Origin of the sequence: Cuspidothrix issatschenkoi CHARLIE-1, assembly GCF_002934005.1 — a bacterium.
Lineage (GTDB): Bacteria > Cyanobacteriota > Cyanobacteriia > Cyanobacteriales > Nostocaceae > Cuspidothrix > Cuspidothrix issatschenkoi.
This window is the reverse complement of record NZ_PGEM01000021.1, coordinates 1-57,671: the sequence shown is the minus strand read 5'-3', so window position 1 is coordinate 57,671 and position 57,671 is coordinate 1. Positions and strand designations below refer to the sequence as shown.

Here is a 57,671-nt window from a genome sequence, read left to right as displayed (position 1 = left end):
TTTAAGAAAATGCTGGATAGGGTGGGTAAACCTATCATGATGTCAGCAGAAGCGGAAACTTCAGAAATTATTAGAAGAAGACTATTTGAATGGGATGCTGGGGCTGTGAGTGCGGATGGTAGGATTATATTACCAAAAGATGCGATCGCCACTTGCAACGAATACGCTGACTGGGTACTAGATCATCGTCAACAACTACCTAGTTGGTTTCCCCTGGATAATCCCCGTGAAGCCTTTTATGCTACCTATCCTTTCCATCCCTCAGTATTATCAGTATTTGAGCGCAAATGGCAAGTGTTACCCCGCTTTCAACGCACCAGGGGAGTATTGCGTTTATTAGCTTTGTGGGTTTCTCATGCCTATAAAGAAGGATACCAAGGCGCACACCGTGACCCTTTAATTACTTTAGGAACAGCACCCCTAGATGACCCACAATTTCGCGCTGCTGTTTTTGGACAATTAGGCGAAGATAGATTAGAAGGTGCAGTCACAACAGATATTTGTGGTAAAAAAGATTCCCATGCAGTCCGTTTGGATATGGTAGCTGACGACCAAATTAAAAAAGCACGACTGCACCGCAAAGTCACAACCACCATATTCTTTGAATCTAACGGTGGTATTCTCCGTACCGAATCTACTATCCCAGAAATTCGGTTAGCAGTAGCAGAACCATCTTTAGATATTGGTAATGTAGAAACAGTTTTAGAGACATTGGCAACAGATTGCTATTATTTATCAATAGAAAAAAATAAATATCGTTTTAGTCTGTCACCCAACTTAAATAAAATTTTAGCAGACCGTCGCGCCAATATTCAATCAGAAAGGATTACAGAAAGAGTCAAAGCCGAAATTCAAAAAGTTTTTACTTCTCATCCAGGAATTCAATTAATTGAATTTCCAGAAGTATCCAGTAAAATTACTAATCAGCCTGTTTTGAATTTAGCAATATTATCACCAGAACATTCTATGCAAGATAGTCAGACTCTAAAAATGATTGAGTCCATGACTAAAGAATGTGGTACATCCAACCGCACATTTAAAAGTGGAATAATTTGGGCAATTGCTGATACCGATGCCAGGTTAAGAGAAGAAGCGAGAAAAGTTTTAGCATGGGAAGATATTAACGATGAGGAAAAAGAAAGATTAGATGAAAACCAAAAACGTCAGTTAGGAGAAAATCTGAAAAAATGTGAATCTAATTTAAAAGAAAGCGTCTGGAATGCTTATAAATTTGTAGCTTTATTAGGGAAAGATAACAAAATCCGTGTCATAGATTTTGGTCAAGTAAACTCTACTCAGGCAGATAAATTAGTGAATTTAATTATCAACCGTTTACGCCAAAGTGATGACGTTATTGATACTATTAACCCTCGCTTTTTAAGTAGAAATTGGCCACCAGCATTTACAGAATGGAGTACCAAAGCTGTCCGCGATACCTTTTTTGCTTCACCACTGTTTCCCAGACTGTTGAATAGTGATGCTGTCAAAGATGCTATATCTCGCGGTGTCAAAGATGGAACTTTAGCTTATGTTGGTAAAAGTAATAATGGCTATCAACCCTTCTATTTTCAATGTAATCTTTCCGTTAGAGATGTAGAAATTTCTGAGGATATGTTCATCATTACTAAAGAAACAGCAGAGGCTTATCAAACAGCTTTAGCTGCAAATATTTCTATTCCTGAAAAGCCATCAATACCACCAGAAACTGGGGGAACTACTACTGACAACCCAGATAATAATAAAAGTGGTTCTACACCGATTCCAAATACTGTGGGAGAGAAAGCTGCACCCTATGATAGTAATACGAAAAAATTACAAGATGAACCGGAGATTATAACCCCAGTTGCATTACCAAAATTATTAAAGTGGAGTGGTGTAATTACACCGCAAAAATGGATGAATTTTTACACGAAAGTTTTATCTAAATTTGCAACTATCAAGGATTTGAAATTAACATTAAAAGTGGAGGTTTTAGTAGAGGGAGAAATAGCTACCCAAAAGATTGAAGAAACTAAAGTTGCACTGGCTGAATTAGGACTAAATAATGATGTTAAGACTGATATAGATTGAGTGAACTACCACACACTGACCTTCGGTACAGTGTGGGCTTCCCAATTCATCGGGAACAGCCTCTATAACTTTGTAGTTCTATTGGTCTGACATTCCCTCCAAGGGCAGAAGTCCTGATTCCCAAGACCCAAATCTTTCTCTTGTGACACTTACCTACTAGCTTGGTTTTCGCTTACGGCATTGGTGGTCAAGATTCTACAACTTTATCACGAAATTTTGGGAATTCTTCATCCATCTCATAGATAATATTTACAAAAAACCTCAACAGTTCGGCTTCGCTCACAGCTTACACCTCGTATTAGTTGAGAACGATTTCGGTTTTTCCCGCCTTATATCCCACCACTGATTTGGAGTACCAAATTCAGTGGGGGACTTACGGCGAATAGTTAAAAGATTCGCTTAAAAAACTCATGGCAGATGAACAAAAACGTGATTCAGTCACCAAACTAAAAAAATCAGGTGTCAATGTCAGCGAGGATAAATCTCATTTACAACACTTTGCTACACCAGGATTTGCTCAAGCTCAAGTCATGGCTAAAGTTGGCAAAAGTCAACTGGATGCCTCAAGCATCAAAGCGATCGCTGATTCAGTGTTGGAACAAGCCCAAAAAACCAAAGATGGGGACTTTAGCAGCATTGAAGTTATTCTTCACAGTCAGATAGCTATGCTCTCCACCTTGTCAAGCCACTTCATGAACAAGGCGATCGCTTTTGCTGTATCTATAATAGTTATTTATTCAAGTAAATACAAGGGTAATATCAGTACACACTACAAAAAATTTATGTAGCATTGTACCAATTTTGCCCTACTTTTGTCCTAATGCTGAACGCCAGAACATACTTTTTATACACTTTCCCACTACTTTTAATCCCACGACTGGAGGGATGGAAACTGTCTTGAGGATAAAAACAAAATCTATCCTTAGTTCGTGGCAGGGGCTAACGTCTTAACCCATCCTGACAACACAGATCCGCGACCAAATTCACCACCAATGGGTTCATACTTCTGATCCTGCTTATTCCATCGTTCATATTCGTAAAACACAACCTCCCAACCATCAACACCTTCATACACCATTACAACATCAGCGATGATGGGGGATATTTTATTGTAGTCCGGTATGGACTGCGGTTCTAACTGGATGCGATCGCCTACTTTAAAATCTCCCAATTGCATCTTTATAGATGGAGGTGCAGTAGGGGCGTTAGGTATATTTGTACTATTTTCTAAATTTGTCACAGTTGTCACAACAGCAGCAACACCACCATCAGCAACAGGTGTGACAGCCGAAAGACTATCTATATAAAGGTTTGAGGGTTTGTCACAGTTGTCACGCTTGTCACAGGGCGATTTTTTAACTCTATATATATGATCATTATTTATTGGATCGCTAGATGAATGATCATTGTGAGAATTTTCAAATTTCTCACTAAGCAATATTTTGCCCTGTGACAACTGTGACAACTGTGACAAGTCCTGTAATTCAGTCATAGCAAGCTTTTCGGCTGTCACACTCGCAACATTTTCGGCTGATGCTGCTGTTGTGACAACTGTGACAAAATCCTCCTCAAACTTGATTTTAAGTGTTTTTTCCTCCATAAAGGTATAAATAGCTTCTAAACCACCATTAATACAGAATTTTGGATTAACCCTATAACCGCCATCAGAAGTAGACACAAAAGTACAATCCTCAAAATTGTGAGGACTATAACGCCCTTGATCCTGTATATTCACCTTCACAGGAGTTAGGTGAACAAAAGCAGCCTCCGTCCTAAACCGTTGATTTGATCCTTTTACTCGCTGCTGTTTAGAGTTTTTAAAGAAAAACTCATCAACAGCACCCTTCATTCTGATTTTGAAGGTATTGGCACTCATCGCCCTATACCCAAACTGGTAGCAATAAGCTTTGTAATAGAAGTACATCGTATTGGTGCTGATGGGATTTTCAGTATCAGTAGGACGTAAGCAGCTATCAATAAAGCCCTTGATACTGTCAGAGGTGATCTCATGCTCGAACTTAATATTTTGAAGATCCTTGTCAAAATTCATGTACTCATGAATAATGCGATCTCGTTCCTTCGCATCCAAACCCATAGCCCAGCTAATAGCCTCCGCCTTACAATCAGCTAATTTTTGCTCTAGGTAATAATCTTTGTCTTTTTGGTTTAGGGGGTTAGTTTTCAAGATCAACGCCCGCCGCGCCCAGCCACCTTGGGCGTTCTCCACTCGGATCGGGTTCACCGATCCAACGGCAAATCTAGTATTAAATTTTTTCTGATAACCGTCATCTGAATACAACCGTCGCGCCCCTGACTCGCCATTATCAACCAACTCATAAAAAGTTTCTAATTCCCCACTAAAATCGCTGCTAACATCAGGGAATAGGCAAATGTCACAATCCCTCAAGAATTGGTGCAGCTTATCAGGATTGGAGATAATAGAAAAATTTTTCAGCGACATTTTGTTATGGAATAAAGAACTAATAAACCTTAATAGTGTTCCCTTCCCAGATCCCGACTTCCCAACTACATATAGGAAAATCCCATAAGGTGCAGATGGGTTTAAAAAAGTAGCCAAAACAGCCCTGATAATATCCAATTTATTCTCACCATACGCCTTACAAATAAATTGTTTAAGCACTTCAGGACAATCCGATCCGGGGTTATAGTCAACATCTAGCTTTGAAGTTAGTAATAGATCCTTTTGATGATCTAATAATTCCCCCGACCTCAAATCCAAAACACAATTATTAAAACATCTAAAAAACCTGTTATTAAGTCCTGTATTTTCATTGTGGTTATGAGCCTTTAATACACCATAGGTACTATCTATTTTAGGTTTAGTCACAAACCTAAAGTCTTTTTGGTATTCGTCCTCCGCTACTTTTTTCCAGGCAAAGCACTTTTCAAGTGTTAGTGATATAGTATGCCTTACATCATCTTCGGTTTTTCGTTGCCAGTACCCTTGTCCTGTGTAATTATAAAAACTGCCATTATTAGTAACCCAATCATCTTGAAAAATAGAGTTCTTAACGGCATTTTCCACAGTGGTATACAGCACTTCTATTTGATCATCTTCTGTATTAACTGGCGGCGTTGATTTGACTTTTTTAGGCTTATCTAGGGTATTGTCAACTGCTAGGGTTAATAGCGGTTTATCATCATCAACAATTTTTTGATAAGCCTCCGGGTTATGTTCCCTTACCAGTTCTTTGAATTGATCAAGATTAATAAACTCAACACTAGATAAATCAGGTAACTCATCAATATCATCTGCCTCCTTGCTGACTTGATTCCACCAACAAAATCTAGTCGAAAAACCTTGACTCTCAAAAAATTTATACTCCCTAACCCATTTAAGGGGTATCCCGCCGCTATTCAAAATGTCTCCTGCGTCAACAGCAAGATTAATGATTGTTGATTTTTCCCTAACCAGTGGCAGAAACTTAGCAGCATGATTTTCTGAAGAATGCCAGTATCTCCCTCCGCCTAACACTGGGAGATTATATTTTAGGTGAACAATTACTGGTTTTAGTTCATTCCCCTCAGTAACAAAAAAGCCATGATCAAATCTATTGTTATCACTGACTAAAACTGCTAACGGCTGCTCACCATCAATATGGTACTGCGTGTATTTTGGACTAGATACACAGGTATATCTTTGATCATTTTTTTTCTCTGTCAGTCGCACCTTAAAAGCTATTACCTGATCAAGTTGTTTAATAGGGGACAGGATACCCGCGCCACGTATAGCTAGGTTTTTTTTATCGTGGCGATATCCAGGTAAATTATCAGGCCAATCATTCCCCACTAACCTCTGGTTAGGCATAACCGACCGAAAACCCCAATTATCTATCTGTTGATCCGTTAGTCCCCTAACATTTTTTAGGTGAGTGCGATCGCTCTCACTGAGATTTAAGGTAGAAATAATCTTTCTATTCCACAAATCCCTATCTTCCCTACTCATAGCTGGTTTAGTAGGTTTAGGGGATTGTTTAACCGTAGTTTGGGAAGATTTATTAACCTTTACAAAAGTATGTGAACAATGGCTGCTCTTGTTAGATGTTGACTTGCAGCGATAACCATTAACGATATCCCCTATTTTAGCGGTACTCCTCCCGCATAAAAGCGTATTACCACTATCTGATATAGCGCATTTATCCTCCCCATTACAAATTTTGCAGGGTTTGTCTTTTGTAACAGTTTTTAATGGATCATTTTCCAGAACGGTCGTAGGCTCGGTAATAGGTGCTGTTACCCCATCCCCTGACTCGACCACACCCCAATCAGCAGGGTTAGGGATATATACTGTTTCTCGAATAGTTTTCCCACTTCTGGGACGACCAATGAAAGGGTTACTTTTTGTAGATTTTTCAAAACTGGCTACCATCTTTTAATCTCCTGTATTTTTGAAAGTTGCAGGAAAAAAGATGATCTAAAAAAATTTCGCTTGTAGTATTCCTATTTCGTGTGCTACACTACTATTATATTTAATAAGAATTTAAATATAAAATGTAAAGTAGTGAGCGGTCTAGGAGTCGTGTTATCGAGTAGGTGGTACTACTCGCACAGGTAAAACGATTTTTTAGATCCTCTTTTTTTTCTGCGTTTACTTTTTCAGTGTATCACTAATTTTTGTGTATGCAAACAGCTAAAACACCTGTAAAATATAGGTTTCAATTGTCAATACTGAAGCCATAAAGCGTTTTGACTTAACCTGCATTATTCCTTGAAAAGCCTTATATCATAAGAGTTTCAGCCTTGTATCCACTTTTTTGTAATATACTATGCCACAAGTGTAGTATGTACTTTTTGCTACCTCAAAAAAGCTTAAAATTGCCAAAAGTCTAGTATTATAGTGATATTTAATATAATACTGAGTAACTAAGAAACCCCGCAAATCTTGATGTACTATAAGTGCTACAGTGTAGTATGCTAGTGGTATAATAACAGTATTGTTATGTTTACCAAGGTCATGAGTACCAAAATCAATCAAGAAAATATCTATCAATTCCTCCTTTCCCCCGACTTTAAAAACTGGTTTATGGAACGGTTCGAGGGTGGCAAACTCAACCGACCTTACCAGCAATTTATGTATTCATTTAGCCGCTTTTTAGAACTCAAAGGAACATCTGCAAAACATCATTTTAAAGGTCGAAGCAACCCTAACTATCCTCCTTCATTTTACGAATACAGTAATTTTCTAGTGAATAAAACTCACGTTTAATAGGGTTATTAGGGCGACTTTCAGTAGGCAGGGTAAGAGCATCTCAATTAGGCTTGACAGAAGGGTTGAGAGGAATCTAAAGTAGAGTCAAGAAAACAACAACTGAGAACTTGAATCATATAGTTATTATCCATAGAAGTACGCTTCATTTTTTGTCGAAGACTACGCTTGTAAGTGTGTTCACGATTGAGAGCATTGAGAGCAATGCGTCGTAAAAGAGCAAAATTGCGGGGGCTGTTCCAAGAGCGAATACGACAAGAATCCTCAGCAAAAGTACAATCAAGAATCCAGTGAGCTTGGTTTTCAATCCCCCAGTGTTTACGGATAGCCCGACCTAAAAGTTGAGCATCACTGGGTAAAGAAGAGAGATAAAAGTGAACCTCTCTAGTGGTTTGATTCCAAAGACGACGCTCCCGGACAACCATGACAACACTTTGAAGTCCAGCCCAGATTTTGGGTTGATAAAGTTCACCCAGAGCCGAAATAGGAACAGACCAAACTTGACGGATTTCCGTGCGGTGATGTCCTTTTTCAATGCGGTGGTCATAACTAACATCAATGCCTTGAAAAGAGAGTGCAGATGCTGCTTCAAACCATTGTTTTACCTGATTGTGGAGAGTCGGGTGGTTTGCCTTGAGTGCTAAAACATAATCGGCTTTTTTATCAATAATCTTTTTAGCAATTTCTGTTTGAGTCCCCATGGCATCAATAGTGATGATAGATGTAGCGACCTGCAATACTAATCGGTCAAACCTGCAATCAAGGGATTTTCAAACCAGGATTAAATGCAACTATAATTACACTTGAGCCAGAATTAATTGCAACTGAACCAGGATTAAATGCAACCAACCTGCAATCATCCGTTTCAACCAGGATTATTTGCAACTGACCGAAACTCCTATTAAATCGTTATTGAGCAGTTTACTCAAAAAACGCTCCAACTGCTCAACGCCACTATTTGAACTTCAGCCAGGATTAATTGCAACTGAGAGTAAAAGAAACGACCGTTTTTTTAACCCCGATTATTACCATCAAGCCGAACCAGAACCAGAATCAAGTTTAGTAAAGAAACTCGGTAATTATATCAAAGGCAACATATACTGTGAGGTAACGAGTTTATTTACTTGTTGGGGTTCAAAGTATGTTGATAGGCTATGCCCGAATTTCAACAGATGACCAAAATCTGAACCTGCAAATGGATGCTTTGCAGCTTGCTGGTTGCGAGAAAATTTACTCCGACCGCACAAGCGGTGCCAAAGCAGAACGACCTGGACTCTCCTTAGCATTGGAAGTAGCACGGACTGGTGATGTTCTGGTGGTATGGCGGCTAGACCGCTTAGGAAGGTCCCTCAAAGATTTGATTGAAATGATGGAAACCTTAGATAAGCGAGGAATTGGGCTTTCGAGCTTGCAAGAATCCATCACCACCACGAATAACAGTGGTAGATTGATTTTCCATTTATTCGCTGCATTGGCTGAATTTGAACGCCACCTCATCCGGGAACGCACGACGGCTGGACTTGTAGCAGCGCGAGGGCGTGGTCATAGGGGAGGTAGACCAAAAGCCCTAGATCCAACTAAACGTCAATTAGCAGTAAGACTTTATACCGAAAAACAATACACAATTATTGAAATATGTAAGTTGATGGGAATTTCCAAACCAACGCTCTACAACTATATTGCAGAGATAAAAACTGAACATGGTACATAAGCAAATCCCTGTAGAGGCACTTATTAATTTACGCCACCGCCTCGACGGATTGCCCAGCCGTTGTCAAGAACGGCGAATTCTCATCGAAGAGACAGCAGCATTATATGGAGTGTCAACAGATACACTATATCGCGCCTTGCGTAACTCATCACGCCCCAAATCCATAAATCGCTCAGATAGCGGGACTCCCAGAAAACTTTCACTTGCGGAAATGGAACGTTACTGCGAGGTCATCGCGGCCATGAAAATCCGTACTAGTAACAAAAAAGGGCGACATATCTCCACAGTGCGGGCGATTGAACTGTTGGAGAACTTTGGCATGGAAACACCCGATGGTTTTGTCCAACCAGATAAAGGTGCGTTAACTAGAAGCACTGTCAATTATTACTTAAAAACCTGGGGGTATGATCAAGAACGCATGACCAGGCAACCGCCTGCGGTGCGTTTTCAAGCGGAGTACAGCAACGAATGTTGGCATTTCGACCTCAGCCCATCTGATTTAAAACACGTAAAACAGCCATCATGGGTAGAACCAGGCAGAGGTAATCCATTACTGATGCTTTATAGTATTGTTGATGACCGTAGTGGTTTATGTTATCAAGAATACCACTGTGTTTATGGGGAGGATGTAGAAGCTGCATTACGGTTCTTATTTAATGCGATGACAGCGAAAACAACCGACGGGTTTGCCTTTCAGGGGATTCCAGAGATGATTTATACGGATAATGGACCCATTGCGAAAAGCCACGTATTTCAAAATGTGATGGATTGCCTGAGAATCAATCTTGTTACTCATATGCCTGCGGGTAAAGATGGTCGCCGGGTAACAGCCCGCTCCAAAGGCAAAGTAGAAAGACCTTTTCGGACAGTTAAAGAAGCCCACGAGACTCTGTATCACTTTCACGAACCGGAAAGCGACATTGAAGCTAACTTATGGTTACGCCAATATTTGTTGCATTACAACGACAAACCACACCGCATAGAGCCGCATTCCCGGATGGAAGATTGGTTGCGAAATATACCTAAGTCTGGCTTACGTTCGATGTGTAGTTGGGAGCGATTCTGTACTTTTGCCCGCGAGCCACAACGCCGGAAAGTGGGAACGGATGCTAGGGTATCGGTAGAGGGTGTGGCTTATGAGGTAGAACCTGACTTGGCAGGAGAAACTGTCGTGCTATGGTGGGGTTTGTTTGACAACGAACTGTACGTAGAGAAAGAAGACCGTCGCTACGGACCATTTTACCCAGTTGACGGTCCTATTCCCTTACACCGCTACCGTAAATTTAAGAAAACTAAAACCGAAGAACGGGCAGATAAAATTGCCAATTTAGCTAAAAAGTTGGGTTTGCCACGAACTGCCTTGGACAAAAACGCGGATTTACAATTTCTGGTGGATAAGTATAAGGAATTGGAGCCGACTGTTACACCTTTTAATGACCCTGACCCATACCAAGAATTTACTTATCCGACTGTATTGTTTGCTAAGAGAGCAATTTCTGAACAACTGGCTAAACCTTTGGCTAAATTGTCTCCTGAACAGTTGGCATTCATTGATGCGCTGCTGGCTGAGACTCTGAATAAAAAAGCGATTATTGAACGAGTGCGGCAATATTTCCGCTCAAATAAAGGAGAGGAACAAAATGCTCACTGAAGTCATGGAACACTTTCGGTTACTCAGGGAGTTCCGCAAGGCTGGCTACTACGAGACAGAACACCAAAAACAATTGTTTAAGGATATTAAAGTCGCAATCCATTCAGGAAAGCTGGTTGCCATTACGGGAATTATCGGGTGTGGCAAGACGACGACTTTACGACGTTTGTTTGAGGTTTTGGAGAAAGAAGGCAAGATTTTAGTCTCAAAATCGCTTTCTGTTGATAAAAACCGAGCGACGCTGCCAACACTGATTGCTGCCTTATTTTACGATTTATCAACAGATAAGGAAATTAAAATTCCTGCACTTGGGGAAAAACGAGAACGAGAACTGCGTGATCTGATTAGAAAAGGTAAGAAGCCTGTGGCGTTGTTTGTGGATGAGGCTCACGACTTACATTACAGTACCCTCACAGGACTAAAACGTTTAATTGAGGTAGTTGAAGACGGTGGTGGTACGCTCTCAGCAGTAAACCAAAAAGTTTTTCCAAAAGAGTAATTTTTACGGAGTAATGACGCTATTGTTACAGACGCAGCAGGTATTACCAACAAAAGAAGAGGGATATTTATGTGCTATATAATACTAAATACATAAGAAATAGTTATAACAATTTGCAGTGGGTCAAAATATGAAATGATGAACGTAGTGTGTAGCATATTGGCTGAAAAAATTGACTGTTTCATCTCTAACAAAAGCCACGCAGGGCAAGTCTACAGAAGAACTCGTTTTAACCGACACAGAAACTCTTGATGAGGTTATTCAATGTTTAGTAGAAAATTTTTCGATTGAAACGCAAGGAGCCTGTGACCAACAAACTTTATTCGAGATTCTGGTCAAAGCAGCCAGCACTGGAGATAGTATCGAAAACACAGCTAAATTGTTAAAAAATATTCCGACAGCTAATGATATTAGATACCATTTAAATAAAATTAACAATTTTGAGGAATTAGAAGCGCAAATAAATCAAGCATTAAAAAGTCGAATTCCTTTAGGATTAAAAAAGGGGTGTTTGAAAATAGCGATTGATTTAAATTTAATTTGCTATTATGGTAAACCAACATCATCAGAATTACCCTACATATATCGAAGTGAAGCTAAATCTGGTACTAATTCATTTTATGCCTATGCCAGTTTATACGTTATTAGTAATAATAAGCGTGTAACCCTGGCAATAAGAGGTGTTCGCCAATTAGATACTAGTGTGGCTTTAATTACTTATTTATTAGCCGAACTTGAATCCCTAAAAATAAATGTAAAAAAACTCTATTTGGATAGGGGATTTTTTAATACTCCTGTAATTAGATGGTTACAGGCATTAGATATTCCCTTTCTTATGCCTGCTATCAAGACTGGAAAAAAAGGAGGAATCAAACAATTTATCAAGGGTAAAAAAAGTTATAAAACTACCTATACCATTACAAGAGATAAAGATGATTTCGTCACATTTGATTTATGGATTGTCTGTAAATATAGAAAGGGAAAGCATAAAAAGCATGGAGTTCAATATTTTGTTTATGTTGCTTATAAGGTAAAAACAAATTTAAATTACATCTATCAAGATTATCGAAAAAGGTTTGGCATTGAAACTAGTTATCGTCTGAAAAATATTTGTCGAATTAAGACGAATAACAAAAATCCAGTCTTGAGATTACTATTCGTTGGAATATCCTTTCTTCTAGTTAACATCTGGGTGAATCTACTATGGCTCAAAATCAGTCGGAAAAGGAAAGGTAGTAGATTAATTTATCGCACACTTTTTACACTCAAACAGATGTTAGCCTTTTTATCTCAAGCCCTACAGAGGAAATATCAAATCGTTGAAAGCATTTATATTCCATCCGGTTAGCGTCAAGAAATTATTAACCAGCTAATCATAAGTAATTATTATCTATACTATGTCTGCTGATTAAGTATTGGGAATCAAAAAGTATTCTATACTGCACAGTATTTGGCGATCTCCCTTCAGGAAAAAACTTTTTGGTTTACTGCTCAGTGGTGTTGGCTGGTCATCCTAAGCTGAAAAATGATTTGCGCCGTCCAACTATGGAAGAAATTGGCTATCGGGCAACTGTCTTTTCTTTGGAGGGTATTGTTGGTAGCCAAAAAGAATATATTGAATGGTTGGTATCTAAATGTACTACTGAAGATACTCAAACAAGTGACATATTGGAACCGGATGCTATTGACTTACTTGCCACGCGGCTGAGGACACCATTGCAAATTGAGCAACATTTGACACTAGCTTTCGAGGCTGCATACCTCTTTGGAGAAAAAACTGTTACCACAGCGATTATTGAGTCGATTTTATCTAAGCAAATTGACGATTTGGAACCCACCTTAACCCGGCATGGCTACGATGTAAGAGGCTTGGCGGAACAGTTCAATGCCAAACCTGCGGAAATTAAATTGCTGTTTCGCGGACAACTTGACCCAGCGCGCTCTCGTGAATTACACGAGCAAATGCTGGCGGCGGGACTGCCACTTTGAGCAGATTGAAACTGCGATAAAAATGTCAGTATTTATAGTTGCAAATAATCCTGGTTGAAACGGATGATTGCAGGTTGGTTGCATTTAATCCTGGTTCAGTTGCAATTAATTCTGGTTCAAATGAAATTATAGTTGCAAATAATCCTGGTTTGAAAATCCCTTGATTGCAGGTTTGACTGATTAGTATTGCAGGTCGCTACAGATAGAGCCTTTGATATCTAGTAATTCTAATAATGCGGGGATAGCTGTAATCTCATTCGATTTGTCTTCTACCTTCATCTGTGCCAAGACCAAATTCTGTTCACTTGCCCAGGCACTAACAACGTGCAATGCTGATTTACCTTGATTTCGGTCGTAAGAACCCCTGATGGTCTTTCCATCTATGGGAATTATCTCTCCCCCCATGTTTGTGACTAGGGTTTCTATCCATCTGCTGAAACAACGATTTAATTCTTCTGGTTTGATGAACTCAAATACCCTTCGGAATGTGTCATCTGAGGGGATGCCATTTGCTAGTTCTAAAAACTCTTCCAACCACTCCTGCTTACTGATGCCATAGTTCTCTATATCTTCCCATCCTTGCGCTCCTCCTATTACTGCCAGAATTGCAATCACCAGGATATCTGTCAGTTTATGTTTTTTTGTTCGTTCTACTCTTGGATCTTTGATGTCTCCAAAATTCTCTACTAAACTCTGTTGAATTGCTTCTATTGATGCCACCTTTGCAGGTTGTGCCTGACGACGATTTCTCTTTTTGGTATCACTTGATTTAGTTTCAAATCCTGCTGACATAAACTTCCTTTCCTGGTTTCTATGGGCGAGTCTATTGTTTTGTTCTCACTTCTTTTGCCCTCATGTCAAGTGTTTTTTTTATTTCCCTTCTTTATGCTTATTTTTGCTCTTTTGTCAAGTCACTCCTGATACCAAATTAGATGAGCTTACCCTGTTTCAGTAGGCTTACCTAACCATTCATTTCCGTAATCCAAAATTTTGGCTACGCTTTGTTGATTGCTATCTATTGCTCTTTTACCAGCTTCAAATAATTCTTCACTATTCCATACATCAAAAACAATTGTACGTTTGATAGAACTATTACCATAAAAGTAATTTACTTTTACAAAAATGCTAAAATACTTAGAGTCCATGTTTTCATTATTCTCCTTTGTTTCTATTATATTCCATGACTGTATATCCCATGACTGAACATCAAAATCAGGAGCATCTAAAACCTCTTTAGAAAAACAGTTTAATTTTTTCATCTCGTTAACATTATTTTCTTTCCATGCTTTTAAATATTTATTGGTACTTCTTTCGGGTGTATCTGCAAGAAAAACTTTAAATAAACTAAACCCTATTATTCCAACTAAACACAGAAAAAAAATACCTAATGTAATTTGAATTTTTGAGAATTTATAATTATCTAAGAACTTCATTTTTAACCTCCTGAAACAATACGCTAATATAATTCAGCAATTAACATCTCGATTAATTTTCAGGGGTAGGTACTACTCCCTATCGCTTTTTATAACAGAAATTAAGCTGATTTTGGACAGCAATTCTCATTTTGAAACGAGTTTCCGCCATTTCAGCAAACCCCGAATTTGTTAAGAATTGTAAAACCCTATGAATGTAAGGGTTTAAATGTCATGAAACCTTAAAATGAGAATTGCTGCTAGACCGGGGCGCACCTATCCATCTAGTTAGTTAAAGTTTAGGACACGCTTCCGTTGCTACTACCAGCCGCTATTTACACGCTAAACCATTAGATTGTAGTAGTCTATATTTAGGTTGATTAATTGGTAATGGTTTGGGACAATGACAGAAATGCCTAAACGATTAACTCATATTAGTGCTTTCTTTCTGCATTACATTGACGATGCACTAAACGGGCATTTTCTGGAACAGTTTTTCCACCTCTCCAGTAATGCTTTTCATGATCTAATACGGCATCATTAATAAGACTAACCTTCTGTCCACAAATCTGGCAAGTAGAATTTTGATTAAATAGTTCTTCCTTTAATTTTCGAGAAAAACATCTTTGTGAGTCATTAGGAGAAGAAGTTTTCATTACCTCAGCAAGTCTTTGTTTCCAAACAGTAAAGGAGTAATCAATACGCTGGATATCTCCAGTATGTAAGGAAACACAGTTCACCCATTTGTCATCTGTTGATATCATATCAAGATATTCTTCAAAAATTAAATCAGCACCCCGTGTTATAGCACTCAATTCATAATCAACAAAAGAGACAGTTATAACCTGAAAAATTGAAGCATTAATTTGATTCGCCCAACTGCCTCTTTCTGTTCTCAATCTAAATGCCTGATTACCAAACACAGTGTAGGATGCCTTTATTGATTTTTTAAAGGCATCTCTAAAGTCCAATAATTTATCTTCTGAAGGGTTACGATAAGTATCTAGAAATTCATTAAGAAAGTTTTTCATCCCTCTTTTAGCATTTCTGTAATTTACTTGAAAGAAAGCCAAAAATCTTAAAACCAAGCCTCTGTCTTTCATTCTTTTATCTAAATTTTTTTGATTAAGACAGTCAAGAAATTCTTGGTTTCTTGACAACTCTTTAATTAAATTATTTAGACTACCACTATACAAACAATTCCTGATTTCCATCTCATTTAAAACAACACCTCCCGTATTAAGACGTTCAAAAATCATGAATTTTAATATTTTATTTGTTTCTTTTGGTAGCTCAAATGCTCTCATTGTAGAGTCTTCTAGATGGTTTTGATAACCTTGGGGAAGATCACCGAATTTATACCCGTTAAATTCACCAAGAACCTCTAAGCCTCTTAGTGAATATTGATTATCAAAGAAATTAAAAACTGAAGTAAGTCTTTGTAATCCATCAATTACTTCTCTATTACCAGACTCATTAAACGCAATATATATAACAGGCACAGGTAGTCCAATCAAGAATGATTCAATTAATTTTGAGGCTTTTTTTACATCCCATACATATTCTCGCTGCCATTCTGGATTAATAATTAATCGCTTTTGCCTATACCATCTGTGATATTCTATAAGGCTACGATCACTTTTTTCTAAAGAAACACTCTGTGGTTCTAAAAAACTATCACCTTCATCAGCCCCCCCTAATTCGACAGTCTGTATACCATTACTAAATTCAACACCAGCGGCCGCCAACACCTTTTCCCATTCTTCTACAGTGATTTGATAATTAGTAGATTGAGGTTGACGAATTACTAACAAATTCTTTAGAAACTCATCATTTTTTAATGATTCTCTTGAGATTGGTGAATCTAAAAGTTTATGAGTAAATTGAATCATAGCAAAATGTTTATTCTTATCTAAAAAAGTCTTCTCATCTTTTATCCAGTAATCAATATCTGGTGGATTAATTATTGTTTTTGGAGTATCTATAAGTTTAGCTATTGCATAGATTCCAGCTTTTTTACCAGAAATCCAAAGTAAAACTCCATCACCTATAGACATCTGATTACCAAAACGACTTACCATCCAAAGCATTTGATCTAAATCTTGTATAGCGTCAATAATTCGATAGAATTGGGGATTACCTTGAAACAACCAATAAGCCATCTGTTTTGTACTCTCTAATACGTCATAGCTATTTATAATACAAAAAGATTCGTTATACATAGCTATTGTGATACTTATCTTAAAATTATAAGAAGTATCCTTACTACTAATCAAAATCGCTACTCTACAAGGAAGATACGGTTTAGAGTCACGTCAAGCGGTATATGACAGAATCAACGGACTGGACATTGATTGGTGTTACCCCAAGGGCAGGTAAGGATGAAATGACCTTTGTATGGGGTAGCTTCACCTTCACCAAAGCGGGGAAGCTGGGTAATCAAATGGGATGGTTGGTTAGTAAGACTTTGGGTTAGTCTTTTGATTTAATACCTAAAATTTTTCTCTTTTTTACGCTTGTGTCTATAAATCCGCAAAGATATCATGCTGTTCTTGAAAAAGCCTCTCTGTGTGGGATAAACCTAAATCTTTTGCCAATAAATCAATACCGTCAATAATTTTGGGGATCTGTGCTTTATCAACTTGTAGTCCAACAAAAAATTTTTCTCTGTAACCTGGTCTTGACTGAAAGCGTTTAATCGCTTTTTTTAAAGGTCGCATCACTTCATAAGCGATTTCAGCCTTATCAATTGATACTTGAGGGATTGGAGATTGCAACCTGAGAACTGCTAGATCAATTAAATCTCTCGCCTCAACACTATCATCCATGTAGCGGTCAGAATTTGACAGCAGTTTAGAGGTAAAACAGTCATTGATACTTAAACAGGGAACAGGCGACCATTCAGGATATCTTGGTGGGTCTAGTTGAAAACGAGTTTCCGCAATAATTTCTGTTTTTATAGGGGTATTATCTACACAAACAACCATTCTTATCCCATATTGGTCAGTCGTAGCACGTCCAATTTGGATTTTACTCAAATCACGAAATAATGCTTCATGACCACCCTCAAAGACCACTGTACGGAGGTATTTATAACCTTGTGTACCAACGGAAGCAAGAAAATCAATATCCTTACTCCATCGGTATTCTTGAAAATCAAGTGCAAGGAGAGTTCCACCACCGAAGTAAGCAGAAACCTCTTTTAGTACCTCAGAATCTAAACACTCAAGAATCGTGAGAATTTTATTGTGGTGTTCTAACCTGAAGGTCATAAGGCAACTTGTACCCAGGATTTATACCTTATAGCAAGGTTTTTTAGGAAATCAAGTTCTTCACCCTCAAGATTATTAAATAAGTCGTGATATCGCCAACCACGCTCATAGCGACTTAGCATTTCTTCTGGAGTAAACCGATAGACATCTGCTGTTTGCCAACAGATTGACTCCAAAAAAGGTAGTTTTTTGGGGACATTCATTGGGTCAGTTGTTGGTGCTGCGGTTGCCATAACTCTATTAACTGTCTTACCTTTGTTTCCTGATTCTAATTTTAACTGGAGTTTATCAATCTGAAATTTAATTTCACCCCAACACTAAAACCGTAAATAAAAATTATGCTTTTAAATATACATATATTTAATCATATCTAATCATGTTTAATTTCTACCCGTGCATTTTCAGTTGTATTCAGGTCGTAAAATGGAGTTTTAACGATTTATGTTTGCAATTCGCTACACCTAATCAATCCACAACGACACAAACTGGAACTCTTGACCGCTAAATAACCCCCGGTCACTAAGTTTTAAGTCTGGTATCACCAACAACGCCATAAATGAAAGTGTCATGAATGGTGCAGTCAGTTTTGACCCTAATCTTTTTGCCCCAGCATCAAGTTCTGCATATTTTTTGGCAACCTCATAACCATCGGCATCACTCATCAACCCAGCCACAGCTAAAGGTAATACCTCAACTTTGTTACCTTCGACTACTGCAATACCACCTTGATGTTGAATGATGGCATTTACCGCAGTACAGATTTCCGCGTCGCTTGTCCCCACTGCCACAATATTATGGGAATCATGCGCCACACTTGATGCGATCGCCCCCCGTTGCAATCCAAAATTCTGCACTAATGCCACCGACGGCGGTTTGTCTTGATATCTATTTACTACTGTTATTTTCAGGATATCTTGCTCCAAGTCAGCTATAACCTCACCGTTTTCAATGCACGCTGGTACACTTTTTTCACCTGTAATTAATTGTCCATCCGTAACCGTGATCACTCTTACCTTTGAACCCCTGGCGGTAATTGTAAAGTCTCCCGGTGATTTTGGGCTGGTGAGAAAATTATTAATGGGTTTGAGAGGAACAAACGGTAACAAAGTTGACCCTGTTTTTGCTGTTAATATTCCCTGACAATAGGTAGCCAACACCTGAAAATCTTGTAAATTATTGACAACAATTAAATCCGCACTATCCCCAACTTGTAGTAATCCCACATCCAAATTGTAATGTTTGACAGGGTTCACACAGGCAACTTGCAACACATTCATGACATCGTGACCTAATGCTACAGCCCGTTTCACCAGTTGATTTATGTGTCCAGTAACTAAATCATCAGGGTGTTTATCATCGCTACAAAACATACACCGTTCTGGGTGGACATCAATTAAACTGTGCAGGGCATCAAAGTTTTTAGCGGCTGAACCCTCCCGGATCTGAATCTTCATTCCCAGTGCTAATTTCTCTACAGCTTCATTTAGTGTGGAACATTCATGATCAGTGGTAATTTGAGCATTTGCATATTTACGTAATCCTGTACCAGATAACCCCGGTGCGTGGCCATCAATGCGTAGTCCCAAACCTTGCGCTAGATGAATTTTGTCCATCATTTCTACATCATCTGCCAAAACACCAGGAACATTCATAACCTCACTTAGATAGGAAATACCATGTTTAAACAGTTGACGGAAATCGTTTACCGTCAGTTTTGCCCCAGCAGTTTCAAACTCGGTGGCAGGGACACAAGCAGGAAAACCAAAAGCTATTTTAAAGGGAGTCTGGGCGGCATTGTCTAGCATAAATTCCACACCCTCTAACCCCATTACATTGGCGATTTCGTGAGGGTCACAGACAGAGGCTACCGTACCATGCACCGTCGCTAATCGGGCGAACTCAGTCGGCACCAGCATTGAACTTTCGATATGAACATGAGCATCCACAAAACCAGGAAGAATGTACTGTGAATATTGCCCACTGGGATTTGGGATTATAGATTGAATGCATCCATCTTGAATGTGAATAGTACCCGGAAAAATACGACGGTAGAGAACGTCTACTATATTGCCGACAATAGTAAAATTTTTCATAATTTTATCCTTAAAAAATAACTAAAGGTAGAGTTTTTCTGACAAAAAAATGCAATAATAAAGTAAGGATTTTGTGAATAAATTACCCCTGATTTTTCCTGACCCTCAAGTATTACCATAGCCTTTAAACCAAGAACTGAAGCGAAATTGTGACTAAAATTATTGCTATTTTTAATCAAGCCGGTGGGGTAATGAAAACCACCCTGACGATGAATTTGGGTTATCATCTTTCCCTCAAACATAAAGTTTTACTGGTAGATACTGACCCCCAGGCATCCCTAACAACTTTTATGGGACTTGAACCCCACGAACTCGAAGATATTATCGCTAGTGCAATCTTGAATCCAGAAACTAAATTACCAATTCACAATTTACACGGGATGGATTTAGCCCCGGCTAATATTACCCTCAGTGCTGTCGAATTACAGTTATCTAGTGTGATGGCCAGGGAAACAAGACTCAAACAGGTTTTAGAACCAATCGCTAATAACTATGATTTTATTTTGATTGACTGTCCCCCCTCATTGGGTATTCTCAGTATTCTCGGACTCTGTGCTGCTACTCATGTTTTAGTACCAGTGCAAACCCATTACAAGGCATTTAAGGGAACGGAGTTATTATTTGATACCATCAAACAGGTAAAGCAACATATTAATAAGAAATTGGCGATCGCCGGATTTGTGCCAACCTTGTACGTGAACGCCAACCAAGACAAAGTGATATTAGAGGGATTAGAGCAACAATTGTCATCATTGGCCAAAGTTTATCCCAAGATACCCCGTGCCACAGCCTTTGCGGATGCAGTGATGAATAGTCAACCCTTGGCTGTATATGACCCCAAACACCCAGCGATAACAGTTTTGAAGAAAATTGCACAGGGTATGGAGAAACTGTAATGGTCAAGAAATTAGGAATTCCGAAAATGCGTGGTGTGGAAGATTTACTGACCATGGATGTAGAATTACCAACTACCACTGTTAATATTGATAAAATTCGTTTACCTGTTAAACAACCCCGACGGTATTTTGACCCTGAGAAACTAAATCAACTGGTGCAGTCAGTTAAAGAACACGGGATTTTACAACCTTTATTAGTGCGTGCTGTTAACGATGAATTTGAGTTAGTTGCTGGGGAACGCCGACTCCGGGCGGCCAAAGAAGCGGGGTTAACAGAAGTACCGATTATCAGTAAGGAATTATCGGATATTCAAACCCTGCAAATCGCCTTAGTGGAAAACCTGCAACGGGAAGATTTAAACCCAGTTGAAGAAACCGAAGGAATTTTAGAATTACTCCGTATTGAACTTGATGTAAATTCAGGTGAGGTTATTTCTATTCTCAATCAGGTTGCCAACGCCAAAAAACGTAACTTAGACCTGACGGAAAACGTTTCACGTCAACTGGAAATTATAGAATCGGTGTTACAGAATGTCGGGAGATTCACTGCTGAAAGTTTCCGCACCAGTCGTTTACCATTGTTGAATTTACCTGATGATGTCCTGGAAACCTTACGGCAGGGTCAACTAGAATATACTAAAGCTAGGGCGATCGCTAAACTCAAAGATGACGGTGAACGTAGGGAACTACTGGATAAAGTTCTTAATGAAAATCTATCATTAAGTGAGATTAAGCAGTTAGTAAAGGAATTAACCCCAGGTAAAATCACAGTCAAAGAAACACTGAATGCTAAATATTCTGAGATTGGTAAAAGATTGAAGAATGCCCAGGTGTGGGAAGATGCTAAAAAAACTAGGAAGCTAGAGAAATTGTTGGGGGATTTAGAGAAATTGTTGGAGTAGAAAGCAAAAAACTTGTAGTTAGGTTATTAGTAATTAGGACTTACGCACGAAGTAATCAAAAACCTGATTCTTTCGTAGGGGTAATTCATGTAGCTTGCTTCCCGAAGGGTATTACCCCTACTTTCGAGGTATTTTGCGTAAGTCCTGGTAATTACAGAAAATATTATGCACAGATATAGCAATCCTAAACGAAATATGAACATCTCTTAGTTTCCTACCTCTGTTTCTCTCTACATTAGTGGTATAGTTCACCGCACCAACACACCCTATAATCCTTTTTGGCTCGATGGTTTGCAGTATTTCTTCTCCCGATTTCTTACTCAAATCTAGCTTTTGCGTCATGTGTCACATTCTATTATATTGCTTGTCCCTCGCTGACTTTATTTTTTCTCCTACCCTATGAAAATGCTATACTTTAGTGATAGTAAAATCCTTATATCAACTTTCAATAGTTATCATGGGATACCCAAAATATTGGAAACAATTAGCTAAATCCATCAAAGAAAATTCCGGTTGGCGCTGTCAGAAATGCGATCGCTCATTACCCCCCGATAAAAACCCCCAACGTCGTACCCACCTACAAGTACACCATTGGAATCGTGACCCCTCAGATAATAGACCCGAAAATTTAGCCCCTCTGTGTCCAAAATGTCACCTTAGTTATCATCGTGGTGGTAAGGGCAATATTTCTGTGGGGCAGTTGTCGTTGTTTGATTTGTCGGGGTTTGAAAATCGCTAAATTTTCTTGGGGGAAATTTTGATTAGAGGTATTGTTACCTTTCTTAAAGACTTGAGGAGGCGATACCCTTGTATTCTACCTACCACCCACACAACAATGTATTGACATTGTGTACACAATTATCTATAGTAGGGATAATCAAATAATAAAATTTGGGAAACTAAAATGGTAGCTTCCTTTGAAATGGATAGTCCTGGACGCAATCAGGTTATCAATATTAGAGTTCAAGAAAAACAGCGTAATTTAATTGATTATGCGGCATCAATTCTTGGGAAAACTCGTTCTGAATTTATGCTAGATGTCGCTTGTAGAGAAGCAGAAAAAGTAATTTGTGACCAAACTTTTTTTGCTTTAGATGAAAAAAAATATCAAGAATTTATTGATATTTTAAATACACCACCTAAAGTAGATGAGGAACTACATAAGTTTTTGACTGCTAAATCACCTTGGGATTCAGAATGACACAGGCGAAAATTATAGAAACTCCTCAACCAATTAATTCCAGCCATGATATATCACAATTCAAATCAAGGTCAGAAACTTTAAATAGTTGGTTGAGGGAAAAAGCTTTAAAGAATGAGGGTGATACTGCTAGAACTTATGTAGTAATTTGTGAAAACAAAGTAATTGGTTATTACTGTTTGGCAAGTTCTGGTGTATATCACTCAGTAGCTATTAGAAAAGTCAAGCAAAATGCACCAGATCCAGTACCTTGTATGATCATTGGTAGGTTAGCTGTTGATGAACAATGGGAAGGTAAAGGTATAGGCTCTGGTTTACTAAGAGATGCAATTTTTCGGGTTTTACAAGCATCCAAAATTGTCAGAATACGATGTATTTTAGTTCACGCTAAAGATGAAGAAGCTAAACAATTTTATCTAAAATATAAATTTAAACCCTCACCTATAGAACCTTTAACATTAATGTTGCCTTTACAAGATATTGTTGCCAACCTTTAATAACAGCCAGCCTAGTCCTGCCCAACTGGGAGCATATCAACTTTGTTAGAACAAAAGAACTAAACAGGCTCTAAAGCTTGGCATTGAGATAAGCACAGCGATGCTTGAGGACTTGAGAGACATTCGATTCATTCCATTGTGCGCCAGGGATTTTTAATCGGCGATCTATCTGTTTGATAGTAGACTCGACGGCACCAGAACCAATAGAACAAATACCCTCGGTTTGATAATAAGGATTGTAAAACATATTTTTGATGTAGGGCGACTGTAGACATAGGATTTATTCATCTTAATTCGTCGCCCTTGCCCCTGTTAAGGGGTAGCTTTAATCCTACTTCATGCCATCATTTACCAAGGTATTTACTACCCAATTATTAACTAGAGTATATATATAGTATTCTGCCTCATTACCAACGAACATATTCCGGTAAATGGTTTTCAAATCAACCAGCTTATTCTTGAGAATTGCCTCCATAACACCTAAAATTTCATCAGGGTGACAAGGTGCAGATATATTTGAATTTTCATCAGGTCTATATTTATGAAATAACTTGACCATCAATGGTTTAGAATAACCTGTAGCAGTGTGAATTAATTGATTTCTTTGTTCAATCCAAAAATCTAGTTGTTGTAAACTCTTCATAATCAACTGCCACTCTTCTATTTCTTGGGGATTATTCCGATATTCAACCAAAGCTTGCACAAAGTAACGCTTAATGAAGCGATTAGTCAATGATTCTCTATCTCTAATTTTAGAACCAAACTTGGGATTGAAACTACTTTGTAAAGATACTACCTTATTCCAAACTGAAGGTCTACTAAGCTGGATTTGTTTGATATCAATCGTAAAGCTACTTTTAATTTGTGCTTCGTATTCAGGTCCAGATAAATTTTTTGGAAAATCCTTCCCTGACTTAGATACCCAATAACTTGCCTTACCTTCCCATTTCAAAATCAACCCATGTAATACTTCTTCACCAAAAGATGCAAGATGCGCCAAAAAACTAGCAACTTGATCCAATTGCCAATAAATGCGATTTTGGGTGTAGATACTCAACAAACGATGCTGATAAACTCCATATTTATCTGCTGCTTCTTGAAGTTTAGGAAAAATATCTGTACTCAGTTCGAGGAAAGTTGTATCAATTTTTGGTTTTGCGAGGTCTTTAGCAGTTTGAAAATCTAGGTTAAAGCAAGCACGAGCAAAATCTAAAACTTGCAGTACAACTTTAATCACATCATTACTTCTTTCTATATCTTCCTTACCAACTATCCCTTGTTGAATCAAAAAATTAAGGTAATTTTGCCAGTTCTTTAAAATTTGTACCGCACCATCATAATCCCAGCGTTCTACTAGAATTTTAATCGTTTGGTATTTTTGAGTTCGCATATAACGCCAGGAAGATTCTATTTCACAATCAGAAGGAATGCCTTGAAACACACCTTGATGGGAAAGTTTTGGATTCACAAACAATATTTTTCTAACAGCAGATACAGAAATACCTTGCAGTTGCAAGGCTATTTTCATCTGGGGTGTTCCCCCTTTGGCACTAATCAAAAGCATTTCCTCATCTGCTTGTGATTGAGTTATAAGTTGGGTATTAGCTTTAATTTCTTGACTAATGCGATTATATATAAGTTGGTGATTTTGAGTAATTTCTCCTGGCGTTTCTTCTAATTCTTTGCTAGAAAATCTCAGCTTATCAATGTCGCTGTTAATTACTTTTACCCAAATCACATCTCCTAATTTAAAAATGCTTCTTAACTCCTGTGGACTAATTACCAATTCCGAAATATTATTAATATTGATATATCCCCGTAAACCTCCGTTTACTTCTATAAATAACCCTTGGTTTTGAACATCAAATGCGGCTATTTTACCAGATAGTATTTCATCTAATTTAGGATAGCGTTGCTGTTGTTGCTGTTTTTCTTTTTCCAAATTTAGTTCACTAAAAAAGTTATAGTAGTATTGAAATAAATCATCTGGAATATATACTCTATATTTTAAAGGGATTGGTTTATCTATTAATTTAAAATTAGGCTGCTGTTTTTCAAACCAGAGTTTTAGAATCTCATACATGAACACAGTATCTTTTTCATGTCCTTTAACCATGTTTTCTGATTTTTGGTTAGTAACAAATATATAACCTTTATTAACGCTTAAAGCTAAGGCTTGTTTAATAACTCCCAAAATCCGGGGCGCATGAATGCGTGAATGCCAATAGGTAAAATTTTCTTGATATTTTTCTAATAACTTCTCTGTCAGTTCTCTAGTTGTGGGAGCTTTATCTAGCTCAAATCCTAATTCTGTATATAAACCGGAAGATTGGAAATATTGTTGAGGATTTTTCCAAATGGCTAATTCTTCTGGTGTTAATTCATCAGTATCTTGATTAGGTTCCGATGGAAGTGGGTCAATGGGTACATAAAGTTCTTGACCATTAACGTTAATTTTAATGGCTAAATCTGATGTACCAATGTTAGCAATGAGGATACCCATATTTTTCTCCAAGATGTGAAGTTGATACAGAAAAAGGAAGGAGTTACAGGAGTAACAGAAGTTCAGCTAGAGCTAAGTACAAAGTTTGTATTTCTGTTTCCTGTGTTATATCTCCTACCTTGTGTGAAGTCGTTTGATGAGATGTATCTTAGGAGACGCACATGAACGCGTCTAGCTATTTGGCGCGAACAACAAAAAGTCTAGTCTCTGTCTTGGGTTTACCTTTGCGGTAGAGGCCAAATTTGTTTGCATTCTGTAACCGGAAGTTCTGGTTTTGTCAGTAACTCAAAATAGCGTTTTCGATGGTTGTTATTTGCACCAAAGATAGTAACCACATCAAAACGGTTGTTAATTCGAGCTATCCAAATAGGCGATCGCTCATTTATTGAACCACATAGTTCTTTATTATACTCATTACCTGTTTTGGTAGCTTCTTGATGCAACAATGCTAAAGCCGGAGGTTTATCATTTTGTATATCTCCTCGAACGCAGAGAATACGACAGTTAGTATCAACAGCTTCAGGCCAATTTCCGGTGACAGTTGCTTGTCTTGGTCTTCGGGGGTTACAATTTTGCTTACTGAATGTTGATAAATTGGTGTAAAAAGCATTCAGATGTTTCTGGAAATCTGCTTGTAAACCTGCCAAAGACGTTGAATATTCCCATTCCTGGTCATTACCTGTAAATTTCAAAGTTGAACCACGCCAATAAGGTTTTGGTCGTTCTTGTCTATTTCTGCGTGAATAACAAGGTCTTCTTGCACCTTGTCCAACACCACCAAGATGGAACATTAACCAAGTCAAACTTTGAATTAAATTAATTGTTGCATCTCGTTGTTCTTCTGATAATTGCCGAATCAGATAAGATAGCCGTAAAATTAATACACCTTTTGCCAAACCAAAATCATCACCAGCATCAACAGCATTATCTCTAATAATCCCCCCCTTGGGAATTTCTATTTGTAGAAGTCCCATTTTTGCTTCTGGTTCAATACCACCAAAAAGAATCAATTCCTGTTCTTTAACTACATTTGCTGGTAATACTCCCAACGCCAAAGTCCGAAACCAATAGCGTAACATCGAACGAAAACTCGGCGGACGAACTTCTGGTTTTGCAATTCCTGGTGGTATCCATCCATTTCCATTATTATTTTCTCGCCATTGCTTAAATTCCTGTCTTCCGTGTATCAATTGTCCTTGCAATTCAAACCCCATTCTGAGAATAGTTTTACGTTTTTTAGGTTTTTCCTGTTGTTCATTGGGGTTAACTTCTTCTAGCACCCCATACCCACTATTAACCCTAGAACCAATACCTTGAGTTAGCCCTTGCAATAACCATTTCTTCACTCGCTTAAGTAGTTCTAAATATCTATCATCTGTTACTCGCAAGCCGATTACAAAAGTTGGTTTCCGTAAAGATAAGAAAATATTAGGATTAGTCTTATATTGGGGGATATTATTATCCCAAGTCCAGATAGAATTAGCCATATCTGGAACTAAACCTTCAACTTCATCATCAGAATTAACTTTTCTAAACGGCAAAGGGTAAGCATCAAGAAAAATTACCTTACCCATAGAAGCAGTAGGTTCTAAATCTCCAAAAATATTTCTAATATCTTCTAAAGTTGTATTAGAATCACGTTCTGCCATTTCCCTGGCTACACCCTTGAGAGTTGTACTAGGTATATAAGGCATACCCAAAGCATCAAAAGCAGGGAGTAACATTGATTCTGGTCCCCTCATTCCCCCTACACGAATTCGCCAAGGTGCTTTGACTGAAAAAGATTCTGTGGCTAATTGCCGTGTGCGTGTTGTTAATATTTCCAATCTAGAACTGTAATCACTATTTTGTTCGATTTTAGCTAACAATTCCAGAATTTCACCATTATTCACTAAACCAATTTGGGAATTGTTATTAGGATTTTCGCGGCGAATTCTTAACCAACGTAAATATTCAACAAAACTAGCAGATGAATCTAGTTGAAGATTTTGATGTAATCTATGGTTTAACCAAAAATTATGAGGAATAGGAGGCATAGTTTTATTAATTCCAATAATGTTTGAAAATCAGATAGATAAGTTGTGTTAGAGGTTGTCTTCAAAGTTTTCAGCGAATATAATAGAGCCTACGACTCCCGTTAGAAATCGCCAGGGCTAGTATGAATTTACTCGATATTCGCTAGGGTTTTTTGGGATATAATGCTTCAGCCCAAAATGAAAACTCTTGTGCGACTTTTAAAGCAAAACTTGTTAACCCTAAATATTCGGAAGCAGTCATATTAGAATGAGTCAGTTTTTCTATTCTTGATGTTTCTGCTAAAGGGTTAGGTGTTTCTTCTGCAAAGGCTAATTCTCCTAATGTTCTAAAAAAACATTCAACAACCGCTTGTTTCTGTCTTTCATTACTTAAAGCAGGAATTTCACCTGTTAACCGTAATAGTCCCCAAGTAGCAACAAATGTATATAATTCAACTGCTTGGCTTTTTTGTTTATCGTGGTCTTCTGTTTTTGATGTTTTATCTTTGACTGTTTTTAAGTTGTTATAAACTTTAGTAGAAATTGTTCTGGGGTCATAGTTTGTCATATTTATCTATTTCCTAATTACAATCAGTAAATTTGTTGTTAGTTTGATTTTGGATTTCTTTGGGTTAATCTTTTGCTGTAGTTGGTGTTGGGTTTCCTTATATCAACCCAACCTACATCTTTTTAATCGCCAATATTTAACCAAAATTCAATTCTGTACTCCATAATTCAACTAAACCTCTACCTAAGCTTTCTTGTCCTCCAAATTGCCAATTTTTTTGAGTAGTAAAGATATTTTTTAAATTATTACAAACAGTTTCACTTGTACCATTAGCAGCAGTCGTACTACCCCAAGGGAAATACATTAATGTTTCTGGGGGAATTGCTTCTTCATAGCGAAAACCTGCATTATCAGCTAAGACTTTACCTTCACCCAAATTTACCCGCACTTGTCGCCATAAGCTAGTTTGAATTAGTGTTTGGCAGTCTGCATCAGATAGCACTAATACTTTATCTAGTATTTCAGTAACTTTGTTATTTTGGGGAATGTATTTTTTCCATTCTTCTTTTGTCCAAATCGTTAATTCTGAAGGTTTAAAAATAGCATCTTTGAGGTACAGTTTAACTCTACCCAGACTGCAACTACCAATTTCTGGTAAAGATAATTGCTGATTTTCTGATAAAAATTGGTTATATAATCTCAACCAACGCCGCAATAAAAATGGTGATGTTACCCAAACAATACCATGACTTAGAGAGGGAACAGGAAACCATACAATTGCACTATCTCCTATCCACAAAGACCCTTGAGTGAGATTTTCATCACCGTTTTGTTGTACATCTTCTAAGGTATTACCCCATAATGATTTACGTTGATCTTCTGGAGTGCTGGCACGTAATTTACCTCTAATTCCACTAGCACTCATATAAGGTAAATCAGAATGAGATTCACGGGCAATACCTACAATATTACCTTCTTGGCTAGTTCCTCCCGTATGCAAGGGAGACAGTAAATACAAATAGGAAATGTGTGTTGTCATAATTATCTATTCCAAAGTAAAGTACCGTAACTTAAGCTATATAAAGTCTGCAACCATTTTTCTTTTACTTCCGCTTGGGGTAATAGTTGCTGCAAGGATTTTTTCTCAGTTTCACTTAACTTTTCATAACTATCTTTAAATCTGTACACTGTTCCCGGTGCAACATAAGCCCGTTGTGGTAACATTGGGGTCTTTGCATAAGGTGATTTACCACCCCAAAGTAATGGCCTGTCGCTCACACAACCTGCTAAAATTTCTTGCCAGTAATGGGGATATACCCCATAAATCATTTTTTCGGGTTGGGTTTGTGCCAGTCCAGGGGTGAGTAAATAGGCTTTGTCGCTTGTATTTGTAGGTTCTCTGAAAGATTCTAGTGGTTGTAAAACAGACTTTTGGAAATCATCAAAGTTGTTCTTTTTATTGTTCTTATCGGCATTATTAAATAAATCCTCTAGAGGATAAACTAAAGCCCGGTGTCCTTCTCCTCCTAACCGCACTGTTGATGATGGTAATTTTGTATTGACAGCCGCAATCAATTGCCAATGTTTGTGTAACCTAACAGCTACTTCTGTAAAGTAACCATTTTCTGATTTAACTTGGCGTTGATTTGCTGCCATTTGAATATGGGATAATACTTGTTTCTGCCAAGGGTCTGAGTGGAAGTCTTTTCCGTTGCGTTTATAAGTTAAATTTTCTCCTTTGAGATATTTAATTAAAGCCTGGGCTTTTATCCAAGGGTTTGGGGGTCCATTAATATATTCTTCTAATTGAGTATTTTGTGATTCTGGATTATTTGCTGTGGCTGAAAGTACAGGTGTCACCATTGGCGAAATACCATGATCTGGAAAATATTCAGGGTCAAATCCCAGATGTTGCCATTTTGGATCTTGGCGGTTTAATGGTTCTAAACAGGTGAGACGTTGCCATTTTTTTGCTGTTTTACCTTTGCTGGTAGTTTCTTCCTCATCTGGTTGTTTAATGCTGACACTGAGTAAGTCTTTAGGTGTGGGTAGGAAAATTTCTGGTGTTCTCCCTGGTTCATGATGCAGTAAAAATGCACCAAAAAATTCTAGTTCTTGGGCTTTTTCTGCTAGGGAACGCAAGGCTTGAAAAACTGTGGTTGGTACGGGAGGAAAGATACTTTTAGCCCAAGCACCTTCTCCAGGTGAAAAGGGTTTGGCTTCTCGAAATAAGAGGATATCGAGGGGTTCAATTACATACCATTGCATATTTTTTGTATGTTGATAATTTCAGTTTTTTGTAGGGGTTTAGCAATGCTAAACCCTTGCTATTTTTATTCGACTTCAAAGAAGCCAAAGTTTTTTATGGCTTGGGGCTGGTATAAGGTTGTCACGTTTCCATTTTTATTCGACTTCAAAGAAGCCAAAGTTTAGGACGTTGAGATCATGTCTAAGATTTTTTTGCAGTTTCCATTTTTATTCGACTTCAAAGAAGCCAAAGTTTGGTTAAACTCGCCAAAGCGCAAAATTGGAGTATTGTTTCCATTTTTATTCGACTTCAAAGAAGCCAAAGTGCATAATATACCACAGTATGCGTTTATGTCCGCAATGTTTCCATTTTTATTCGACTTCAAAGAAGCCAAAGGGGCTTTCGACTCTTGTCTGCACGCGCTGAACGTCAGTTTCCATTTTTATTCGACTTCAAAGAAGCCAAAGTAACATACAAGCAGCCTCGTCTAAACAGACTGCTTGTAGTTTCCATTTTTATTCGACTTCAAAGAAGCCAAAGGCTACAGCTTGAAAGCCTTACCCTGAGACAATCCTACAACACTTTTTCGTGGGATGCAAATTTTACCCTAAATAAATGAGAATTTATTTCAATAATCTCCATAACAACACACCTCAAACCCTTACTAGGAGAGTGATTTGTGGGATAGAACGAAAGAATCAGGGTTTCAGCCATTGTGTCTATCCCACGAATGGTATCAACATGATACAGTTTGCCAATTATACGGGTACTTAATCATAATTCCCATATCTGTGCAAAAATCCCTAAACCCTCTTTCCCCCTGCACCCTGCACCTTGCCCCCTGCCAAGAAACCTCCTGTTGTCGCCGTGACACCAAAAAGGCACTAAAACGTAACAAATTCGCTAAATCTTCCGGTTTTGTACCCAAAACTTCCTCCTCACCTAACTCTGTAGCTGTTTCCTTCGCCCCACAAGCCCATTGTTCCCAAGCATCCAACCACGCAAGTAAGGTAGTTTCCACCTCCTCAGCAAGTTGTTGATCCCGACTTGCAAGTATTACCTGGGCGGCTTTGCGAAACAGACGACTATCTTTAGTCACCTCTGCATGACGTGGTAACTCTTCACTTAACCGATACAACACCGGACTAAAATCAACCTCTTGATATGCTTGCAAAAAATCCCACCATAACGGCAATAAATGACCTTTCATTAAAGCTTCCAAGGTATTACCAGAACCGTAAATTACCCGAAAACACAAACCATCTTTATTGGGATAAATAGTTTCATATCCTGGAGAGTCCTGCCTTTTTTCTCTGACACCTGACAACTTTTTCGCCCGTTCTTTTTCCGCATCCCAAATACTTTCTAACACCGTTGGTAAAGGTACACTTTTATGGGCAATAACAACACCTAAACTCATAGTCGCATCTTTACCCATTGTAAATAAAGGTCGTCCCGGAATTTCTACAGGTCGTGTTTTTTCATCTTGCCAAAACCAATATCCCCCTTGACTAATAAACTTATTTTCTGGGTCATCTCCACCACACCAAGCCGCCCGCAAAGACCGTAAAAACCCCGGTAAATCTGCTAAAGGTAAGGCAACCATCACATCATCACCACCACTATAAATGACTTTACCACAATGTCTTTGCTCGGCAAGATAGGGTACTAATCGGTTAGAAAAATCCAATAAAGCCCGATTTAATCCGACGTGGGTAGCTGGTCCCATGCGCTTTTTAGTATTTAGTAAATTATCCCATTTTTCCTGTTCTATGTTTCGAGTATCTACCAAATTAGCAACAATATAATCACTATAATTTTTCAAACTGCTGCCATTTACATAGCTGCCCATACCATCGCCATCACCTAATACTAATACCCACCAGTCAGCCGGACTACCATCACCAAAATGCTTTCTTTGGACAGTATCAACAACAGTCCGTAAAGCAGATGTTTTTGTGGCATCAAGATTCATGTCATCGGCTAACCATTTACTAGAAAACATCACCCCATTTAAACCTTTTTTATAATTGGGTAATGCTTTCACAGCAGCATCAGCACGACGGACTTGAAATGGACGATTAGTACGAACACAAAAATCATGATGTTTTGATTCTAATTCTGAATTATGCTCTATTTGTTGTCGCAAATCAGCCCAAAAATATTGTATCTTTTGGGGATGATGGGCAGCAAAATTAGCCGCAGCAATAGAACAGAGATTAGGAAAACGAATTAACCCTTCATAATCATCATCTGGGTTTAATTTAATTCCTAAATTTTCCGCCACACCTCCATGTTTCCAAGCCAGACGCTTAGTTAATTCAATCGCATTGAGTTTTTCAGAACCGTTGAAGACACCAGGATAAACAACAGCCATCACCTGCCAAAATAACCGCAGTGACTCCAGAGGTAAACCCAGTCCATTCTGAAAGTTTTGATAGAGAAAACGGGGATGTAAGGCTGTATATTGACCAGATAAAGTAGAACGTTCACCAGATGCTATAGGTATTTGCCAAGAACGAGTATTTTTAATAGCTTGAATGGCTTTACCTAATCTGCCTTGAAAACTACCCCACCAAGTACCAACATTCAGGAAATTATAAGCATTTAATTCGGCTGCGGTTGGTATGCTTTTTTGATTGTTAGGATTTTCAGGGTCATTATTTGCCTGAGTTATGCGAATATCTGCTATTTGATTTTGTAATTCTATCCATTCTTTTTGACTATCAGAATTAATTTGTATTTGTAAATCTTGTTCAGGATTTCCTAAAGGTACAGCTACAAAGTAAGTTTCCCAGGTATGATTAATTTGGGCATCCCATAAACCATTCCATTCCCAACATCCTGGTTGACGTAGTTTTATTAATTCTGTTTCGAGTTCTTCTCTGGGTATTTTTTTTGCTTTTTCTACGGATTCTTCCTTGTTTTTATCCTTAACTTTTGCTTCGGAATTTTCTCCTAATAAATCTTTGGCGATTTCTTTCACAACTTCTTTAAACTTGTCATTATCTGCTATTTTATCTCGAAACCTACTTTTTACATCTTCTCGCACTTTTCGCGCCATTTCTTGCCAATGTTTTTTTAATGTTGCTTCTAAATCTTTACCGAGTTTAATTGCTTCATCTTTACTTCCTACCAAAACAGTAATGACATTAGGAAAACCCGCAGTACATAAACTTTGGGGTGGGTTATCCTGATTCCAAAATTTGCTGATGGGATCTGTTCCTTCATATTTATGAAAATCAGCTTGAAAATCAGGATGATGTTTTAACAACAAAGCATCAATAATTTCCTGACTCCAAAGAGAAGGAGTAATGACTGCATCGGGTCCATAAAGTTTAGCAACTTCCCAACAAATAATTGCACTCAAATAATGTAAGATATATGAACCACCCCAAAAGTCAAGAAATTTCCGGGAAGCTTTAATAAATTCTTGGATAGGGGAAAAGGTAAAGATTAATAAATAAGGATGGGTTTCTGCTTCCCCTTCTTGCCAAGTTTGGGGATACATTGCCCCTACTAAAGCTGCAACTGTACTATTGTAACTATGGTGAGAACAGTCTGGTAATATAGAATGAGCAGGGGTTAAAAGTCCTATGTTATGTGATACAAGTAATTGAGGATAAAACCGCCAACACCACCAATATAGTTTAGCTATTTTCTCATCTTGGTCTATATCTGTTTGTTGGGAAATACGTTGCCACACAGTTTGAATTTCTGTTACTATGGACTCTAATGACAAGTTTTGAGGATAATTAATTATTTGTTCTTGTCCACTGAGAGGATGTCTTAATTCTATTGTATCGCTGTTATTTTCAACTGCCTTTAAATTCACCCGGTCAGAAGAACTGCTAATAGCTGCGGCTATATGTCCTTGAGTTTCCCACCATTGAGATAATGCGTCAATATCTGCTTGAAAAACTTCGAGATGTTGACAGATAAATTTTTTATTTGGAGAATTTTCAGTAATTGTACGTAACAAAGCGTAAAGTTTGCGTTGATGAAAGTTCATATTTTTCCTGGTATTTTTTGCTTGTAGTGGGTAATAGAGGGCTTTATCTGCCGATTTTGATGATTTTTGTACTTTGGTTGGTTAGCCTTGTATGTGGTTTTTAACAATCTGTATAATTAAGTATAAGTTTCACCATAACATAAAAGTATCTAAGCCGTGTTAATTTGACGCGAACAACAAAATGAAAAATTGTAACGATTAGTAATAGATTTGTTGTAAGTAGTCGTGCAAAATAAATTTTATATTTTGGAGAGGGAACAGGGAACAGGGAACAGACAAGGAATACAGAGATTTTTCTTTTTTCCAAAAATGTTAAATTAATTTTGCTCAGGTACTTAATTGGTAATTTTAGGTAATGAAAATTTGGGAATCTTCAAGGTATTTTTTCGTGATTCGCATTAAGTATTATTAAGGATTAGTAATTTAGCCTAGTATATATTTATTGATTTTTAACCATTACTTTTATGTCTCCAATTTGTCATTGTCTTATCGGTCTTCCTGGTTCTGGAAAGTCAACTTTTGCTCGTCAGTGGGTGGAATATGATTCTAATTGTGTAATAATCTCTACAGATGCAATTCGGGCTGAGTTGTTTGGTGATGAAAGTATACAAGGTGATTGGAATTTAATTGAACAGGAGATATTGAATAGAGTTAAAGTTGCTGTTGCTTCTGGTCGTTCCGTAATTTATGATGCTACAAATTTCAAGCGATCGCAACGCATGGATATATTACAAAAGTTTGCAGGTGTAGGTGCAGAAACTTGGATGGGTTGGTATCTAAAAACGCCCTTGGAGGAATGTTACCGCAGAAATGAACAGCGACAACGGCAAGTTGATAAAGATATCATTGAGAGTTTTGATAAGCAGTTAAGAAACTTTGAACCTATTGAGGCTGAGGGTTTTGGTAAAGTAAATGTCGTGGCAATGGTAAATGGCAAACATGACTTTTCTCTAGTTGAAAAACAGATTAAAAGTTTACCTCGTTCTATTGTTAATCGTCGTAATTGTAGCCAGAAGAAAACTTTACACCAGTATTCTGGTTTAATTGATTTTGAACGATTGATGTATTTGATTTCGTTAATTATTAAATTCCCTGGTTTGGGTTTACTCCATGAAATTAATCCTGATCTTTTACAAAAGGAGTTAGTTGGTAATATTCAACCTATAACAGATTCTTTAGATGAAATATCTGCATTAATGTCCCGTAAATATCATTCTATTTATGCTCAACCCGAAGCTTTAGCTAATGATTTGCAGTGGTTAGAAAAAAATGGGATTCTTAATGAACAAGGGTTAGCATCAGAAATTTTGGTTGGTGACTATACAGGAGATATTAATAAATTTGAGGCACATACCTATTCTGATAGTGATGCGTTTTTACGATTAATGACAATTATTCGCTGTTTGGTGCATTCCCCTTGTTTTCGCTATGAGGAAGAGGAAGATAAAAAAGTTCAAGAGATATTTTTTGAAAGCTTGAAAAAATATATTGTTGGTTTTAGTCAAGACACACTGCGTAAAGATATTCAAAGAGTTTTACACCCCTATAAAATATTACCTAATGATACTATGAAACGTGCTTATTTTCTTGGCAATGCAATTTTAAATAAACATGAACTCGTACAGGTTTATAAAGTTCTTCGTTCTCATGCTAAAGATTTAGATGATCCTATTTCTTTATCTATTTATGAAGGGATTGAGAAAAAGTTAGAATTAAGTCAAATATTGCGTCCTAAGAAGACTAAAAAATCGGATTCTCAAGAGTCTGGTGAATCAGAGTCTCAGGATTCTACTCACCCCGATTCTGAGGACTGTACTGATGATTACCGAGTGAGAGCGATCGCTAATAGTCCTGGTATTGATCTAGAAAAATTATCAGACAAAGCAGCTTACAAGAAACTAGATCAACTTACCGAAGCTATTTTATCAGGTCAATTATTAGAACTTGTCCGATTTGCACACACAGGCCGTCATCTTAATGATCCCCATCTTAACCAACTATTCCAAGTCTGGCCTCTACAAATTGTATTTTCTAAAATAGGCTGGTATTTAGGCTACGAAACCAAAGGTGGAACTGCTGATAAATTATTTAGGTTTGAGCGATTAGATCGCTTTTCTATTAATCAGATTTTACCAGAAAAACGCGACATAAAAGAACAGAAAGCCGCTTTATCCAAATTAGAGAAATTATATCAATCCAGCTATAGCTTATTTTTAGGTAATAAAGTTGATGAACAGCAGAAATATTTAAACCCTAAACAACGTTCTTCTGTAGAAATCAAAGTAGAAATATGGTGTCAAGAAAGCATTTTTAATTTTCTGAGTGAAAGAACCAAGCGATTACCTAATAATCAAATTAAATTCTCAATGCGATCAGGAAAAATAAGTGAAGAAGGGGAGACGATATTTGTTTTACGACCAACAGGTGATCCTAAGTATCCTTATCGTTGCCAACTGACTTTACCCTGTTGGACTATTGAGGATATAGACCTCAGACGTTGGATTATTGGTTTTGGAGATAAAGTTAAGGTTGTGCAACCATTGGAGATTCGGGAACAAATTAAGTTAATGGGGGATGGGATTAGTAAGCTATATCAGTAGTTTTGGCAGTTGTAAAAGTTTAGATGTGATGAGGATTCAAACTGGTTTTGGCATTAGCGATAGCGAAGCGCAGACATCCGCTACCTCAACCTATATTTGAATCCTCCTGTGTTTTAATCCAATGGGTATCACTCACCCTCTTACCTACCAAAGTTTCATAAATTGCTCTTGTCTGTTCCATAGTTTATGCAGCTACTTTGCATATAGTCGCTGCAAAGTAGCTGCATACCGCGTATAAGGTAGCCGCATCTTGCATATTTGGGGTGCGTTTTGATGCACTAGTTAAATTTATGCGTTATCGCGTAGTAGCCAGAAGTCTTGTCAATCCCCACCTAATCACGCCACACGGGACTTTTCAGGATTGCAGTGGGTTTGCATTGACTTGGTTATAGTGTTAGTATAGCAGCAAAATAGAATCATACAACATCATTAATGAATCGTTTTCGCTGTTTTTACATTAAATGATGAATCAGTTAGTAGGATATTGGTGTAAAGGAGATTCAATATAGATGCAAATGAGTAAACGTTTTAGCGTCACTTTGCCGGATACTGTATTTGAAGATTTAGAAAAAATTGCCAATGAACAAGGTAGAACAACTGCCAATCTTGCAGCATTCCTTGTAGAGTCTGGTATCCGTGAACTGAAAAAACTTGAACTGAAAAACCCAACTAATTAAATATTGCGGTTTCTACGGAGTGCTTCGCGATCGCCTACTAATCCCAAAGCGACGCAACCACAACCACCGAACCTTGAAAATTGAATAAGCCATTTTAGTAGAAACCGGATCGCCTACAACAGTAAACATGACAGATGACATCAAACGTTCCAAGGGTAAGTTTGACGCTGTAAAGGAGTCAAGATACTGGCTACCAGCCGCATCTGAGGAACGCTGTAAAAAGATAGGGAAAAAACGGGGACTCCGATTAATCGAAGTCATTGATACTGAGGCAGAAGTTTTACCAATAATTTGTATTTTCGAGGGATACCCAAATGAGTGAAGCAACGCTTTCTATATCTATCACTGAATTAATCCCCATGCTGACTGCTATAGCAGAACGTAACTGGGAAAAATTTAAGGAAGTTGAGAAACAATTTGTTACAAAACACGGTGTAGAGGCATGGGAAGAATTTTTTGCTTTTAGGCTCAAGCCAGCACTAGATAAAGATTCTGACCGATGGTTACTAATTCAGTGGTGCAGTCAGGGTATTAAATCAATCAAAACTGTGGCTTAGTTTAGGCGATCGCTACCTAGTCTCCTATCACCCCATCCTCTTGTAGTTTGTTACAGGAGGTGAGGGCAATCACTACCCTATCCTGGGGCAGTGGGAATAACAAATCTGTACCAGATTAAAAATAAAAAATGGGGGGTGCGATAACTGCTATGTTCGATTCGAGCTTGAAATTTTCTATCATATTTTTCATGTAAACACCTAAAAGCTACAAAAATACTTGTATCAAAAGCAGCTATTGTTTTGCCCTGGTTACAGCCTTTAAACCACACAAGCTTGTTTGTTAAATGATGGGTTTTGGTATAAGTAAAAAATATCACTACAGGGTAAAATGATATTTTTGGTGGCTCAAAGAAACTGACTATTTCTACGTTCAAACTGTAAAGAAATTAATCTTTCTAAATAGATTCTTGTGTGCTACAGTAAGATGTTTCAGCAAAAATCTATGAAAAAGATGTAACTGATCTATTGCCTACATAATGAATTAAATTGTGGTTGAAACAAAAATACTAAACACAATAAAGCAGCTAAAACTCCAATAATGTAAGAGCGTTGGGTTTTTGAATATGACAAGAAGTGGCTGACAAGTGGCTTCATCCTTGAATAATCAATGGGTGTACATTTATCTTTTCTATTAATGTGGTTTTAAAATGTACAATCTTAATTTGTTATGAAGGGTTTTGATGGATAAATTTTCACTTTTTCAAGAAAATAGCGATCGCAACCATGATTATTTTGCTAGTATAAGATCACTTTATTAAACAGCTAAAATGACACCAGAAAAACCCAAAATTTTGGTAAGAACTCGATTAACTCCAACTGATGAACTCAAGTTCAGAGAACTAGCCAAAGCCAACGGCACGACTACGTATCAACTGGTACGTAAGTTTATCTATGATTACTTAAATCAAAACTCCCAAGCTGCATAGGCAACCAGGGAGTTTTAATTCTTGTCTAAAAATTCACCCAGTCTTTTTTTACTTAGCTACGTCCTGAGAAAACTATCTAAGTAAAGAGACTGGATACCAATCAGGTAACTACCATGACGACGTTCTCATGGCAGTTTAATATTTTAATATTAAACCGCTTTACGCAAAATTGCGATCTCTTTTTTCAGGGAATGTTGAAAAGACTTACAAGAGTCTTTTATCAAGAATTTTCATATACCACGATTGTAACACAAAGTAGTATAGTCAATCAAGTTTATTTGATATGTGCTGACCTCGACAAATTACAGGAGGTGCAGCCATGAAAAAGTTAGAACTAAGTGGGAAAGCAGCACTACTCGCACAACTTAAATTACAAGGCTTTTACCCCGATGATGAGATATGGGCAAAAGTTAGACAACCTGACGGGAAATATAACGTTTACTGTGGAACAGTCACCACAGATAATATTGATTTGTGGTTTTGCCAAAGGAAAAAGGATTCAAGCAACCAACCTATACAAGATCCCAAAGGTGGGAGTGAATGGGTTAAGACTAAGCATTTTCAAGATGGTTACAACCTTTTAAGACATAAATCAGATCAAGGGGATGAAATATTTTATCTTCCCAATCACCCCCAAGGGGGAATAGGTGCGGGTCACTGTTCACGGTTTAATAAAATATTTGCTGAATGTGACGATCGCACCATACCAGAACAATGGGAACTATTACAGGAAATATCAAACCAGTTGGGAATAACACCCGGCTCTGTAATTTATTCCGGTGGAAAGTCTCTACACTTTTATTACCATCTCAATGAAAATATTACCCGTGAAGAATGGCAACTACTACAACGTAAGCTGATCATCATCTTCAAATCGGACAAAGCAATTCAAAACCCTAACCGTGAAATGCGTTTAGCTGGTTTTGCACGTAAATCTAAGGGAACAGAACAAACCCTAGATTTTACTTCTGACTATACCTACTCACTAAATGAAATCACTACAGCCTTAGATAAAACTGAACAATTTCCCTATGGCTTATCTGATACTCGCTGGAGTGATTGGAGAACTCACGGAGATCACGTTTTAACACTACCGGAAAATGAGTTACCAACTAACGTACAACGTGCTAAACAATCAGAGAAAAAACGGGTAACAGGGTTAGCAGGTAGCAGTAACTTAGTTGATTTAATCAAGGAAACATCAGAACGACTTGGACCAGATGCTTTTAACTGGCCAGGGCATAACTGGCAAACTAGAGGCAACAGATCAAGGGGATGTTGCCCTTGGCATGAAAGTACAACCGGAACTTCTGGCTGGGTAGCACCTAAGAAAAATGGTACAGGATATGGTTATGCGTGTCCTACCTGTACAGACAATCACCAAATTAATGCTTTTACTTATTGGTTGGGCTTGAGAAATGGTAGTTTAGAGAATTATCCTACTGGTAAAAATTGGGTAATCTTAGCTAAAGAATTTCTAGCTGATTTTGGAGTAATTGTACCTGAGTTTGAGAAAAACTCTCTTGATTATAGTGAACCTGAACTAGAACTGTATAAAGAATATGTAGAGCGAGAAAAGGAACAGGAAAAAGTTGACGATTATCTGAGCTTTAAACAGTTAGTTGGCAGAATTGTGAAGCCTATTAAAAAACTGTTTCAAGGATTTGGTTCTCCAAAACAACCAGTAGAAGATACCACCAAAGAACCAATAAAGCAACCAGAACCAACAGTTAATTACTATCCAGGAATATTTAAAACTCCTGAATTAATCAAGGGTAAAACCTTAATCCTTCCCACTGAAGAAAGCGAGATAACAGCAGCGATTTATGAGGCTATTTACACCGATAACAAAGATATTCTATGGCTTGATGATCCAGGTATGGGCAAATCTTATCTAGCTGGTTTATTAGAACCAGATGGAACAATCATCAAGCAACTAATTTATTTAGCTGCTGACCATGCAAATCCAACCACCAAAACCATAGAAGCTAATTTTCATCCTGTTACCCGTCGTCATAACGGATTACATATTGATGATAGCCGTCAGACTTCGCTAGGCAATCCTTACCAACTAAGACCGCAAAAAAGACAATCAATAGATATTCCTGGGAATTGTCCAAAGAATGACTTATTTAGCAAAATTGAAAGTAAGAATATTAATGTAGAGGGAACTGATAAAATATGTGAAAACTGCATATTATTTCAAACCCATAACTGTACATTCAAAGAAGACAGAAGCAATGATTTAAAGCAGGTGAAAATCAGAACACACCCTGATAGTACGCCTATTCCTTCAAAATACGACTACTCAAAGGTAGGGTTAATCTGGGATGAAACCAATACATTATTCACAACCAATAAATCAATTACCTTCCCCAAGGATGATATTGACAAAACGGTTAGCTTGCTGTACCAAAAAGACCGGATTTTATTGGAAGAATTAACACCACTATTTGACATCCTCTATCAGCTTGTAAAGGGTGATTTTAACAAGGAATACAAGCACGGTTTATATGGTTTCTCTGACTCTACTTTGAGAGAAATATTGCCCAAGTATACCCACATCAATCTACTAGGATTAATCATGAAGGTGGGAGAAGCTACCCAACAGGATCTAAGTTTCTTGGAAGATGTAGACGGTTTAGACCGTAAGGATACCAGGGGGGATAATGCGGCTAAATATGCTAGTAAGATTTTGAGAAGAGAGTCTTACAAGGATATTGCACGAGAATTAGATAATTTAGGCATTGAATGGTTATTTGATTTTCTCCAAGCTTGGGGGATAGATAACTGTGGGGTGTTGTCTTACCAGTGGGGTAAATTAACCATTACCAAGCGTGATGTTAAGCATCTTAGGTTAGCTGATAACGCTAAATTTAACCTTTACCTTGATGCAACTATTAGCAGGGAAACTTTAGCTTTAAAACGTGGTATTGACCCGGAGCAGATATTGGTAATGAGACGGGCTAAACCTGATTACTCAAATCTGACAGTAAAACATATTACCGGACTAGGGAACATAAACGGCGATCGCTCCCCCGAAAAACAGAAAAGATTGGTAGCGGTAAAACAAGAAATTGCTGAACAATACCCAGATCATGCTGCTATTGAATGGAAACAGCACGCTACAGATAATGAAGGATACCATTTTAGGGATGGTAGAGGACAAAACCGATTTGAGACTAAAACCACATTGGCCATATATGGTGTACCAGTTCAGAACTTGGGTAGCTTGGCCAATGAGTTCCAACTGCTAACAGGTATTGACCCGCAAATAAACCAGGAACACTACCATCCTAAGTTTGTGGAATACCTACAGGAACATACCCAAGGGGAAATTATACAAGAAGTGGCACGATTAAGAAGTCACAGGAAACCTGAGCAGCAGCATACTGTTTACTTCTGTGGAGATTTTAAGCAAGGGAGTCTTGACTTTATACAGGAATACTTTACAGGCTGCACATTAGAGAAGATAGAAGCTTTAAATCTAACTCCTGACGCTGGTAGCAAGTCGGAACGGTTACGCTATGCAATTCTTCAGTCCGTTAAAGAAGTTCATGCAACAGGAAGAAAAATAACCCAACGGGCGATCGCATCCATTGTAGGTATCACCCAAGGGAGGTTAAGTCAGGTTGCATCTGAAGATTTTGGGGGATGGTCGAAGCTGAAAAAAATATTAGTTTTCCTATTAGATAGCTTATATAGCAAAACTAATAATTTTTCGGGTCCGTTGAGTGAGGATCAGCAATGGTTAGCTGATATCTATTTACCATTGTTGGCAGAAGATCCGGTTTCTCCTGAAGATTTGGCTATAACCCTTGATGCAGTAGGGGATGAACAAGAAATCAAGCTGGTTTTATCAAGAGTGCCATTTCATACGAAGTTGTTACTGATTATCAAACTCCTTACTCACGTACCAGATGAGTTTGTCAGTTTAATAACTCCACTAATACCTAAAGAACTAATACTCACGTCCTGAAGTTCAAAATTTAACCCAAATTTTTAGCTATCAATCTGCGATAGCGAAGCGCTCGGTAGGAATCGCCTCGCCGTAACCCTCCACAGAAATTACCCAATCAACACCAAATAAATTTTCTTCTCTGGAAAAGGTAAAAGTACAATATTACTTGTGAGAATATAACTAGCTAGAAGGTTACTTCCGATAAGTAAATGAATGAATCCACGGAAATTGGTGAAATAACTGCTGTTAATTCCCTAGCTTTGACTGCACCCACACCCCTAACTGAACACCCCGCCGCCGTTTACCTCTCTAGTCTATCCCCTGGTTCTCGTTCGGCTATGGGGCAAGCTCTCAATGCGATCGCTCGTATCCTCACCAGTAATCAATGTGATGCCCTCACATTAAATTGGGCTGAACTGCGTTATAAACATACAGCACTATTACGGTGTATACTAATGGAAAGATATGCACCAGCCACAGCTAATAAAATGCTGAGTGCGTTAAGGAGAGTCTTGAAAGAAGCATTACGTCTGGAATTAATGGATGCTAGGGATTTTACTAGGGCGGTAGACATCCCGAATATTAAGCTGTCTAAGGAATTGAAGGGGCGTTGCTTATCTGAAGCTGAAATTAATGCCCTGATGCAAGTATGTTTTCAAGATCCTACTCCCATTGGTTACAGGGATGCGGCCTTGATAGCAATTTTGCGGGGCGCTGGGTTACGCCGGGGGGAAGCTGTAAATTTAATGTTGAGTGACTTGCATTCTGGTAGTGTGAAAGTCCGCAGTGGTAAGGGTGGCAAAGACCGCACTGTTTATTTACCAGATGGCGTATTACCAATTATTGAAGATTGGTTAGAAATTAGAGGAAGAGAATCTGGGGCTTTAATCTGTCATATTAATAAAGCCGGGGCAGTGACTTTGCGACAACTCACACCCCAAGCGGTATTATTTATTTTAGAAAAACGGGGTACAGAAGCTGGTGTCACTAACTTTTCTGCCCATGATTTTAGGAGAACTTTTATCTCTGAGTTGTTAGATTCTACTGATATCGTCACCGTCCAGAAATTAGCCGGTCATGCTTCACCTGAACTCACTTCCAGATATGACCGCCGGGGTGAGGAAGTTAAACAACGGGCTGTACAGGCAATTAATGTTCCCAAACGTCGTTAAATATTATCTATGAGATGGATGAAGAATCCCCAAAATTTTGTGATAAAATTGTAGAATCTTGACCACCAATGCCGTAAGCGAAAACCAAGCTAATAGGTAAGTGTCACAAGAGAAAGATTTGGGTCTTGGGAATCAGGACTTCTGCCCTTGGAGGGAATGTCAGACCAATAGAACTACAAAGTTATAGAGGCTGTTCCCGATGAATTGGGAAGCCCACACTGTACCGAAGGTCAGTGTGTGGTAGTTCACCTGACCTGCCCAATAAAAAAACCATAGAACAACTTGGTAAACAATGGCAACCTTATCGCACCGTTGCTTGTTGGTATCTGTGGCAAAGCTTGGGAAATTGTTAGAAGAAAATTTGGTTTACAATATTCGATATCAACTACAGATATCATGACTACTAACAAGACCCCTCCCAGTGAGATGATTCGCGTGCCGACTGTACTAATTCCTGTAGTACGTCACCTAGCAAAAATCCACCGCGATGGTCACACAACAGCGTTATTGCAAGGATTACAGGATTTGATAGCGCAGTTCGATAGCAGCGTAAAACTAGAAGCAATTAACGAAATACAGCAAGTGGAGGAGAAACTGGGAGAACTGGAAACGCACCTTTGTCAACAAGATCAACAGGTGGCCACTAAATTGGAAGTGCTTGGTAAACAGTTGGAAAAGATTGAAAAAGCAATAGTTTCTGCTAGATATAGCGGTGGTAACTCCAGACAAAGGTATTCCGGGTATCCCTATCAGTATCAGCAACCAGTAGAAATAAAATCTTTTGCTCCTGAGAACTTAGCGCAACGATTGGGAGTAACACAGCAGAGTTTAATGAATGAGTGGGAAACCAAGAGCGAAAAAGAATTTATCAGTTGGTCTAGGAATCGAGATCCGATGAGTTTGGGGTGGAAATTTCAGGTTAGTGATGGGTTGTACTATCCAGTCAAACAGTAGAATTAAAAGGATTTTACCTGAATTCATCGGTTAATTTGACATAAATTTGGTATTAAAAACAATCAGGACTTACGCAAAAAGAACCGAAAATAGGGGTAATACCCTTCGGGAAGCAAGCTACATGAATTACCCCTACGCAAGAATAAGGTGTTCAGCCACATCTTACGTAAGTCCTAACAATGAAACCCTTTATTTATATGGGTTATGGGGTAAATAAACTCATATTTGGCATAACAGGTACGGAAGAACCGTTTTTTGACCCCACAGTAGTTAATGAAAGTGGGGTTTTTACTTAATCTAAGACTCTGGTTTATTTTCTAACCATTGTTCTAAATCAGTGACAGTGGAGAAATCTAGGAGTGTTTCACCGAGTAATTCTAATTCGTCAATTGTCAATGTCCGAATTGTGTTAATGAATGATAATTCAATTTCACCAATTCGCCGATTTAGTTGGCGGATAATTAGTTGTTGCTCTCGTTGGATTCCCTGCTGTATTCCTTTTAATTCACCCCGTTCCATTGCTAATTCTTCTGTTGGACTAATGAAAGGCATTTTTCTTTCCTCCTCTAATTGTTTAATTTTAGCGACTAATCCTTGTTGCAATTCTTTGGGCAATGACATCATTTTATCAATGATTTTAAACAGGTTAACAATTTGTTCTTTTGTTAATCCCCTATCATAAAGTCCCCTAATTAATGTCCATTTCCATTGCTCACGTTCTGATAAATTCCCCGTGGTGGCTTTAGTTTTTAAATGCGCCATTACTATGATAGCAAAGGGATTATCATTTGATTCTAGTTCATTCCACTTTGATTCATAATCCAGAAGTTTAGCAATAAGGATAAAAAACTATCAAAATATTCGTTTAATGCTTCTTTCCAGGATTCATCGTAATTTGCAGTAATTTCATTTTTATTCATAAAATGCTATACTAATAATTGTTATTACAACTTCGCTTTCTTTACTTTAATTTGTTGGTATCTATTTAATATTTTCACCTGAAAAAGTAACTTTTTCATCAATACTTTATGTTTTAACTAAAGTAAAAAAATATTTTTAAATACCGAGAATTTTTGATTAATTTAGATCCTAAAACGGCAATGTTTACTAAAATTGATTCAGTTACCATTGTTAATCATGTTACTTTATTGGTATTCTACACAGAAGCCCATTGTTGGCAATTCCGCTTAATTACTGCTGGTGGTGAGGTATTTGGTGAACGTAAGCTTTATTACACTCCAGAAGCAGCAGAAAAAGCGGGGCGGGAATGGATTTATTTATCAGGGTAGTTGATTTTTGGAGTTCATTCTTAGAGGATAAGGCATTAATTAATTTTTGAATGCTGATAAACTTTATTTAGTAAGATATAGGTAAATAATTAAGTGAAATTATGAACAAGCAAATCAACAAAATAGTTTTTCTGGTCGCTGCAACTTCAATAATGAGTTTATCATTATCACAGGTAAGTATTGCCGCACCGAAAGGGTTTAAGACTCCCAGTGGCAATATTTTTTGTGAGCTAATTGAAGGTAGTGATGCCAATACCAACAGTTTACGGTGTGAAATTGCTAGTTCACTCAAGCCTAAACCTCCTCAACCTTACCTTGGATATTGTGAATTTGACTGGGGACGTGGTTTTTTATTGCCTGGTCAAAGTAAACCGGAAATTCTTTGTATCAGTGATACCGTTGCTGATCCCAATAAGTCTGTTCTTGGGTATGGTCAAACTTGGAAAAATGGCGAGTTTAAGTGCATTTCACAAAAAACTGGGCTGACTTGCACTAACTCTAATAACATTGGTTTCTTCCTGAGTCGGGAAAAATGGCGGGTGTTGGGTATCCCAAAATAAAGCTGTTTCATTGCGCTTTGTATTGCGGTAGGCAATTTCCTCCAAGAATCACCTGTTCATCAATATCTAACTTTAGGTAGATGACAATGGTTTTTATAACTATTTACAGTATTATTCCTGTCTATATTTGCATACTTCAAATTAACGCCGACTAAAAGCACCAAAAATATAAATCTTAATTTCCTCTACCCTGAGTGAGAAAACAAGGGGTTTAGCGACCGTCCAGGTGAGGGGAAAAATTCTAATGCAAACATACGGTTTTTACTGAGAAAATATAGCAGTAGTCAGGAGTCAGAAGTCAGGAGTCAGGAGTCAGAAGTAAAACCCTCTTGTAGTAAGAGTTTCATGATTAACTGATGTCCTAACTATTCTGTCTACAGCTATATTTCAATTTGTATAAACTTAGAAATAAAAAGCAACAAAAAAACACCAAATTTCCCTGAATTTAGCCGTTTTCGCTATTGCTTTTATTTTTAAATGTGCTTATTATGTCAAAAGACATAATACTTGTTACATCACGCAGTGAACCAGATATTAAAAAGACTTCGCCAATTGCCATGCAACTTATTGGGCAGCAGCTTGGGGAAGTGGGGGAACAGGGTCAAGAGTTATTGGTAAAATATTTCTCTATTCCCTAGTATTCGACAATTAAATGAGTTAGAGAGGCATATTCTAAAGTGATGGTGACAGTGTGAAACTAGACCAACTGAAAGCAAATGTAATTGTTCGTGGTTCAATCTTTCCCGAACCTGTACAGGTATTGGTAGTTGTACCAATGGGTGATTCCATAAAACTCATTGGAACTGGAATTAATACCAATCATACTTATCAATCAATTCTCAATGCTCAACAGTTGGAACAGTTAGAATCCTCACCTGAAAAAGAACCCTTTGACGGTAACGCCCAGTATTTTCGGTTCGGTGTGGAAGCTTTGCGTTTGGGGTTGGCTTATGAATATGATCCTTATTTCGCATTGGCGATCGCTCGTGTAGACCCCCTACCCCACCAATTAGAAGCAGTTTATGAATATTTTTTAAAACAGCCCCGTATTCGGTTTTTACTAGCTGATGATCCTGGTGCTGGGAAAACCATCATGGCAGGATTATTAATTAAAGAACTAAAAATTAGAGGATTAGTTAAACGCACCCTGATTATTACCCCTGCTAATCTAACATTTCAATGGCAACGAGAACTCAAAGACAAATTTCGAGAAGAATTTGAAGTTGTACGTGGGGATGTCCTTCGGGCTAATTATGGTTCTAATCCCTGGCAAGAAAAAAATCAAGTTATCACTTCCGTATCTTGGGTTTCGCGCATTGAAGACGCAAAAGATAGTTTATTAAGAAGTAACTGGGACTTAATTATTGTAGATGAAGCACATAAAATGAGTGCTTATAGTTCTGATAATAAAACTTTGGCTTATAAACTCGGTGAAGAACTTTCTAAAATTACCGACCACTATTTATTAATGACAGCTACGCCCCATAAAGGCGACCCAAAAAACTTTTGTTTATTTTTAGAATTATTAGATAGAGATGTTTATGGTGATGTCAGCAGTTTAGAGGAAGCAATGAAACGGAATAACGCTCCTTTTTATCTGCGTCGAACTAAAGAAGCTCTAGTTACCTTCCCTGAAGAAACAGGAAATGTCAAAAAATTATTCACTAATCGTAAAGTAGAAACTATTGAATTTCAAATTGATGCAGAAGAATTGGAATTTTATAATGCCCTCACTGATTATGTAAAAGACCAATCAATTAAAGCCTCCAGTGATGATACAGCCAGAGGTAGAGCTTTAGGTTTTACAATGGCGATGTTACAGCGTCGCTTTGCTTCTAGTATTTACGCTGTCCGCCGGAGTTTAGAACGGATGCGCGATAAACGTCAAAGGATTTTAGAAGACCCAGAAAGCTATCGTCAAGAGCAAATTAATAAGAAGCTACCAGAAAATTTTGATGAATTAACCGAAATAGAACAACAAAAAATTATCGGTGATTTAGAAGGTGTAGTTGCTTCTGTCGATCCGATTGCTTTGAAAAGAGAAATCTTGCAACTTAATGAATTAATTAGTCAAGCACTGATATTAGAAAAGAGAGAAATTGAATCTAAATTAGTCAAGCTCAAAGAAGTAATTATCCAAGAGGGAATATTTGCAGATCCGAAGATGAAAATGCTCATCTTTAGTGAGCATAAAGATACCTTAGATTATTTGGTAGGAAAATTAAAAGAATGGGGATTAACTGTTACCCAAATTCATGGAGGAATGAAAATAGGTGATAGAGATACCCCCCATACTCGGATTTATTCAGAACGAGAATTTAGAGAAGATTGTCAAGTTTTAGTAGCCACAGAAGCAGCAGGAGAAGGTATTAATTTACAATTCTGCTGGTTCATGATTAATTATGATATTCCCTGGAATCCCGTCCGGTTAGAACAGCGCATGGGACGGATTCACCGCTATGGACAGGATAAGGATTGTTTGATTTTTAACTTTGTAGCGATTAATACTAGCGAAGGTAAAGTTTTATGGAACCTGTTTGAACGGATTCGCGCTATTGAGATGGATTTAGATCCAGAGAGAACGGGTAAAGTATTTAACGTCCTTGGTGATATTTTCCCTGCTAATCAGTTAGAACGGATGATGCGGGATATGTATGCTCATAACCTTACTGAGTCCGTAATTCTCAATCGGATTGTAGAACAGGTAGATACAGAACGTTTCCGTAAAATTAGCGATTCAGCCTTAGAAGGACTTGCTAAACGGGAATTAAATTTATCACAAATTATTGGTAAATCTGCTGAAGCTAAGGAACGGAGATTAGTACCTGAAGTTATCCATGATTTCTTTGTGCAAGCAGCACACATAGCGGGGATTCATCCCAAGGAAACAGCCAAGGGTAAGAAAATATATAGAATTGGGCGTGTTCCTCGGACTTTATGGGGAACGGGAGATAGGTTAGAAAATCGCTTTGGCAAGTTGGGACGAGAGTATAAAAAGATTACCTTTGATAAAAATATCTTGACAGATGATCCGACCTTGGAATGGGTAACTCCAGGACATCCCTTATTTGAATGTGTGCGGGATGAAGTTTCTGCACAGGTACAGGAAGATTTGTGTCGGGGCGCGATATTCTTCGATTTGCATAGAAAATCACCAGCTAGATTAGACATATTTTCATCTGCTATTACTGATGGACGGGGTAGAAAACTCCATGAACGTTTATATGTAGTGCAAACAGAGTTAGATGGAACAATGACTGTCCGCCAACCAACTTTATTTTTAGATTTACTCCCTGCTAAAAGTGTAGAGTCCACTATTCAGCATCATACATCAACCCTGTCGGGAGATAGGCAGGGGAAAGCTGGGGACAATGGGAATTTAGTTAGTTATTTACCAGATGATAGTAATTTACCCAGTCGAGAACAGGTAGAACAAGCCTTAATTGAACAGGAATTAAATAGCTTTTTAACAGAAATTCGCACTCAACGACAAAGGGAGGTAGAAACAATTTCTAACCATATAGAAATTAGTCTGAATGTAATTATTGATAAAGTCCAGATTCAGTTTATAGAGTTGTTGCAACTGAAAGAATCTGGTTCTAAAGAACAGGGTTTAGATGGTCGCATTAAACAATTAGAAGACCGATTATTTGAATTAAATGGGAGGTTAGAACAACGACGGGAAGAATTGCAGCAAGAAGCCAGTTGTGCAATTACCGACATTCATCATTATGGCCGTGCTTGGGTATTACCACATCCTGAAAGAAGTTCTCCAGAAATTGCGCCAATGGTATCTAATGATGAAATTGAAAAAACAGCAATTCAGACAGTTATAGAACATGAAAAAGCTAGAGGTTGGCAAGTTGTCAGTGTGGAGAAGGAGAATCGCGGGTTTGATTTGATATCGCGTCAAATTGATTCTGGCGACCCTCTGAAAGCTAGTGCTGTGAGATTTATTGAAGTTAAAGGAAGGGCAAATGTTGGTGAGGTAGCGTTAACGACAAATGAATATAAAACGGCGGAAAGATTAAAGAGGGATTACTGGTTATATGTAGTATTTAATTGTGCTTCATCTCCAGAAGTTCACACTATTCAAGACCCTGTGCGCTTGGGTTGGGAAGCGTTAATTAAGATTGAGCATTATCACGTTGATGCTAACACTATTTTAAACCATGATGACAAGGTATGAGGCAGAGAAATTATGTCAACTTTAAATATAGCCAATGAACCTCATTTATTTTTAATGTCAAGTCATCAATCTCATATCACTAATAAACTAATTCCCAAAATTATACGAAAAAATAATTTGCAAATAATTAATTGGGAACTCGGCAGTTATATGTATGGACAAGCTAGACTTTTTAAGTCATCTTGTTTAGATTCAGACAATATTAATTTGAGTCAAGAATTTGCTACGACCCTGGAAATAGTTTCTGGATCTATTGTTATTGCAACCTACAATAACGAATCATATAGAAGCAGGAATTTAATTAACCAATCAATATTCTGTTTAAATTTTCTTGGTTATGACTGGTTATTTAGTCATATTGATAAAAACAGTTCCAATGTACGTTTAATCCCTAATAACCAAAAACTTTTAGAAGTTTATAATCAATCTACAGAAATTTTTGAATTTGTTCGTAAACATATTATTAATTATTATTTATCTAGCCCTAAAAAAAGTTTAATAGAAGCTTGTCGTTATGCCTTTAGTCAATTATTGGATCTTTGCCAAAATACTGAATTAAACTTTATTCTATCCAATGGATTTTTAACTTTTATTTTTATAAATAGCAAAAATTTTTATTTAGCGAATTTAGAAGAAGATAACCAAGATGTAAGTATTGTTTCAAGTTTAAATTTGGAGAATGAAGATAATGTAGAATTGAAAGTTTTAGCAAATAAGCAAGCAAAGATGATAGTCTTTAATGGACATACTCTGATATTTAATGGAGATTTAACAAAATGAGATTCCCCAGAGAAGTAGCTAAATCATGGTTAAGTAAAGCTGAACTAGAAACCGACAGTTTTGACTGTTTTGTTTCCTTATGGTTTGGATTTAATGCTATTTATAATGAATTTTTCTTTGGAAACGAACGACAAGCTATTGGTGATTTAGTTTATTCAAATCAATATACATTAAGTTCTCAAAAATTTGTCAAAATTTTTAATCATCATTCCGTATCTTTCTTTAAAACAAGAATCATTCGTGATTGTCGTGGAATTGGTAAAGATACATCTGAATATGCTGCAATTATAGGAAATACTTATTATTCACCTAATCGTCGTTTAAAAGCATTATTAATGATTCTTTATCAGGTTAGATGTAATCTTTTTCATGGTAATAAAATTTATGACAGGGATTCAGATAGACAGGTTATTAGTAATGCTGCGGCAGCATTAATGGTAATTTTACAAGCTTATATTAATTTATAGAAAGGTAAATATGAAAACAGCTAATAATTACCCTAAACGCCTAATTGAAGTTGACCTACCCATTAAACGCATTTCTGCCCACGCACGACGGGAGAAATCCATCAGACATGGGCATATTTCTACATTACATATTTGGTGGGCAAGACGACCTTTAGCCGCTTGTCGGGCTGTAATATGTGCGGCTTTATGGCCTGACCCTGTTGATAAAAATTGCCCCCAGTCTTTTCGGGATTTAGCTACAGAATATATTAATAATTTTGCGAAAAAAGCAGCAACAGATAAAGAATTATCTAAACATTGTTCTACAGAAATTTGGAGTAAATGGCAGGTTTTAGCTAAACCAGAAAATCAATTAGATAGTAATAATATTCAACATTGGAATATATTAAGAAATAGCCTACTAGATTTTATTGCTGATTTTGCTAATTGGGATAATTCCACCCAACCTGATTATTTAGAAACCAGTCGCAATTTAACTCAAGCAGCCCATGAAGCATTAGGAGGAATACCAGGAACAAAACCCTTAGTAGTTGACCCTTTTGCTGGTGGTGGCGCTATTCCGTTGGAAGCGTTGCGGGTGGGTGCAGATGCCTTTGCTTCTGATATTAACCCGGTGGCGGTGTTATTAAATAAAGTGGTTTTGGAATATATTCCCAAGTACGGACAAACCTTAGCGGATGAAGTGCGAAAATGGGGACAGTGGGTAAAAGAAGAAGCAGAAAAAGAATTAGCCCAATTTTATCCGAAAGATGCTGATGGAAGTACACCAATAGCTTATTTATGGGCGCGGACTATTATTTGTGAAGGTCCAGGATGTGGTGCAGAAGTTCCGTTAATGCGGTCTTTATATTTGTGTAAAAAAAGTAATCGGAATATTGGTTTAAGGATAATTCCTAAACCGGAAGATAAGCGGGTAGATTTTGAAATTATTGAAAAGCAAAAGAGTAAATGGGTAGTTGCTGATAACCCAGAAATAGAAATAAAAAATCCTAGTTTTGATGGCACTGTTAAAAGAGGTTCTGCCACTTGTCCCTGTTGTGGTTATACTACTCCTGTGGCTTCGGTGAGAACACAGTTTAAAGCTCGTCAAGGTGGGGCTAATGATGCGCGGTTATTTTGTGTAGTGACGACTAAACCAAAAACTCAAGGAAGATTTTATCGTTTACCAAATGAACAAGATTTAGAATCTGTTAAAAAAGCAAGTATTGAGTTAGAAAATAAAGTTAATCAACATATTGGAGATTTAAGTTTAATTCCTGATGAACCTACACCACCTCAAGGGAGAAGCTTTCGCTTAGAATCTTACGGAATAGATAAATTTGGAGATTTATTTACTTATCGTCAAGCTTTGGCTTTAACTACTTTGGTGAAATTGGTTAAAGATGTGGGAGAAAAATTAGTAGATAGTAAAGATAAAGGTTTAGCTGATGCCGTACAAACTTGTTTAAGTTTAGCAACTGATAGACAAGCCAATACATTAACATCTTTATCGAAATGGAACAACGCAAGAGAACAAGCAGATGGATTATTTGCTCGACAAGCAATACCAATGCTTTGGGATTTTGCAGAAGCTAATTCATTTTCTGGTGCAACAGGTAGTTTAGATGGTGCTTTAGAATGGGTTTTAGATGTATGTGAAACTAATTGTACTACCGATAATGAAATAATAGGACAAGCCCAACAGTCAAGTGCAACAAACCACCCATTACCTGATAATTTTATTCAAGCATTAATTACAGATCCTCCATATTATGACAGTATTGAATATTCTGATTTGTCCGACTTTTTTTATGTATGGTTAAAGCGCACATTACCTAAAACTATTGGTATTCCTTTCAATGATAAATTAACACCTAAAGAAGAAGAGTGTATTGTTGATCCAAATAGAGGAAAAGATAAAACCTATTTTGAGCGCCAAATGCAAAAAGCAATGGCGGAAGGATGCCGTATTTTATCCCCAGAAGGAATAGGTTTAATTGTATTTGCCCATAAATCTACATCTGGATGGGAAGCACAACTACAAGCAATGGTAGATGCAGGTTGGATAATTACAGGTTCATGGGCAATTGACACTGAAAGAGGTAACAGACTGATTGCTATGAACTCAGCCGCCCTAGCCTCATCTGTCCATATAGTCTGCCGTCCCCGCACTCCCGACTCCGCACTCATTGGCGACTGGCGCGACGTACTCCAAGAACTGCCCCAACGCATACATGAATGGATGCCCAGACTAGCATCAGAAGGCGTAGTTGGTGCAGATGCCATCTTTGCTTGCTTGGGACCCGCTTTAGAAATCTTCTCCCGCTACTCTAGTGTAGAAAAAGCCTCCGGCGAACTTGTCACCCTCAAAGAATACCTAGAATACGTATGGGCAGCAGTCTCCAAAGAGGCATTGAGTATGATTTTCGACCATGCCGATACTACCAGCTTTGAAGAAGATGCCCGCCTCACCGCCATGTGGTTGTGGACACTTTCCACAGGTAGCACCGACAACAACACCAGCGAACCAGAACCCGACGACGAAGACGACGAAGAAACCAGCAGCAAAACCACCAAAACCAGTGGTTACCTCCTGGAATATGACGCAGCCCGGAAAATAGCCCAAGGACTAGGCGCACATTTAGAACAACTTACCCGCTTAGTAGAAGTCAAAGGCAGCACCGCCAAACTCTTACCAGTATCAGAACGTACCCAATATTTATTTGGTAAAGAAGAAGCCCAAACACCCAGCAAAACCAAAGGTAAAAAAGGCAAAAACAAAGAACCTGAACAACTCAACTTATTCGCAGTGCTAGGTATCCCTGAAACAGAAGAAGATACAGACTGGGGTGAAAAAACAGTCCCGCAACTAGGTAATACCACATTAGACCGCATTCACCAAAGCATGATTTTATTTGCAGCCGGACGCAGCGAAGCCCTAAAACGCTTTTTAGTAGATGAAGGAGCAGGAAACGACCAACGCTTTTGGGGACTTGCACAGGCATTATCGGCATTATACCCCACCGGCACAGATGAAAAACGCTGGGTAGATGGGGTATTAGCCAGAAAGAAAGGACTAGGATTTTAACCGTAGATACGAGTTCCGAAAACTAAAATTAAATTATCTTCTACCCCAATAAAACTATGGTTATTCCAGAACTTGAACAACAACTCCTGCAACTTTCCCCCAACGATAAACTTTACATAATTCAATTACTAGCACAAAGCCTAACTATGGAAAATAAAAATTACCAAACACTTCCAGAACAACCAAGTAAACTTTCAGAATTTTTCCGTCAATCTCCCTTAGCTGAAGTAGCTGAAGAATTAGACCTGAGTAGAGATACCAGTTTACCCCGTGATAGTTTTATCCCATGATTCATTTCCCCAACTGATTCCCATGACTTATCTTCTTGATACTTGCTTGATTTCCGAAACCATTACTAAACAACCAAATCAACAAGTTTTAAACTGGCTAGATGCCCAACTTGCAGAAACACTTTACTTGAGCGTAATTACAATTGGTGAAATTGCTAAAGGGATCTATAAACTTCCTATATCTAAACGGAAAGAATCTCTTACCAAATGGTTAAATGAAAGCCTACCCCATCGCTTTGAAAATAGAATTTTAGGTTTAGATATTGCCACAATGGTTTTATGGGGAAACCTAGTGGCAGAATTAGAACAAAATGGACGACCTTTACCTGCTATGGATTCTCTCATTGCTGCCACCGCCTTAAAAAATTCTCTTACCCTTGTTACCCGTAATGAAAAAGATTTTATTGGTACTAAAGTTGTAATTATTAATCCTTGGAATTAATCCCGATAAATTTTTAGTAAATTTAGGTTCTACCGTACTTGTTATGCTAAATTACCAGTCTGAAAGAGGGATCAGGGAACAGGGTAAAGAGGCGATTTTTGTAAAAATATCCAATATCTGTAGCTTATGTCTTATGTATATTAAGCCTTCCGCAGTTTTTTGAGATTGATTTTGCATACTATGTACTGAAGAACCTAAATTTATAAACTGATATTAGAAAATATATCTCTCAAAACTTCCTACTCACATTCCATACTCCGCACTACATACCACAATCCCACACATTTAAACTTATGGCAACTATTAAACCTTGGTACAAAATTGATGGCTTAACACCCCGCGAAGACTTACGGGAAGGTAAACCTTTAGATGCTTCCGAATTTGCGGTACATCTTGACAAAGTACGAGATAAAACTGCACCTGCTTACTACCAAAATCCAGAACAATTTTTTGACCGTACTTATCTTACTAAATATTTAACTGAATTTTCCGCCCAGGTTATCCGTCGTCTGTCTGGAGAAAAAACAGAAACTTCTGCTGTATTTAACCTAGCTACTCAGTTTGGTGGCGGTAAAACCCACGCTCTCACTTTACTTTACCATTTAGCTAAAGGTGGATCTATTGCCAATAATTGGACTGGTGTACAAAAGATATTACAAAAAGCAGGTATTTCTTCAGTTCCAGAAGCAGCAGTAGCCGTGTTTGTCGGCACTGAATTTGATTCTCTTACAGGACGTGGAGGAAATGATGGTACATCATTACGGAAAACACCTTGGGGAGAAATTGCCTATCAATTAGGTGGTGAAAATGCACTAGCTGTATTGGCACAACACGAAGCAGAGTTTATAGAACCTAAAGGTGACGTAATTAAACAATTTCTGCCCAAAGATAAACCCTGTTTAATATTAATGGATGAAATTATCAACTATGTTAGTTCCTATCGTGGCAAGGGTTATCACAACAGTTTATACAATTTCATTCAAGCATTATCAGAAACTGCTAGAGGTTTAGATAATGTGGTGTTAGTAGTTTCC

The 57,671-nt window shown here is 37.8% G+C and carries 45 protein-coding genes, 3 pseudogenes and 1 CRISPR repeat array (1 of these 49 running past the window's edge); of the genes and pseudogenes, 31 read left to right on the top strand and 17 right to left on the bottom strand.

Annotation, left to right across the window (positions count from 1 at the left end; all coding sequences use genetic code 11):
• Together CUN59_RS03020 and CUN59_RS03015 are read left to right on the top strand one after the other, a co-directional pair.
• Positions 1-2,070 carry part of the coding region annotated (locus CUN59_RS03020) for an AAA family ATPase (protein ID WP_104386435.1) on the top strand (this coding region is incomplete at its 5' end). Its footprint begins 61 nt before the window's first position, so 2,070 of the 2,131 annotated nt are shown.
• 410 nt (positions 2,071-2,480) lie between these two features.
• A complete protein-coding gene (locus tag CUN59_RS03015; RefSeq protein ID WP_243406855.1) occupies positions 2,481-2,858 on the top strand; it encodes a hypothetical protein in 378 nt (125 codons plus the stop codon).
• A gap of 134 nt (positions 2,859-2,992) precedes the next feature.
• Here CUN59_RS03015 and CUN59_RS03010 read toward each other — a convergent pair whose 3' ends face one another.
• Positions 2,993-6,460: a primase-like DNA-binding domain-containing protein gene (locus CUN59_RS03010; RefSeq protein WP_104386434.1), complete on the bottom strand. Its 3,468-nt coding sequence runs from the start codon at positions 6,458-6,460 to the stop codon at positions 2,993-2,995.
• A 585-nt stretch (positions 6,461-7,045) separates the two neighbouring features.
• Here CUN59_RS03010 and CUN59_RS21040 point away from each other — a divergent pair.
• Positions 7,046-7,297, top strand: a complete 252-nt coding sequence (locus tag CUN59_RS21040) for a hypothetical protein (protein ID WP_133163993.1) — start codon at positions 7,046-7,048, stop codon at positions 7,295-7,297.
• A 47-nt stretch (positions 7,298-7,344) separates the two neighbouring features.
• Here CUN59_RS21040 and CUN59_RS03000 read toward each other — a convergent pair.
• Positions 7,345-8,037, bottom strand: a pseudogene (locus tag CUN59_RS03000) (ISAs1 family transposase); the annotation flags it as partial.
• A gap of 401 nt (positions 8,038-8,438) precedes the next feature.
• Here CUN59_RS03000 and CUN59_RS02995 point away from each other — a divergent pair.
• From CUN59_RS02995 to CUN59_RS02975, 5 genes are all read left to right on the top strand, one after another.
• Complete coding sequence (locus CUN59_RS02995; protein WP_104386432.1) at positions 8,439-9,008, top strand: recombinase family protein; 570 nt, start codon at positions 8,439-8,441, stop codon at positions 9,006-9,008.
• Between the two features lie 4 nt (positions 9,009-9,012).
• Positions 9,013-10,659, top strand: coding sequence for a DDE-type integrase/transposase/recombinase (locus tag CUN59_RS02990; RefSeq protein WP_104386440.1), 1,647 nt, complete (start codon positions 9,013-9,015; stop codon positions 10,657-10,659).
• On the top strand, positions 10,649-11,158 hold the full coding sequence (locus CUN59_RS02985; RefSeq protein ID WP_243406854.1) for an AAA family ATPase: 510 nt from the start codon (positions 10,649-10,651) through the stop codon (positions 11,156-11,158). Before CUN59_RS02990 ends, CUN59_RS02985 begins: the two co-directional genes overlap by 11 nt.
• Before the next feature lie 172 nt (positions 11,159-11,330).
• The gene (locus tag CUN59_RS02980) at positions 11,331-12,506 is read left to right on the top strand and encodes an ISH3 family transposase (protein ID WP_104386431.1); all 1,176 of its coding nucleotides are present in this window, start codon (positions 11,331-11,333) and stop codon (positions 12,504-12,506) included.
• 131 nt (positions 12,507-12,637) lie between these two features.
• Positions 12,638-13,147: a hypothetical protein gene (locus tag CUN59_RS02975; protein WP_243406853.1), complete on the top strand. Its 510-nt coding sequence runs from the start codon at positions 12,638-12,640 to the stop codon at positions 13,145-13,147.
• Between the two features lie 201 nt (positions 13,148-13,348).
• Here the strand turns inward: CUN59_RS02975 and CUN59_RS02970 are convergent.
• The 3 genes and pseudogenes from CUN59_RS02970 to CUN59_RS02955 form a co-directional block, all read right to left on the bottom strand.
• Positions 13,349-13,939: pseudogene (locus CUN59_RS02970) on the bottom strand (ISAs1 family transposase); the annotation flags it as partial.
• Positions 13,940-14,085: 146 nt separating this feature from the next.
• Positions 14,086-14,580 carry a hypothetical protein gene (locus tag CUN59_RS02965; RefSeq protein ID WP_104386430.1) on the bottom strand — a complete coding sequence of 165 codons (495 nt, stop codon included), beginning with the start codon at positions 14,578-14,580 and terminating at the stop codon, positions 14,086-14,088.
• Between the two features lie 413 nt (positions 14,581-14,993).
• Positions 14,994-16,781 carry a GmrSD restriction endonuclease domain-containing protein gene (locus CUN59_RS02955; protein WP_133163992.1) on the bottom strand — a complete coding sequence of 596 codons (1,788 nt, stop codon included), beginning with the start codon at positions 16,779-16,781 and terminating at the stop codon, positions 14,994-14,996.
• 104 nt (positions 16,782-16,885) lie between these two features.
• Here CUN59_RS02955 and CUN59_RS21300 point away from each other — a divergent pair, with 104 nt between their 5' ends.
• Positions 16,886-17,035 carry a hypothetical protein gene (locus CUN59_RS21300; protein WP_165790147.1) on the top strand — a complete coding sequence of 50 codons (150 nt, stop codon included), beginning with the start codon at positions 16,886-16,888 and terminating at the stop codon, positions 17,033-17,035.
• Positions 17,036-17,081: 46 nt separating this feature from the next.
• Here the strand turns inward: CUN59_RS21300 and CUN59_RS02950 are convergent, their stop codons facing one another.
• From CUN59_RS02950 to ade, 3 genes are all read right to left on the bottom strand, one after another.
• Positions 17,082-17,831: a nucleotidyl transferase AbiEii/AbiGii toxin family protein gene (locus CUN59_RS02950; RefSeq protein WP_104386428.1), complete on the bottom strand. Its 750-nt coding sequence runs from the start codon at positions 17,829-17,831 to the stop codon at positions 17,082-17,084.
• A complete protein-coding gene (locus tag CUN59_RS02945) occupies positions 17,828-18,064 on the bottom strand; it encodes a hypothetical protein (protein ID WP_190370881.1) in 237 nt (78 codons plus the stop codon). The genes CUN59_RS02950 and CUN59_RS02945 overlap by 4 nt, the downstream gene beginning before the upstream one ends.
• 228 nt (positions 18,065-18,292) lie before the next feature.
• On the bottom strand, positions 18,293-19,924 hold the full coding sequence (ade, locus tag CUN59_RS02940) for an adenine deaminase (RefSeq protein ID WP_104386427.1): 1,632 nt from the start codon (positions 19,922-19,924) through the stop codon (positions 18,293-18,295).
• A gap of 149 nt (positions 19,925-20,073) precedes the next feature.
• On the opposite strand from ade, the gene CUN59_RS02935 reads away from it, so the two are divergent.
• The 5 genes from CUN59_RS02935 to CUN59_RS02910 all read left to right on the top strand — a co-directional run bounded on the left by CUN59_RS02935 (position 20,074) and on the right by CUN59_RS02910 (position 23,420).
• Positions 20,074-20,820, top strand: a complete 747-nt coding sequence (locus CUN59_RS02935; protein WP_104386426.1) for a ParA family protein — start codon at positions 20,074-20,076, stop codon at positions 20,818-20,820.
• A complete protein-coding gene (locus tag CUN59_RS02930) occupies positions 20,820-21,722 on the top strand; it encodes a ParB/RepB/Spo0J family partition protein (RefSeq protein ID WP_104386425.1) in 903 nt (300 codons plus the stop codon). The genes CUN59_RS02935 and CUN59_RS02930 overlap by 1 nt, the downstream gene beginning before the upstream one ends.
• A gap of 457 nt (positions 21,723-22,179) precedes the next feature.
• Complete coding sequence (locus tag CUN59_RS02920) at positions 22,180-22,461, top strand: HNH endonuclease (protein ID WP_104386423.1); 282 nt, start codon at positions 22,180-22,182, stop codon at positions 22,459-22,461.
• A gap of 165 nt (positions 22,462-22,626) precedes the next feature.
• Complete coding sequence (locus CUN59_RS02915) at positions 22,627-22,923, top strand: type II toxin-antitoxin system TacA family antitoxin (RefSeq protein ID WP_104386422.1); 297 nt, start codon at positions 22,627-22,629, stop codon at positions 22,921-22,923.
• Positions 22,920-23,420, top strand: coding sequence for a GNAT family N-acetyltransferase (locus CUN59_RS02910; RefSeq protein WP_243406852.1), 501 nt, complete (start codon positions 22,920-22,922; stop codon positions 23,418-23,420). Before CUN59_RS02915 ends, CUN59_RS02910 begins: the two co-directional genes overlap by 4 nt.
• 70 nt (positions 23,421-23,490) lie before the next feature.
• On the opposite strand, the pseudogene CUN59_RS02905 reads toward CUN59_RS02910, so the two are convergent.
• The 7 genes and pseudogenes from CUN59_RS02905 to CUN59_RS02875 all read right to left on the bottom strand — a co-directional run.
• Positions 23,491-23,652: pseudogene (locus tag CUN59_RS02905) on the bottom strand (ISKra4 family transposase); the annotation flags it as partial.
• A gap of 99 nt (positions 23,653-23,751) precedes the next feature.
• Positions 23,752-25,923 carry a hypothetical protein gene (locus tag CUN59_RS02900; RefSeq protein ID WP_104386420.1) on the bottom strand — a complete coding sequence of 724 codons (2,172 nt, stop codon included), beginning with the start codon at positions 25,921-25,923 and terminating at the stop codon, positions 23,752-23,754.
• A gap of 218 nt (positions 25,924-26,141) precedes the next feature.
• A complete protein-coding gene (locus CUN59_RS02895) occupies positions 26,142-27,959 on the bottom strand; it encodes an RAMP superfamily CRISPR-associated protein (protein ID WP_104386419.1) in 1,818 nt (605 codons plus the stop codon).
• A 142-nt stretch (positions 27,960-28,101) separates the two neighbouring features.
• Positions 28,102-28,506: a hypothetical protein gene (locus tag CUN59_RS02890; protein WP_104386418.1), complete on the bottom strand. Its 405-nt coding sequence runs from the start codon at positions 28,504-28,506 to the stop codon at positions 28,102-28,104.
• 136 nt (positions 28,507-28,642) lie between these two features.
• Positions 28,643-29,485, bottom strand: a complete 843-nt coding sequence (gene cmr4, locus CUN59_RS02885) for a type III-B CRISPR module RAMP protein Cmr4 (protein WP_104386417.1) — start codon at positions 29,483-29,485, stop codon at positions 28,643-28,645.
• A 2-nt stretch (positions 29,486-29,487) separates the two neighbouring features.
• Complete coding sequence (locus CUN59_RS02880; protein WP_104386416.1) at positions 29,488-30,714, bottom strand: type III-B CRISPR module-associated Cmr3 family protein; 1,227 nt, start codon at positions 30,712-30,714, stop codon at positions 29,488-29,490.
• A 55-nt stretch (positions 30,715-30,769) separates the two neighbouring features.
• A CRISPR array of direct repeats spans positions 30,770-31,234; the repeat unit is 35 nt; unit sequence GTTTCCATTTTTATTCGACTTCAAAGAAGCCAAAG.
• A gap of 196 nt (positions 31,235-31,430) precedes the next feature.
• Positions 31,431-34,706 (bottom strand): type III-B CRISPR-associated protein Cas10/Cmr2, encoded by a 3,276-nt coding sequence (locus CUN59_RS02875; protein WP_104386415.1) that lies wholly within the window; start codon positions 34,704-34,706, stop codon positions 31,431-31,433.
• A gap of 464 nt (positions 34,707-35,170) precedes the next feature.
• On the opposite strand from CUN59_RS02875, the gene CUN59_RS02870 reads away from it, so the two are divergent.
• A complete protein-coding gene (locus CUN59_RS02870; RefSeq protein WP_104386414.1) occupies positions 35,171-37,306 on the top strand; it encodes a WYL domain-containing protein in 2,136 nt (711 codons plus the stop codon).
• A gap of 509 nt (positions 37,307-37,815) precedes the next feature.
• Positions 37,816-37,983, top strand: coding sequence for a ribbon-helix-helix domain-containing protein (locus CUN59_RS02865; protein WP_243406851.1), 168 nt, complete (start codon positions 37,816-37,818; stop codon positions 37,981-37,983).
• A gap of 12 nt (positions 37,984-37,995) precedes the next feature.
• Here the strand turns inward: CUN59_RS02865 and CUN59_RS21295 are convergent, their stop codons facing one another.
• The gene (locus tag CUN59_RS21295; RefSeq protein WP_165790146.1) at positions 37,996-38,244 is read right to left on the bottom strand and encodes a hypothetical protein; all 249 of its coding nucleotides are present in this window, start codon (positions 38,242-38,244) and stop codon (positions 37,996-37,998) included.
• A 53-nt stretch (positions 38,245-38,297) separates the two neighbouring features.
• On the opposite strand from CUN59_RS21295, the gene CUN59_RS02855 reads away from it, so the two are divergent.
• The 5 genes from CUN59_RS02855 to CUN59_RS02825 all read left to right on the top strand — a co-directional run bounded on the left by CUN59_RS02855 (position 38,298) and on the right by CUN59_RS02825 (position 45,553).
• Positions 38,298-38,540, top strand: coding sequence for a hypothetical protein (locus tag CUN59_RS02855; RefSeq protein ID WP_104386412.1), 243 nt, complete (start codon positions 38,298-38,300; stop codon positions 38,538-38,540).
• A gap of 767 nt (positions 38,541-39,307) precedes the next feature.
• Positions 39,308-39,466, top strand: a complete 159-nt coding sequence (locus tag CUN59_RS21290; protein ID WP_165790145.1) for a hypothetical protein — start codon at positions 39,308-39,310, stop codon at positions 39,464-39,466.
• A 319-nt stretch (positions 39,467-39,785) separates the two neighbouring features.
• Complete coding sequence (locus CUN59_RS02840) at positions 39,786-43,445, top strand: hypothetical protein (protein WP_104386409.1); 3,660 nt, start codon at positions 39,786-39,788, stop codon at positions 43,443-43,445.
• Positions 43,446-43,636: 191 nt separating this feature from the next.
• Positions 43,637-44,599, top strand: a complete 963-nt coding sequence (locus tag CUN59_RS02835) for a tyrosine-type recombinase/integrase (protein ID WP_104386408.1) — start codon at positions 43,637-43,639, stop codon at positions 44,597-44,599.
• Positions 44,600-44,995: 396 nt separating this feature from the next.
• Complete coding sequence (locus CUN59_RS02825; protein WP_104386407.1) at positions 44,996-45,553, top strand: hypothetical protein; 558 nt, start codon at positions 44,996-44,998, stop codon at positions 45,551-45,553.
• A 297-nt stretch (positions 45,554-45,850) separates the two neighbouring features.
• Here CUN59_RS02825 and CUN59_RS02820 read toward each other — a convergent pair whose 3' ends face one another.
• Positions 45,851-46,315, bottom strand: coding sequence for a DUF4351 domain-containing protein (locus CUN59_RS02820; RefSeq protein WP_243406850.1), 465 nt, complete (start codon positions 46,313-46,315; stop codon positions 45,851-45,853).
• Between the two features lie 338 nt (positions 46,316-46,653).
• On the opposite strand from CUN59_RS02820, the gene CUN59_RS02815 reads away from it, so the two are divergent.
• The 10 genes from CUN59_RS02815 to CUN59_RS02775 all read left to right on the top strand — a co-directional run.
• Positions 46,654-46,842 (top strand): hypothetical protein, encoded by a 189-nt coding sequence (locus CUN59_RS02815; protein WP_104386437.1) that lies wholly within the window; start codon positions 46,654-46,656, stop codon positions 46,840-46,842.
• A gap of 101 nt (positions 46,843-46,943) precedes the next feature.
• Positions 46,944-47,402: a DUF6636 domain-containing protein gene (locus CUN59_RS02810; protein WP_104386406.1), complete on the top strand. Its 459-nt coding sequence runs from the start codon at positions 46,944-46,946 to the stop codon at positions 47,400-47,402.
• Positions 47,403-47,890: 488 nt separating this feature from the next.
• Positions 47,891-48,040: a hypothetical protein gene (locus tag CUN59_RS21285; RefSeq protein WP_165790144.1), complete on the top strand. Its 150-nt coding sequence runs from the start codon at positions 47,891-47,893 to the stop codon at positions 48,038-48,040.
• Positions 48,041-48,093: 53 nt separating this feature from the next.
• Positions 48,094-51,591 (top strand): helicase-related protein, encoded by a 3,498-nt coding sequence (locus CUN59_RS02805; RefSeq protein ID WP_104386405.1) that lies wholly within the window; start codon positions 48,094-48,096, stop codon positions 51,589-51,591.
• 12 nt (positions 51,592-51,603) lie between these two features.
• Positions 51,604-52,371, top strand: coding sequence for a hypothetical protein (locus CUN59_RS02800; RefSeq protein ID WP_104386404.1), 768 nt, complete (start codon positions 51,604-51,606; stop codon positions 52,369-52,371).
• Complete coding sequence (locus tag CUN59_RS02795; protein ID WP_104386403.1) at positions 52,368-52,838, top strand: HEPN domain-containing protein; 471 nt, start codon at positions 52,368-52,370, stop codon at positions 52,836-52,838. The genes CUN59_RS02800 and CUN59_RS02795 overlap by 4 nt, the downstream gene beginning before the upstream one ends.
• A gap of 10 nt (positions 52,839-52,848) precedes the next feature.
• Positions 52,849-55,905: a DUF1156 domain-containing protein gene (locus CUN59_RS02790; RefSeq protein WP_104386402.1), complete on the top strand. Its 3,057-nt coding sequence runs from the start codon at positions 52,849-52,851 to the stop codon at positions 55,903-55,905.
• 56 nt (positions 55,906-55,961) lie between these two features.
• Positions 55,962-56,195 (top strand): hypothetical protein, encoded by a 234-nt coding sequence (locus tag CUN59_RS02785; protein WP_104386401.1) that lies wholly within the window; start codon positions 55,962-55,964, stop codon positions 56,193-56,195.
• Entirely contained in the window at positions 56,176-56,637 is a 462-nt protein-coding gene (locus CUN59_RS02780; RefSeq protein ID WP_243406849.1) for a type II toxin-antitoxin system VapC family toxin, read from the top strand. Before CUN59_RS02785 ends, CUN59_RS02780 begins: the two co-directional genes overlap by 20 nt.
• 293 nt (positions 56,638-56,930) lie before the next feature.
• Positions 56,931-57,671, top strand: a 741-nt coding sequence (locus tag CUN59_RS02775) for a DUF499 family protein (protein ID WP_133163991.1), incomplete at its 3' end; no start/stop codon positions are given.

Excerpts from the sequence above, each read along its gene's own strand:
- CUN59_RS02810 (WP_104386406.1), top strand. The coding sequence starts at position 46,944 with ATGAACAAGCAAATCAACAAAATAGTTTTTCTGGTCGCTGCAACTTCA.
- CUN59_RS02985 (WP_243406854.1), top strand. The coding sequence starts at position 10,649 with ATGCTCACTGAAGTCATGGAACACTTTCGGTTACTCAGGGAGTTCCGC.
- CUN59_RS21295 (WP_165790146.1), bottom strand. The coding sequence starts at position 38,244 with ATGACTTCGATTAATCGGAGTCCCCGTTTTTTCCCTATCTTTTTACAG.
- CUN59_RS21290 (WP_165790145.1), top strand. The coding sequence starts at position 39,308 with ATGACACCAGAAAAACCCAAAATTTTGGTAAGAACTCGATTAACTCCA.
- CUN59_RS02920 (WP_104386423.1), top strand. The coding sequence starts at position 22,180 with ATGGGATACCCAAAATATTGGAAACAATTAGCTAAATCCATCAAAGAA.
- CUN59_RS02965 (WP_104386430.1), bottom strand. The coding sequence starts at position 14,580 with ATGAAGTTCTTAGATAATTATAAATTCTCAAAAATTCAAATTACATTA.
- CUN59_RS02825 (WP_104386407.1), top strand. The coding sequence starts at position 44,996 with ATGACTACTAACAAGACCCCTCCCAGTGAGATGATTCGCGTGCCGACT.
- CUN59_RS02820 (WP_243406850.1), bottom strand. The coding sequence starts at position 46,315 with ATGGCGCATTTAAAAACTAAAGCCACCACGGGGAATTTATCAGAACGT.
- CUN59_RS02865 (WP_243406851.1), top strand. The coding sequence starts at position 37,816 with ATGCAAATGAGTAAACGTTTTAGCGTCACTTTGCCGGATACTGTATTT.
- CUN59_RS21040 (WP_133163993.1), top strand. The coding sequence starts at position 7,046 with ATGAGTACCAAAATCAATCAAGAAAATATCTATCAATTCCTCCTTTCC.
- CUN59_RS02875 (WP_104386415.1), bottom strand. The coding sequence starts at position 34,706 with ATGAACTTTCATCAACGCAAACTTTACGCTTTGTTACGTACAATTACT.
- cmr4 (WP_104386417.1), bottom strand. The coding sequence starts at position 29,485 with ATGACAACACACATTTCCTATTTGTATTTACTGTCTCCCTTGCATACG.
- CUN59_RS02785 (WP_104386401.1), top strand. The coding sequence starts at position 55,962 with ATGGTTATTCCAGAACTTGAACAACAACTCCTGCAACTTTCCCCCAAC.
- CUN59_RS02950 (WP_104386428.1), bottom strand. The coding sequence starts at position 17,831 with ATGACCTTCAGGTTAGAACACCACAATAAAATTCTCACGATTCTTGAG.
- CUN59_RS03015 (WP_243406855.1), top strand. The coding sequence starts at position 2,481 with ATGGCAGATGAACAAAAACGTGATTCAGTCACCAAACTAAAAAAATCA.
- CUN59_RS02915 (WP_104386422.1), top strand. The coding sequence starts at position 22,627 with ATGGTAGCTTCCTTTGAAATGGATAGTCCTGGACGCAATCAGGTTATC.
- CUN59_RS02840 (WP_104386409.1), top strand. The coding sequence starts at position 39,786 with ATGAAAAAGTTAGAACTAAGTGGGAAAGCAGCACTACTCGCACAACTT.
- CUN59_RS02800 (WP_104386404.1), top strand. The coding sequence starts at position 51,604 with ATGTCAACTTTAAATATAGCCAATGAACCTCATTTATTTTTAATGTCA.
- CUN59_RS02795 (WP_104386403.1), top strand. The coding sequence starts at position 52,368 with ATGAGATTCCCCAGAGAAGTAGCTAAATCATGGTTAAGTAAAGCTGAA.
- CUN59_RS02870 (WP_104386414.1), top strand. The coding sequence starts at position 35,171 with ATGTCTCCAATTTGTCATTGTCTTATCGGTCTTCCTGGTTCTGGAAAG.
- CUN59_RS02945 (WP_190370881.1), bottom strand. The coding sequence starts at position 18,064 with ATGGCAACCGCAGCACCAACAACTGACCCAATGAATGTCCCCAAAAAA.
- CUN59_RS21300 (WP_165790147.1), top strand. The coding sequence starts at position 16,886 with ATGACAGAATCAACGGACTGGACATTGATTGGTGTTACCCCAAGGGCA.
- CUN59_RS02895 (WP_104386419.1), bottom strand. The coding sequence starts at position 27,959 with ATGCCTCCTATTCCTCATAATTTTTGGTTAAACCATAGATTACATCAA.
- CUN59_RS02815 (WP_104386437.1), top strand. The coding sequence starts at position 46,654 with ATGTTTACTAAAATTGATTCAGTTACCATTGTTAATCATGTTACTTTA.
- CUN59_RS02995 (WP_104386432.1), top strand. The coding sequence starts at position 8,439 with ATGTTGATAGGCTATGCCCGAATTTCAACAGATGACCAAAATCTGAAC.
- CUN59_RS02835 (WP_104386408.1), top strand. The coding sequence starts at position 43,637 with ATGAATGAATCCACGGAAATTGGTGAAATAACTGCTGTTAATTCCCTA.
- ade (WP_104386427.1), bottom strand. The coding sequence starts at position 19,924 with ATGAAAAATTTTACTATTGTCGGCAATATAGTAGACGTTCTCTACCGT.
- CUN59_RS02900 (WP_104386420.1), bottom strand. The coding sequence starts at position 25,923 with ATGGGTATCCTCATTGCTAACATTGGTACATCAGATTTAGCCATTAAA.
- CUN59_RS02955 (WP_133163992.1), bottom strand. The coding sequence starts at position 16,781 with ATGTATAACGAATCTTTTTGTATTATAAATAGCTATGACGTATTAGAG.
- CUN59_RS02890 (WP_104386418.1), bottom strand. The coding sequence starts at position 28,506 with ATGACAAACTATGACCCCAGAACAATTTCTACTAAAGTTTATAACAAC.
- CUN59_RS03010 (WP_104386434.1), bottom strand. The coding sequence starts at position 6,460 with ATGGTAGCCAGTTTTGAAAAATCTACAAAAAGTAACCCTTTCATTGGT.
- CUN59_RS21285 (WP_165790144.1), top strand. The coding sequence starts at position 47,891 with ATGTCAAAAGACATAATACTTGTTACATCACGCAGTGAACCAGATATT.
- CUN59_RS02790 (WP_104386402.1), top strand. The coding sequence starts at position 52,849 with ATGAAAACAGCTAATAATTACCCTAAACGCCTAATTGAAGTTGACCTA.
- CUN59_RS02930 (WP_104386425.1), top strand. The coding sequence starts at position 20,820 with ATGGTCAAGAAATTAGGAATTCCGAAAATGCGTGGTGTGGAAGATTTA.
- CUN59_RS02880 (WP_104386416.1), bottom strand. The coding sequence starts at position 30,714 with ATGCAATGGTATGTAATTGAACCCCTCGATATCCTCTTATTTCGAGAA.
- CUN59_RS02855 (WP_104386412.1), top strand. The coding sequence starts at position 38,298 with ATGAGTGAAGCAACGCTTTCTATATCTATCACTGAATTAATCCCCATG.
- CUN59_RS02910 (WP_243406852.1), top strand. The coding sequence starts at position 22,920 with ATGACACAGGCGAAAATTATAGAAACTCCTCAACCAATTAATTCCAGC.